General features: G+C 63.1%; 53 protein-coding genes and 1 tRNA gene. 26 read left to right on the top strand and 28 right to left on the bottom strand.

From position 1 onward, the window contains the following. Positions 1-37 precede the first annotated feature (37 nt). The 11 genes from H1D44_RS17065 to ispB all read right to left on the bottom strand — a co-directional run bounded on the left by H1D44_RS17065 (position 38) and on the right by ispB (position 9,445). Positions 38-205, bottom strand: a complete 168-nt coding sequence (locus H1D44_RS17065; RefSeq protein WP_181516209.1) for a hypothetical protein — start codon at positions 203-205, stop codon at positions 38-40. 115 nt (positions 206-320) lie between these two features. Then, entirely contained in the window at positions 321-1,532 is a 1,212-nt protein-coding gene (locus H1D44_RS17060; RefSeq protein ID WP_181516208.1) for a hypothetical protein, read from the bottom strand. Between the two features lie 65 nt (positions 1,533-1,597). Next, complete coding sequence (locus tag H1D44_RS17055; RefSeq protein WP_181516207.1) at positions 1,598-2,215, bottom strand: phosphate phosphatase; 618 nt, start codon at positions 2,213-2,215, stop codon at positions 1,598-1,600. 4 nt (positions 2,216-2,219) lie between these two features. After that, positions 2,220-3,146, bottom strand: coding sequence for a hypothetical protein (locus H1D44_RS17050; RefSeq protein WP_181516206.1), 927 nt, complete (start codon positions 3,144-3,146; stop codon positions 2,220-2,222). Then, complete coding sequence (locus H1D44_RS17045) at positions 3,143-3,733, bottom strand: DUF6932 family protein (protein WP_181516205.1); 591 nt, start codon at positions 3,731-3,733, stop codon at positions 3,143-3,145. Before H1D44_RS17045 ends, H1D44_RS17050 begins: the two co-directional genes overlap by 4 nt. Before the next feature lie 37 nt (positions 3,734-3,770). Beyond that, a complete protein-coding gene (locus H1D44_RS17040; protein WP_181516217.1) occupies positions 3,771-3,911 on the bottom strand; it encodes a hypothetical protein in 141 nt (46 codons plus the stop codon). Positions 3,912-3,957: 46 nt separating this feature from the next. Beyond that, positions 3,958-5,259 carry a restriction endonuclease subunit S gene (locus H1D44_RS17035; protein ID WP_181516204.1) on the bottom strand — a complete coding sequence of 434 codons (1,302 nt, stop codon included), beginning with the start codon at positions 5,257-5,259 and terminating at the stop codon, positions 3,958-3,960. Continuing rightward, on the bottom strand, positions 5,252-7,675 hold the full coding sequence (locus tag H1D44_RS17030; RefSeq protein WP_181516202.1) for a type I restriction-modification system subunit M: 2,424 nt from the start codon (positions 7,673-7,675) through the stop codon (positions 5,252-5,254). Before H1D44_RS17030 ends, H1D44_RS17035 begins: the two co-directional genes overlap by 8 nt. A gap of 110 nt (positions 7,676-7,785) precedes the next feature. After that, entirely contained in the window at positions 7,786-8,019 is a 234-nt protein-coding gene (locus tag H1D44_RS17025) for a hypothetical protein (protein ID WP_181516200.1), read from the bottom strand. Between the two features lie 222 nt (positions 8,020-8,241). Beyond that, positions 8,242-8,318 (bottom strand) — tRNA-Pro (locus H1D44_RS17020). A gap of 119 nt (positions 8,319-8,437) precedes the next feature. Further along, on the bottom strand, positions 8,438-9,445 hold the full coding sequence (gene ispB, locus H1D44_RS17015) for an octaprenyl diphosphate synthase (RefSeq protein ID WP_181516198.1): 1,008 nt from the start codon (positions 9,443-9,445) through the stop codon (positions 8,438-8,440). A gap of 288 nt (positions 9,446-9,733) precedes the next feature. Between ispB and rplU the strand changes: the two genes are divergently transcribed. The 16 genes from rplU (at position 9,734) to H1D44_RS16935 (ending at position 24,919) form a co-directional block, all read left to right on the top strand. Then, entirely contained in the window at positions 9,734-10,045 is a 312-nt protein-coding gene (rplU, locus tag H1D44_RS17010) for a 50S ribosomal protein L21 (protein ID WP_181516196.1), read from the top strand. 32 nt (positions 10,046-10,077) lie between these two features. Further along, positions 10,078-10,335 carry a 50S ribosomal protein L27 gene (gene rpmA, locus H1D44_RS17005; protein WP_181516194.1) on the top strand — a complete coding sequence of 86 codons (258 nt, stop codon included), beginning with the start codon at positions 10,078-10,080 and terminating at the stop codon, positions 10,333-10,335. Between the two features lie 84 nt (positions 10,336-10,419). Beyond that, entirely contained in the window at positions 10,420-11,607 is a 1,188-nt protein-coding gene (gene cgtA / locus H1D44_RS17000) for an Obg family GTPase CgtA (protein WP_181516192.1), read from the top strand. A gap of 37 nt (positions 11,608-11,644) precedes the next feature. After that, positions 11,645-12,793: a glutamate 5-kinase gene (gene proB / locus H1D44_RS16995; protein ID WP_181516190.1), complete on the top strand. Its 1,149-nt coding sequence runs from the start codon at positions 11,645-11,647 to the stop codon at positions 12,791-12,793. A 197-nt stretch (positions 12,794-12,990) separates the two neighbouring features. Further along, positions 12,991-13,257 carry a 30S ribosomal protein S20 gene (rpsT, locus tag H1D44_RS16990; protein ID WP_181516188.1) on the top strand — a complete coding sequence of 89 codons (267 nt, stop codon included), beginning with the start codon at positions 12,991-12,993 and terminating at the stop codon, positions 13,255-13,257. Between the two features lie 232 nt (positions 13,258-13,489). Beyond that, complete coding sequence (murJ, locus tag H1D44_RS16985) at positions 13,490-15,013, top strand: murein biosynthesis integral membrane protein MurJ (RefSeq protein WP_181516215.1); 1,524 nt, start codon at positions 13,490-13,492, stop codon at positions 15,011-15,013. 132 nt (positions 15,014-15,145) lie between these two features. Beyond that, the gene (gene ribF, locus H1D44_RS16980) at positions 15,146-16,207 is read left to right on the top strand and encodes a bifunctional riboflavin kinase/FAD synthetase (RefSeq protein ID WP_181516186.1); all 1,062 of its coding nucleotides are present in this window, start codon (positions 15,146-15,148) and stop codon (positions 16,205-16,207) included. A 10-nt stretch (positions 16,208-16,217) separates the two neighbouring features. Next, the gene (gene ileS, locus H1D44_RS16975; RefSeq protein WP_181516184.1) at positions 16,218-19,052 is read left to right on the top strand and encodes an isoleucine--tRNA ligase; all 2,835 of its coding nucleotides are present in this window, start codon (positions 16,218-16,220) and stop codon (positions 19,050-19,052) included. Further along, positions 19,045-19,575 carry a signal peptidase II gene (gene lspA / locus H1D44_RS16970; protein WP_181516213.1) on the top strand — a complete coding sequence of 177 codons (531 nt, stop codon included), beginning with the start codon at positions 19,045-19,047 and terminating at the stop codon, positions 19,573-19,575. The genes ileS and lspA overlap by 8 nt, the downstream gene beginning before the upstream one ends. Before the next feature lie 79 nt (positions 19,576-19,654). After that, positions 19,655-20,101, top strand: coding sequence for an FKBP-type peptidyl-prolyl cis-trans isomerase (fkpB, locus tag H1D44_RS16965; RefSeq protein ID WP_181516182.1), 447 nt, complete (start codon positions 19,655-19,657; stop codon positions 20,099-20,101). 79 nt (positions 20,102-20,180) lie between these two features. Next, complete coding sequence (ispH, locus tag H1D44_RS16960; RefSeq protein ID WP_181516180.1) at positions 20,181-21,158, top strand: 4-hydroxy-3-methylbut-2-enyl diphosphate reductase; 978 nt, start codon at positions 20,181-20,183, stop codon at positions 21,156-21,158. Between the two features lie 163 nt (positions 21,159-21,321). Then, positions 21,322-21,744 (top strand): type IV pilin protein, encoded by a 423-nt coding sequence (locus H1D44_RS21210; protein WP_338073526.1) that lies wholly within the window; start codon positions 21,322-21,324, stop codon positions 21,742-21,744. Beyond that, positions 21,731-22,174 (top strand): GspH/FimT family pseudopilin, encoded by a 444-nt coding sequence (locus tag H1D44_RS16950; RefSeq protein ID WP_181516178.1) that lies wholly within the window; start codon positions 21,731-21,733, stop codon positions 22,172-22,174. The genes H1D44_RS21210 and H1D44_RS16950 overlap by 14 nt, the downstream gene beginning before the upstream one ends. Before the next feature lie 5 nt (positions 22,175-22,179). After that, a complete protein-coding gene (gene pilV, locus H1D44_RS21055; RefSeq protein ID WP_238984553.1) occupies positions 22,180-22,578 on the top strand; it encodes a type IV pilus modification protein PilV in 399 nt (132 codons plus the stop codon). Next, positions 22,575-23,183: a PilW family protein gene (locus H1D44_RS16940; RefSeq protein ID WP_181516176.1), complete on the top strand. Its 609-nt coding sequence runs from the start codon at positions 22,575-22,577 to the stop codon at positions 23,181-23,183. Before pilV ends, H1D44_RS16940 begins: the two co-directional genes overlap by 4 nt. Before the next feature lie 17 nt (positions 23,184-23,200). After that, positions 23,201-24,919: a DUF7305 domain-containing protein gene (locus H1D44_RS16935; RefSeq protein ID WP_181516174.1), complete on the top strand. Its 1,719-nt coding sequence runs from the start codon at positions 23,201-23,203 to the stop codon at positions 24,917-24,919. A 141-nt stretch (positions 24,920-25,060) separates the two neighbouring features. Here the strand turns inward: H1D44_RS16935 and H1D44_RS16930 are convergent, their stop codons facing one another. Next, the gene (locus H1D44_RS16930; RefSeq protein ID WP_181516172.1) at positions 25,061-25,198 is read right to left on the bottom strand and encodes a hypothetical protein; all 138 of its coding nucleotides are present in this window, start codon (positions 25,196-25,198) and stop codon (positions 25,061-25,063) included. Positions 25,199-25,347: 149 nt separating this feature from the next. Here H1D44_RS16930 and H1D44_RS16925 point away from each other — a divergent pair, with 149 nt between their 5' ends. Beyond that, positions 25,348-26,592 carry a cation:proton antiporter domain-containing protein gene (locus H1D44_RS16925; protein WP_181516170.1) on the top strand — a complete coding sequence of 415 codons (1,245 nt, stop codon included), beginning with the start codon at positions 25,348-25,350 and terminating at the stop codon, positions 26,590-26,592. On the opposite strand, the gene H1D44_RS16920 is transcribed toward H1D44_RS16925, so the two are convergent. The 5 genes from H1D44_RS16920 to H1D44_RS16900 all read right to left on the bottom strand — a co-directional run bounded on the left by H1D44_RS16920 (position 26,589) and on the right by H1D44_RS16900 (position 34,556). Beyond that, a complete protein-coding gene (locus H1D44_RS16920; protein ID WP_181516167.1) occupies positions 26,589-28,232 on the bottom strand; it encodes an alpha/beta hydrolase in 1,644 nt (547 codons plus the stop codon). The two genes, H1D44_RS16925 and H1D44_RS16920, sit on opposite strands and share 4 nt — an antisense overlap. A gap of 60 nt (positions 28,233-28,292) precedes the next feature. Next, complete coding sequence (locus H1D44_RS16915) at positions 28,293-29,411, bottom strand: phospholipase D-like domain-containing protein (RefSeq protein ID WP_181516165.1); 1,119 nt, start codon at positions 29,409-29,411, stop codon at positions 28,293-28,295. A 129-nt stretch (positions 29,412-29,540) separates the two neighbouring features. Then, a complete protein-coding gene (locus tag H1D44_RS16910; protein WP_181516163.1) occupies positions 29,541-29,843 on the bottom strand; it encodes a hypothetical protein in 303 nt (100 codons plus the stop codon). 375 nt (positions 29,844-30,218) lie between these two features. Beyond that, positions 30,219-31,466 (bottom strand): ribonucleotide-diphosphate reductase subunit beta, encoded by a 1,248-nt coding sequence (locus H1D44_RS16905; RefSeq protein ID WP_181516161.1) that lies wholly within the window; start codon positions 31,464-31,466, stop codon positions 30,219-30,221. A gap of 189 nt (positions 31,467-31,655) precedes the next feature. Beyond that, positions 31,656-34,556 carry a ribonucleoside-diphosphate reductase subunit alpha gene (locus tag H1D44_RS16900; protein ID WP_181516159.1) on the bottom strand — a complete coding sequence of 967 codons (2,901 nt, stop codon included), beginning with the start codon at positions 34,554-34,556 and terminating at the stop codon, positions 31,656-31,658. 344 nt (positions 34,557-34,900) lie between these two features. Between H1D44_RS16900 and H1D44_RS16895 the strand changes: the two genes are divergently transcribed. Continuing rightward, positions 34,901-35,614 carry a winged helix-turn-helix domain-containing protein gene (locus tag H1D44_RS16895; RefSeq protein WP_181516158.1) on the top strand — a complete coding sequence of 238 codons (714 nt, stop codon included), beginning with the start codon at positions 34,901-34,903 and terminating at the stop codon, positions 35,612-35,614. Positions 35,615-35,617: 3 nt separating this feature from the next. Next, complete coding sequence (locus H1D44_RS16890) at positions 35,618-37,174, top strand: ATP-binding protein (RefSeq protein ID WP_181516156.1); 1,557 nt, start codon at positions 35,618-35,620, stop codon at positions 37,172-37,174. Here H1D44_RS16890 and H1D44_RS16885 read toward each other — a convergent pair. Next, positions 37,161-38,075: a LysR family transcriptional regulator gene (locus H1D44_RS16885; protein WP_181516154.1), complete on the bottom strand. Its 915-nt coding sequence runs from the start codon at positions 38,073-38,075 to the stop codon at positions 37,161-37,163. The genes H1D44_RS16890 and H1D44_RS16885 overlap by 14 nt on opposite strands. A 97-nt stretch (positions 38,076-38,172) precedes the next feature. Here H1D44_RS16885 and metE point away from each other — a divergent pair, with 97 nt between their 5' ends. Continuing rightward, entirely contained in the window at positions 38,173-40,470 is a 2,298-nt protein-coding gene (metE, locus tag H1D44_RS16880) for a 5-methyltetrahydropteroyltriglutamate--homocysteine S-methyltransferase (RefSeq protein WP_181516152.1), read from the top strand. A 98-nt stretch (positions 40,471-40,568) separates the two neighbouring features. Beyond that, positions 40,569-41,297 carry an MliC family protein gene (locus H1D44_RS16875; RefSeq protein ID WP_181516150.1) on the top strand — a complete coding sequence of 243 codons (729 nt, stop codon included), beginning with the start codon at positions 40,569-40,571 and terminating at the stop codon, positions 41,295-41,297. On the opposite strand, the gene H1D44_RS16870 is transcribed toward H1D44_RS16875, so the two are convergent. After that, on the bottom strand, positions 41,294-41,953 hold the full coding sequence (locus tag H1D44_RS16870) for a helix-turn-helix transcriptional regulator (RefSeq protein ID WP_181516148.1): 660 nt from the start codon (positions 41,951-41,953) through the stop codon (positions 41,294-41,296). The genes H1D44_RS16875 and H1D44_RS16870 overlap by 4 nt on opposite strands. A gap of 144 nt (positions 41,954-42,097) precedes the next feature. Here H1D44_RS16870 and H1D44_RS16865 point away from each other — a divergent pair, with 144 nt between their 5' ends. Continuing rightward, positions 42,098-42,679: a superoxide dismutase gene (locus H1D44_RS16865; RefSeq protein WP_181516146.1), complete on the top strand. Its 582-nt coding sequence runs from the start codon at positions 42,098-42,100 to the stop codon at positions 42,677-42,679. 213 nt (positions 42,680-42,892) lie between these two features. Continuing rightward, positions 42,893-43,501 carry an FMN-dependent NADH-azoreductase gene (locus H1D44_RS16860; protein ID WP_181516144.1) on the top strand — a complete coding sequence of 203 codons (609 nt, stop codon included), beginning with the start codon at positions 42,893-42,895 and terminating at the stop codon, positions 43,499-43,501. A 3-nt stretch (positions 43,502-43,504) separates the two neighbouring features. Here H1D44_RS16860 and H1D44_RS16855 read toward each other — a convergent pair whose 3' ends face one another. Both H1D44_RS16855 and H1D44_RS16850 read right to left on the bottom strand, forming a co-directional pair. Beyond that, a complete protein-coding gene (locus tag H1D44_RS16855; protein ID WP_181516142.1) occupies positions 43,505-44,572 on the bottom strand; it encodes a metal-dependent hydrolase in 1,068 nt (355 codons plus the stop codon). Positions 44,573-44,602: 30 nt separating this feature from the next. Next, positions 44,603-45,157 (bottom strand): DNA-3-methyladenine glycosylase I, encoded by a 555-nt coding sequence (locus H1D44_RS16850; RefSeq protein ID WP_181516141.1) that lies wholly within the window; start codon positions 45,155-45,157, stop codon positions 44,603-44,605. Positions 45,158-45,252: 95 nt separating this feature from the next. Between H1D44_RS16850 and H1D44_RS16845 the strand changes: the two genes are divergently transcribed. The 3 genes from H1D44_RS16845 to H1D44_RS16835 all read left to right on the top strand — a co-directional run bounded on the left by H1D44_RS16845 (position 45,253) and on the right by H1D44_RS16835 (position 46,955). Continuing rightward, positions 45,253-45,744, top strand: a complete 492-nt coding sequence (locus H1D44_RS16845; protein WP_181516138.1) for a DUF411 domain-containing protein — start codon at positions 45,253-45,255, stop codon at positions 45,742-45,744. A 64-nt stretch (positions 45,745-45,808) separates the two neighbouring features. Then, positions 45,809-46,249 carry a lactoylglutathione lyase gene (gene gloA, locus H1D44_RS16840; protein WP_181516135.1) on the top strand — a complete coding sequence of 147 codons (441 nt, stop codon included), beginning with the start codon at positions 45,809-45,811 and terminating at the stop codon, positions 46,247-46,249. Positions 46,250-46,496: 247 nt separating this feature from the next. Then, positions 46,497-46,955 (top strand): META domain-containing protein, encoded by a 459-nt coding sequence (locus H1D44_RS16835; protein ID WP_181516133.1) that lies wholly within the window; start codon positions 46,497-46,499, stop codon positions 46,953-46,955. 72 nt (positions 46,956-47,027) lie between these two features. Here H1D44_RS16835 and H1D44_RS16830 read toward each other — a convergent pair whose 3' ends face one another. The 7 genes from H1D44_RS16830 to H1D44_RS21345 form a co-directional block, all read right to left on the bottom strand. Beyond that, a complete protein-coding gene (locus H1D44_RS16830; RefSeq protein ID WP_181516131.1) occupies positions 47,028-47,762 on the bottom strand; it encodes a phosphatase PAP2 family protein in 735 nt (244 codons plus the stop codon). Between the two features lie 100 nt (positions 47,763-47,862). Further along, positions 47,863-48,645, bottom strand: a complete 783-nt coding sequence (locus tag H1D44_RS16825) for a 3-hydroxybutyrate dehydrogenase (RefSeq protein ID WP_181516129.1) — start codon at positions 48,643-48,645, stop codon at positions 47,863-47,865. 21 nt (positions 48,646-48,666) lie between these two features. Next, positions 48,667-50,037: a TRAP transporter large permease gene (locus H1D44_RS16820; protein ID WP_181516127.1), complete on the bottom strand. Its 1,371-nt coding sequence runs from the start codon at positions 50,035-50,037 to the stop codon at positions 48,667-48,669. Positions 50,038-50,087: 50 nt separating this feature from the next. Continuing rightward, entirely contained in the window at positions 50,088-50,678 is a 591-nt protein-coding gene (locus H1D44_RS16815) for a TRAP transporter small permease subunit (protein ID WP_181516125.1), read from the bottom strand. 124 nt (positions 50,679-50,802) lie between these two features. After that, positions 50,803-51,912, bottom strand: a complete 1,110-nt coding sequence (locus H1D44_RS16810) for a TRAP transporter substrate-binding protein (protein ID WP_181516123.1) — start codon at positions 51,910-51,912, stop codon at positions 50,803-50,805. Between the two features lie 263 nt (positions 51,913-52,175). Then, positions 52,176-53,609 (bottom strand): sigma-54 interaction domain-containing protein, encoded by a 1,434-nt coding sequence (locus tag H1D44_RS16805; protein WP_238984552.1) that lies wholly within the window; start codon positions 53,607-53,609, stop codon positions 52,176-52,178. Positions 53,610-53,661: 52 nt separating this feature from the next. After that, the coding region (locus tag H1D44_RS21345) for a hypothetical protein (RefSeq protein WP_181513519.1) at positions 53,662-53,766 on the bottom strand (105 nt) is incomplete at its 5' end.

The raw sequence follows: 53,766 nt of genomic DNA, 5'->3' as shown, positions 1-53,766 counted from the left end.
GTCTCTGGGCTATGTGGCACCCCGAGCACACCCGGCATTAGCTGCGTAGGGTGTGCAGAAACCAGGGGGTCATTACAACTTGGGAGAAGCTGTCGCGGTGGGTGGTGCCGGGGTTGTCCACCGACCCGGCCAGAAATTCCCAGCCCTGATCCACCAATTGGTCGATAAAGGGTTTCTCGACCTCTGCGTACTCAGGTCCCGCCATATCATGGCATCCTTACTTTTTATTCGGCTAGCAGGCCTGCGACAGGCCAAAGGCTTATATTCACATAGCGTGAACGATCCTGTCCGCATGATACGGAGTGGGTGTGCCCACTTCATTAGTAGATAGGTTTTTTGAAGGAGGTGTAGCTGGTGATTTTCTCGATATCCGAGAAAAGAGCTTCAACACCGTGGCTCAGCGGGTTGCCTGCTGCCAAGCGACCCTCAGCCCAAGTCAGCCACTCCGCCAAAGTCATATCGCCAACGCTTGTATCCCTTTCTATCTCGAGCTGTGTCAAGGCTGCCAGGAAATGGCGAGCCTGTTCGTGTTGCTGCCATGAGTCTGCCAGCTCAAGAAAACGCTGCCATCGATTGTTGTCACGCTTCCGTTCTTGCTCGGCCAGATAGCGTTCATGAGCAGCGATCTCCTCGAGGCGCCGTTTCTCCAACCTTTCCTTTGTCCTATTCGCCAGTATCGGTGCGACCCTTTGAATGGTGTCGAAAATCTCCGGCAGGAGGTTTTCCATTGAGATCTCATCAGTTTCCAGCCATTGGCTTTTAAAGCCTGAGGGGAGATAGCTTTTTATCTCGAAAATCAGCTTTCCAGTGGGCTTGAGCTCTTGCCGCCAATCCCGGTCTCCGGAGCTGCGCCAGCGCTTTTCGCTCTCGGTGAGTGGGCGGCGTACCTGTTTCTGTTTCTCACGAAGCTGGAAGGGGATTTTTTCCCCCTCAATCTCGATAGCGGTGGCCTTGCGCTCCTCCTCAATGGCCTTGCCCCCAACTTTCTCGATAGCCTTGAAGAGGGTGCTCAGGATGCGATAGCGACGACGATCCATAGCTGTAAGCGGGGCAGGCGCGAAGCCTACACCTCCCCATCGGTACTTCTTTGCCTCTTCAGTTTGTCGCTTGTGTTCCTCCTGCCAGCCTGAGATTATCGGGTGTGCTCGTCCCAGCTTGGCTGGAACCTCCAAGTCAGGGCCAGACCTAACCCCTCTCTTTTTCTGTTTCGGTCTTGCTGCTGGTGTTAGCTCTAGCCCCTGATCTGTACCATGCGCATTGCCGGATGGTACCGGCGCCCTCATGCGAGGGGTATAGGGAGCAATTGCTAGTAAACTGTTCTCTGGGGGCGCATCAGGTAGAGGTGGCTGGGATACTTTTTTACCAGCAGCGATACGCTGCCAATGACCTGGTGCCGGAGTGGGTATTCCTGCCTTGTCGCACACCTCCTTCAGTTTCTGGCTCGGAAGGCCATACTCCTTCGCCAAGTGGCTCATCGGGCGCGACCATACCAGTTCATAAAGGCGTACACGTTCGATACGTGTGGGCGACATTTGCTATCTCCAGTCATGAGCAAAGCCGGGTCTTGAGCAGCGACAGCGGTAAGGAGGGCCTCTGCTTATAGAGCGGTGGATATTGCCTGCGCTGTCGGTGACCCTTCTCTCAGCCGCTCTAATGCCAGCGCAATGAGGCGATCCGAGAACAGCCGCAGCTTGCGCTGGCCGGCAATGTCATCGGGCCAATGTCGCAAGCCCTCCTTGATGGCTTCGACGGTCGGCTCGACATGCTCCTGGCTGATGAGCCAGTCCAGCGTCGCCAACGCCTCCATGCCCAGCGGTGACTGAAAGCCGTCGATCAGCAGGTCGACGGCTTCGATTGGTGCTCGATAAGGTGAAGCATCCGACACTGCCAATCTAGCGGCGAGATCCTCTAAGCGGTCTTGGTCCAACCAAACGATCACGGTGTCAGAACCTCTCTCGCCTTCACCGCAAAGCAGGTTGCCAACCACATCAAACACGCTCTCTCTCAATGCGTCGGCGTAAGGCCCGTAGCGCTGGGCCTGGAAGATGGCATCAAAAGGGACTGGTAGCTGATGGCGCCAACACTGGCGGGCCATCAACCAGGCAAGGCCCTGCACCTCAAGCATCGAACACTCGATACCCAGCACCCAATAGCGGCGAACCAGCTCCGCCATCAGGGTGTGTGATAAAGGCACCATGGTTGAGTGGGGGCTCATAGGCTCATTCCGACGTTTGACTGGCTGGCCATGTAGGTAGCGCCAGCAGCTTATAGCGGGGTCTGCCGCGCCCTGCCTGGGTCACCAGCATCTTCGCCTTGACCACCTGGCCGCGATGGTCATTGATGGAATCGGGAGCTTTAACGCCTGGCCCTATCTTGGCCGTGAGCCATTCCCTGTCACCTTCGACCTGGAACTCGCAGCTTCCCCTGTGCGGCAGGGCGCCACCGAAAACTACCGAGAGCACCTGCTCGCTCTCGGATAGATACTCTGTGCTTAGCCGTTCGAGGCTGCGCTTGACCTGACTCGAATCTCTGAAGCGGAATGATTTATCGGCGTGTTTGAGTGAACAAACAGCCTCATAGTCATTCAGAACACTGACAAAGCCCCGGATTTTGTCCAGAGCCCGCTGATCCATATCGGCGGCGGCTTCTGCCAGCTGCTCATCATCTACGCCGATACTTCCATCAAGCAAGGAGCGCGTTGCCTCCAGAGCCTTGGCGACGGTGCTTTCCTCATCAAATTCTAGCTGTGCTGTAGCGTCCTGAAGCTGAAAGCCAAATGAGCCACGCGCAGTACCGGTGATCATCATCTGATACTGGTCGCGATTAGGCACCGGTCCCGTGGCTGCCAGCGTGGCGTGCAGCGAGGCGCCGACAGCGGTAATTGCCTCCGAAAACGAAGAAAGCGCCTTGGAAGCGAAAGCAGCCAAAATTCCCTCTGACCCTGTTACAGGGCGGCCGCTGAATGTTAGTACCGCCTTGGCAGGCTCGTACTCTATGGCAGGGGCATCTGCCAGCTTTTCTTCAAGTTCATCAAGGCGAATTTCCAAGCTGGCCCTTGAGAGCACACGGTCTTCAGGTATCTTTGCCAGCATCCCCCTGAGCGTGTTGCATTCGGCTTGAAGATCAATGTATTCCTGACGGTTCATGAGCCATCCTCCTGACCAGCGAGGGCATCAAGGCATTGCCTCGCTTCATGAGCTGGCGAAAGTGAGACCTGAAGAAACCCCTTCCACGCTCTATCTCTACGGTGAGACCAGACGCTATACCAGTAGGTGCTAAGCTCCACCAGCTCTCCCGCAGATATGGAACTGAGAGGCACCATGAAGGCATCAACCATGAATGCCCTTTTGATGAGCATTCTGCTGCTTCTTGATAAACCAATCGCATCAGAAAAGCGATCTCGAATTGTTCGCTCATCCATTCCTTCGGGAAACTCGATAAAGCTAACCACGTCAATGTCATTCGGAGGCCGTCTCTCAATTGCCTCTACGTGCTCCACATAGCTTCCATCCAGCCACTGAAACCCCTGGGTTAGCCCAACATCATGCAGGCCTTGGCGGTAGCGCAGAAAGCCATCGAGTATCCTGATGCGCTCCTGTGAAGTGCCGTAGCGCTGGACGAGATCGACCAGCGAAACCTCGTAGGGAGAGCGAGCCGGCGATGTCGGGCTATTCGCATCCACCGGCGGCAGCACGCCTTCAGTGGTCCAGTCAGGAATCGGCACGTTGATCATGGGGCTTCCCTGCATTCATTCATTGGTCGTCTTACTATCATTTTAGTTGCCCGCCTTGTAGCTCGCCATGCGCCTCTGGTATCCAGCCGCGCTGAAAGTCGGGGAGCTGGATCTTGCCGGTGGTGATGTCCTTGAGCAGCTCGGGCAGCGAGCGTTTGGTGCTGTCGAAGGTGGTCATAGCAGTTCCCTGTGCGATGTGGTCCTGATTTTTTTGAAGCCCCGGTCTATGCCGGGGTGCTGGCCTGGGCTTGCTCGAGCAGCGGAGTGACGCGGACGCGGCCGGTAAGGAGGTCGTCCATTAGGCCGGATTTTTCAGAAAGCAATTTACTGAGGCTCGTACGAGCTGCATTAACCCTCCGGCTGGCTTCAGAAACCCTGAGAAGAATAGCGCGTTGATCCTTCAATGGCGGCACAGCTACTTTTAGGGATCTGACGTCGCTTAGAGTCACCTTTGGCCTGGTGACTCCTGACGTTATAGCCCTCACCTGGGAAGCAACATGCTCAGAATTAGCATAATTGGAAATCCAGTCCGGCAGAACCATGCTTTTGTCGGGCCTTAATCGAACAATATCGGCAGTGACAATACCTTCTGAAAACTCACTCGGATAGGTGCAGGCAATGCAGGGCGGTAAACCCATCTTCGTGAGCAGTACATCACCAGCAATGACATCGTGCGCTGACAGCGAAGCTGCTTTCAGATGGTCAACATATACTTCGCTCTTCCATGTAAACGTCTTGGATACCACATCCCTGACGAAGACGACTGGGACTCCCTCTGGCCGGTAATCAGAGGCCACCAAGTCACTGCCAAAGGGCCCGATAACAGAGCTGGTTGATAGTTCGCCAAGTGAGCCGCACTCCCACTCCCTCGGAACCAACCCCAGTGGCGACTCCTTGTAGAGCTCCGGCGCCTGCTCGGGGCTAGGGCGCAACAGGCCTCTCTCGTCGATGCCGTGGGTCAGCAGGTCGTGGAGCAGGCCCTCCTTGACCTTCTCCAGCTTGGCTATCAGCGCCTCGGTCTTCTGGATCTGGATGTCGAGGGTGTCGAGGACATTAGCCACACCCACTTGCTCATTAAGGGGAGGAAGGTGAAGCGGAATTTCGGCAATTTTTTTCTTATTAAGGGTTGCTCCTTTCACCGCGCTGTCAGTGACGACCCTGTTTGCTGCCGTGGGTATGGAGTGGTAGAGCCATCGGGAGCTCAGCTCACCCTCATGCGGCTTGAAAAAAGCAATGGCCTCATTGCAGTACATGGGTTTTTTTGTAATGCCTGTTCGTCCGATGCTGAGCTTGAAGCTCATTACCGTCGAGTCAGAAGGTATCAGCTTTACATTGCTAGAAAGGGCGCCCAGCTCAGTAATATGTTCTTTTGATCCCAAAAGAAATTTTGATTTTAAATCGGAAATAGCTAGCCACGGCGAGCCGTTGGGTGGTGTCGCCCAGAACTCCGGCTGGTTTCTAGACGGTGTGCCTCCGATGAAAAATTCACAAACGTCAGACAGCTGACAGTGGGTCCACTCAGACATACCCCAGCCCCTCCAGATACTGCTGCAGCTCCCTGGCGGCGGCATCCCTTTCTGCCTCGATATCGGCCAGCGTCACTCGGTACTTGTCCCACCAGGTCTCGAAGGCGGCGATCACCTGCTGGCGCTGCTGGCGGATGTAGCGCTCGAGGATGCCCTTGAGGTCGTTGTGCAGAATGGTCCCCACCAGCTCGGCGGCGGCGGGCTCATCCAGGGCGTCTACGGCGGCGTTGAGGTGCTCCTCGAAGCTGGCGACCTTGGCCTTGTGCTGCTTGCGCACCTGGGCGCGCTGGCTCTTCCAGGCCTTGATCTGCTCCGGCGTCGGGGCGTCGTCGTCCTCGCCGTCGCTGGCTTCCGCTTCATCGCCGTCATCGCCCTCGGGCTTTGCCTCGGCGGCCTTGATCTGGGCGTCCAGCTCCGCCTTGCGGGCGGCGAGTGCCTCGAGCTCGGCGACGTACTCCTCCAGCAGGAAGTGGACCAGACGGTGGTCCAGCGGGTTGGCCTTGCTCTGCTCGTCCTCCAGCAGGCTCACGATGCTGGTGCGCCAGGCGTCCACCACGCCCAGGCAGCCGCGGGCCTGCAGGGTGCGGAACTCGTTCTTGTTGTCGAACCAGAAGCCCGCGATGATGCCGCGCACCGCGAAGCGGTCCAGCATGGCAGTGGGCTCCAGGGCCGCGGTGAAGCTGCCCAGCAGCTCGTCGCGCAGTTGGGTGAGGCGACCGCCGTTGCCGGTCAGGCCGGTGATGCTGGCGCCGTGCTCGGCCCACCAGGCCTCGAAGGCGGCCATCACGCTGGCCTCCTTGTGCTGCAGGCCGGCGTCGGCCTCGATAGCGGGCTTGAGGTCGCGCTTCTCACTCAGGGGCTCGGCGAAGTCCACATAATCGGGATCGTTCGCCCTGGGGATAAAGAGCGCCATGGGGTCGAGGCCCTGGGCCTCGAACAGCGGGCGCCTGGCGTCGATCTCGGCCACCGGCACGCCGCCCTTGAGGTGGGCGCGCACGTCCTGGGGCTCCGGCGGCGGGGTGTTGTCGGCGTAGCGGCGGATGTTGAGGTTGTAGTCGTTGTCGCGCAGCTCCGCGAGGGGCACCACCCGGGCGAAGCCGGGCACGTCCTCGAAGGCGTCATAGGTGCTGGCGATCTTCTCGATGTGCTCGGGCAACAGGTGGTTTTGGGCGCGGCCTTCAAAGAACTCGCGGTCGGCGTTGATGAACAGCACCTTGCCCTGGCGCTCCTCGGGCTTGGCGCCCTTGGCGCGCAGCACCAGGATGCTCGCGGGGATGCCGGTGCCGTAGAAGAGGTTGGGGGCCAGGCCGATCACCGCCTCCACCAGGTCGTCCTCCAACATGCCGGCGCGAATGCGCTTCTCGTCGCCGCCGCGGAACAGCACGCCGTGGGGCATGACGGTGGCCAGGCGGCCGTCGGACTTGAGGCAGGCGACCATGTGCTGCAGGAACATCAGGTCGGCCTTCTTGGCCCCCTCCGGCACGCTGCCGTAGTGGAAGCGCTCGGGGAAGTGCTGGCTCGGTGTGTAGCCGATGGAGAAGGGCGGGTTGGTGAGGATACGGTCGAAGCGCCTCAGCTCGCCGCCCTCGACATGCTGCGGGTCGGTTAGAGTGTCATCGTTTTGCAGGTCGGCACTACTTACTCCATGAAGCAGCATGTTCATCTTGGCGATGGCCCACACCGAACCGGAGGCCTCCTGGCCGAAGAGGTTGAGCCGGCGCGGGTCGCCGCCCTGCTCCTCGAGGTACTCCTTGGAGAGGATCAGCATACCGCCCGAACCCATGCAGGGATCGTAGACGCTGTGGCCCTCCTGGGGGGCCATCAGCCGTACCATCATGCGGACCACCGGGCGCGGGGTGTAGAACTCGCCGCCCTTCTTGCCGGCGGAATCGGCGAAGTCGCGGATCAGGTACTCGTAGGCGGCGCCCAGCAGGTCGGGGAACTCGAAATCCTCGTTGCGCAGCCGGTACTCGCTGAAGTGGACGATCAGATCCCGGAGCTTCTTGTCCGGCAGGGTGGTGGAGCCCACCTTGCGGGTGAAGTCGATGTGCTCAAGCACCCCGTTAAGGCTTTGGTTATGCTCCTCAAGCCCGGCCAGCGCCTTGTTGAGCGCGCTGCCGACGCCTTGGTGGGCCTCCTTCAGCAGGTGCGACCAGCGCGACTGCGGCGGCACGTAGAAGGTGGCGCGATACCAGTCGGGGAACTCGACTTGATGGGCGATATCGATCTCCCCGGCGCCTGCCTCCTTGAGCTGGGTGCGAACCTCCTCCTGGCGCTGTTCGAAGACGTCCGAGCAACGCTTCAGGAAGAGCATGCCGAAGATATATTCCTTGAACTCCGAGGCGTCCATGCGCCCGCGCAGGATGTCCGCGGCCTTGAACAGGTGCCGCTCCAGCTGGTTGAGGGTGAGGATCATGTACAGCGGTTCCCTTTGCGATGAGCCGGCCGCATCGAGCGGCCGTGGTGACTGGCACCCATCTCACCAAACTTGGCGCAGGAAGACCATGAAATCTTTGGCCAAATCCTCTATCGGCGCAGCCGGAAGCCGTGACGCTCCATGCAATAGTTCAGGAGTTGCTGACCCTCGGCTTGGGTCTTGTCGGACATGCCGATCTCATAGCGGCACTCGGCATAGGCTGAGCGAGTGTCCTCAGCCGAGACGCCCTCTTTATACCAGTAGGGTTGCTTGGGTGCGGCGCATGCAGAAACGAGAATGGCGACTGAGCACAGCAGGGCTGAACGTAACGGTAAGGCGAGCATGAATCTTCCTTAGGTCTGAAGGATGAGAGGTTACGTTCAGTTACCTTAGGCAGGCGGGTACTCTCGCGCAATCGAAGGCGAGGTATCTTTAGTCGTGCCGCATGGTTGGTCTGCTCAGAAGGCAGGCTTCGCTGCTTGCTACCTATTTGCTACCTAGAGCGGGACGCAACGCAAAACCGCCACCCGGTATGATCCGTAAGTGGCGGTTTATGCTAAATTCTTTGGTCGGAGTAGCAGGATTCGAACCTACGACCTCTGCCTCCCGAAGGCAGCGCTCTACCAAGCTGAGCTATACTCCGTTTCTTGCGCTTCGAGCCGCTCAGTCGGCTGCTCGAGGCCGACTCTCCAAGAGCCGACGGATGGGCATTATACGCAAAACCCCTGGCCTTGCAAGCCCCTGGGCGGGGTGGGGCGACGCTCAGTTCTGGCGTTCGACGGCGAGCCGGGCGAGGTCGGCCATGCTGTCACGGAAGCGACTGGGCGGCAGCGAGTCGAGCTGCTCCAGGGCCTTGGCCGACATCTCCTCGGCCCGCGCCCGGGTGTAGTCCAACGCCCCGGTATCGCGCACGATGGCAAGCACCTCTTCCAGGTGGTCCAGTCCACCCTTGCGGATGGCCTGGCGCACTAGCCTGGCTTGGTCAGGAGTGCCGGCCGCCATGGCCTGGATCAGCGGCAGGGTTGGCTTGCCCTCGGCGAGGTCGTCGCCCACGTTCTTGCCCATGGTCTTGGCGTCGCCCTGGTAGTCGAGCAGGTCATCGACGAGCTGGAAGGAGAGGCCCAGGTAGCGGCCGTAGTATTGCAGCGCGGCCTCCTGCTGCGGGTCGGCCCCGGCCAGGATGGCGCCGCTGTGGGTGGCGGCCTCGAACAGCATGGCGGTCTTGCCTTGGATGGTCTCGAAGTAGACCGCCTCGTCAATGTCGGGATTGCCCACGTTGGTCAACTGCTGCACCTCACCCTCGGCGATCACGCAGGTGGCGCTGGAGAGCACGTCCATGATCTTGAGCGAGCCGATCTCCACCATCATCTGGAAGGAGCGGGAGTAAAGGTAGTCGCCCACCAGCACGGAGGGAGCATTGCCCCAGGCGTCGTTGGCGGTGGCGCGCCCGCGGCGCATGTGAGACTCGTCGACAACGTCGTCGTGCAGCAGGGTCGAGGTGTGCATGAACTCGATCAGCGTGGCCAGCGAGATGTGCTTGTCACCCTGGTAGCCCAGCGCGCGGGCGGCGAGCAGCACCAGCAGCGGGCGCAGGCGCTTGCCGCCGCTGGCGATGATGTACTGCCCGATGGTCTCCACCAGCGGCACCCGCGAAGCCAGCTGCTGCATGATAGTGCGATTGACCGCGGCAAAATCGTCGGCGACCGCCGCATGCAGGGGCGAGGCGGAGGCGTTGCTGTCGGTCGAGGAATTAGAGGCGTTGGCTGGCATGGGGCAGTGTCTTGGGCTGTTGGGCCGGCATGCCGGGCATGGCAGTGGCCTTGGGCTGCGGCTCATGCTATGGCCCCCCCATGTGGGCGTCAAGCTGTGCCGCGGTGCGCCTGGTGGAAGGATGTCTCGCGGGAGTGGCCGAGGGCAGGAGGTGCTTGAACGGCCTGCAAGTCATCGTTATAATGCGCGACCCACTCATCATGCTCCCTGTCAGATGGCTGCCGAAAGGGGCGCCACTCGAAGCAGGCCGATGAAGAGCCAACCCCGATGAGTTCTGGAGAGAGATCCATGTACGCAGTTATCAAGAGCGGTGGCAAGCAGTACCGCGTTCAGGAAGGCCAGACTCTCAAACTTGAGAAACTGGAAATTCCCACTGGCGAAACCGTCGAATTCGACGAGGTTCTGCTGGTTGCCGATGGCGACGACGTGACCGTTGGCGCCCCGCTGGTCGACGGTGCCAAGGTGGCTGCCGAGATCGTCTCCCACGGCCGTGGCGAGAAGATCCGCATCATCAAGTTCCGTCGTCGCAAGCATCACATGAAGCGTCAGGGCCACCGTCAGTGGTTCACTGAAGTCAAGATCACCGGGATTTCCGCCTAAGCGGCTTCCCCTTAACGAGCGAGGACTTTGCAATGGCTCATAAGAAGGCAGCCGGTTCTACCCGTAACGGCCGCGATTCCGAATCCAAACGCCTTGGTGTCAAGCTGTACGGTGGCCAGGTCGTCACCGCCGGCAACATCATCGTGCGTCAGCGCGGTACCCGCTTCCACGCCGGCACCGGCGTCGGCGTCGGCCGCGATCACACCCTGTTCGCCCTGAGCGACGGTGTGATCAAGTTCGAGACCAAGGGTCCGAAGAACCGCAAGTTCGTCAGCGTCGTCTCTGCCTGAGACCGCACGGACCGGTAATGGAAGGCCCCGCCCAGGCGGGGCCTTCTTGTATCATGACGGTAGCGTCCGTCGGGAGAGTCACACATGCAGTTCGTCGACGAAGCCTCGATCATCGTGGAGGCCGGCAGGGGCGGTAACGGTTGCCTGAGCTTCCGCCGCGAGAAGTACGTGCCCAAGGGTGGTCCCGACGGCGGCGACGGCGGGCATGGCGGCAGCGTCTACCTGGTGGGCGATGATTCGCTCAACACACTGATCGACTTCAAGTATCAGCGCTTCTACCAGGCCGAGAGCGGCCGCCCCGGCCAGGGGCGTCAGATGAGCGGCCGCGCCGGCAGCGACCTGGTGGTCAAGGTGCCGGTAGGCACCACGGTGATCGACGAGGACACCCTCGAGGTGATCGCCGATATCACCGAGATCGGTCAGCAGGTGCTGGTGGCCCAGGGCGGGCGTCGCGGACTTGGCAACATTCACTTCAAGTCGTCGACCAACCGCGCGCCGCGCAAGACCACGCCGGGTACCGACGGCGAGCGTCGCAACCTGCGCCTGGAAATGAAGGTGATGGCAGATGTCGGCCTGCTGGGTATGCCCAATGCCGGCAAGTCGACCCTGATTCGTTCGGTTTCCGCGGCCAAGCCCAAGGTCGCCGACTACCCCTTCACCACCCTGGTGCCCAACCTCGGCGTGGTAAAGCTGGGCATGCACGAGCACTTCGTGATGGCCGATGTGCCGGGGCTGATCGAGGGGGCCTCCGATGGGGCCGGGTTGGGCCTGCGCTTTCTCAAGCACCTGACACGTACGCGTCTGCTGTTCCATGTGGTCGACGTGGCGCCCTTCGACGAGTCCGACCCGATCGAGGCGGCCCAGGCCATCGCTCATGAACTCGAGCAGTTCTCGCCGACCCTGGCCGAACGGCCGCGCTGGCTGGTAATCAACAAGCTCGACCTGGTGCCGGAAGAGGAGCGCGAGGCGCGGGTGGCGGCCATCGTCGAAGGCCTGGCCTGGGAGGGGCCGGTCTATCGCATCTCGGCCATCAGCGGCGAGGGCACCGATGCCCTGGTGCAGGCGGCCCACCGCTGGCTCACCGAGCAGCGCCGGCTGGAGCACGAGGACGAAGAGGCCGCCGAGCGTGAGCGCGAAATGCGCGAGCGCATGGAGGCCGAGGCGGTGGCGCGCACCGAGGCGCGGCTGGGTCGCAAGCGCAAGCGCTGCGATCATGACGACGATGACTTCGACGATGATGATTATGACGTCGAAGTCGAATATGTAGAGTGAGGCGCTCAGTTGCGCTGAGATGGGGGCTTATTGCTGGATGGGAGAGCAGAGTGTGAGCGAGCGGGTTCCGGGTCGCGATGCGCTGCGTGGCGCTCGCCGGGTGGTGGTGAAGATCGGCAGTGCGCTGCTGACCAACGACGGGCGCGGGCTCGACGAGGCGGCGATCGGCGGCTGGGTCGACCAGATCGCCGTGCTGCATCGTCAGGGCATCGAGGTGGTGCTGGTGTCATCGGGTGCCGTGGCTGCTGGGATGGTGCGCCTGGGCTGGCAGGTGCGCCCTTCGGCGGTGCACGAGCTGCAGGCCGCCGCCGCCGTGGGCCAGAACGGCCTGACCCAGTGCTATGAGCACCACTTCGCGCGTCACGGCCTGCTTACCGCCCAGGTGCTTCTGACCCACGACGATCTCTCCAACCGCAAGCGTTACCTCAACGCCCGCTCGGCGCTGCGCACCCTGGTCGATCTGCGCGTGGTGCCCGTCATCAACGAGAACGACACCGTGGTGACCGACGAGATCCGCTTCGGTGACAATGATACCTTGGGGGCGCTGGTAGCCAACCTGATCGAGGCCGAGGTGCTGGTGATCCTCACCGACCAGGAGGGGCTGTTCGACGCCGACCCAAGGCATGACCCCGAGGCCAGGCTGATCAGCGAGGGGCGCGCCGACGACCCGGCACTGGCGGCCATGGCCGGCGGCGGCGGAGCGCTGGGGCGCGGCGGCATGGTCACCAAGGTACAGGCGGCGCGGCTGGCGGCGCGCTCCGGCGCGGTCACGGCGATCGCCAGCGGTCGCCAGCCCGAGGTGTTGACCCGGCTGGCCGAAGGCGAGTCGCTGGGCACCCTGCTGAGTCCGGAGGAGGCGCCCATGGCGGCACGCAAGCGCTGGCTGGCCGGCCAGCTGCAGGTGCGCGGTAGCCTGACGCTGGACGCCGGGGCGGTGAAGGTGCTGCGCGGTAGCGGCTCGAGCCTGCTGGCGGTGGGGGTCAAGGCGCTCACCGGCGACTTCGTGCGCGGCGACATGGTGCTGTGTGTCGATGAGCAGGGCCATCGAATCGCCAAGGGGCTGGTGAACTATGGCGCCGACGAAGCGCGCCGGCTGCTTGGCCAGCCGAGTCACCAGATCGAGGCGATCCTGGGCTACATGGAAGCGCCGGAGCTGATTCATCGCGACAACCTGGTCGTGCTGTGAGCCAGGCCGTTCGCGGCCTGTAGCATGGTGGCACGCATCTGTGGTAGGATGCGCCATCCTCTCAGACACGGCCCGTCGACAACCCTGGCGTTGTCGAAAAGGCTAGACCGGCAGGGATGCGAAATTTCCAGGCCGGACAAATCGTTATCGATGCCGCCCCAGATCGGGCGGCGTTAAAGTTTTCCAGGAGATAGTCAGTGGCAAACAGCAAGCAAGCCCGCAAGCGTGCCCGTCAGGCGGAAGGTCGCCGTGTTCTGAAGGCGAGCCAGCGCGCCATGGTGCGTACTTACGTGAAGCGCGTCATCAAGGCCATCAACGGCGGCGATCACGCCACCGCAGTGAGCGAGTTCCAGAAGGCGCAGCCGGTCATCGACCGTATCGCCGACAAGGACGTGCTCTCCAAGAAGAAGGCTGCGCGCCTGAAGAGCCGCCTGAACAAGCGAATTAAGGCGCTGGCTGCGTAAGCCGGACGCCAGGAGACGTCGCGAACGCAACGGCCATGGGCCACGCTCGGCGACGCTCGCGAAAAACCGGCTACGGCCGGTTTTTTTGTGCCTGAAGAAGAGTCAGCTGAGAGAGGATGGCTGAGGAAGTGAAACGGTGACGAAACCCGAGAAGCTGCCCGAGGGCACCGAGTCGACCACCCCCAGGGTGGCCGATGACGACCGTGCCGTGGCACCCAAGGCCGGCGGGTTGATGCGCTCCGGCCTGGTGGTCAGTGCCATGACCATGCTGTCGCGGGTCATGGGGCTGGTGCGCGACGTGGTGGTGGCGACCCTGTTCGGTGCCGGCAGCGGGGCCGATGCCTTCTTCGTGGCGTTCAAGATCCCCAACTTCATGCGTCGTCTGTTCGCCGAGGGCGCCTTCAACCAGGCCTTCGTGCCGGTGCTCTCCGAATACGCGACCCGTGGCAGCAAGCGCGAGGTGCGCGAGCTGCTCGATGCCGTGGCCGGCAGCCTCACGGCAGTGCTAGCGCTGATCACCGCCCTGGCCATGCTCGCCGCGCCCTGGCTGGTGTGGCTCTTCGCCCCGGGGTTCGGGCGCGACCCGGCCAAGCTGGCGCTCACCGCCGACATGCTGCGGCTGACCTTTCCCTACCTGCTGCTGGTGTCGCTCACCGCCTTTGCCGGCAGCGTGCTCAACACCTGGAACCGCTTTGCCGTGCCGGCCTTCACCCCGGTGCTGCTCAATCTCTCGCTGATCGGGGCGGCACTGCTGCTTACCCCCCTGATGAGCGAGCCGGCCATGGCGCTGGCCTGGGGCGTGCTGATTGCCGGTGTGGCGCAGCTTGCCTTTCAAGTGCCGTTCCTGGTGCGGCTGGGGTTGATGCCACGGCCCTGGCCCAACTTCGCCCATTCGGGCGTGAAGCGCATTCTGGTGCTGATGGCGCCGGCGCTGTTCGGTGTCTCGGTGTCGCAGATCAACCTGCTGCTCGACACCGTGCTGGCCTCGCTGCTCGCACCCGGCAGCGTTTCCTGGCTCTACTATTCTGATCGCCTCGTCGAGCTGCCGCTCGGCGTCTTCGGCATTGCCATCGGCACCGTGATCCTGCCGGCGCTTTCCAAGCGCCACGCCGAGCAGTCGGGCGAGCATTTTGCCGCCATGCTCGACTGGGCGGTACGTGCCGTGCTGCTGCTGGGGCTGCCGGCGGCCCTGGCGCTGGCGATACTGGCCGAGCCGCTGCTGATCTCGCTGTTCCACTACGGCGCCATGACCGAGCATGACATCGCCATGGCGGCGATGAGCCTGCGCGCCTATGCCTTAGGCCTGGTCGCCTTCATGCTGATCAAGGTGCTGGCGCCGGGCTTCTTCGCCCGCCAGAACACCAAGACCCCGGTCAAGATCGGCATCATCGCCATGGTCGCTAACATGGTGTTCAACCTGATTCTGGTCTGGCCGCTGGCCCACGCCGGCCTGGCCCTGGCCACTGCACTGTCCGCCTTCCTCAACGCCGGGCTGCTGGGCTGGCTGCTCTACAAGCAGGGCGTGCTGGTGTTCCAGTCCGGCTGGGGGCGCTATGCGGTCCAGCTTGTCGGCGGCTGTGCGGTGATGGGCGTGGGGCTCGCCTGGCTGGCGCCGGACTGGCAGCAGTGGCTCGGCTGGGGCGTCTGGACGCGGGTGCAGTGGCTGGCGCTGCTGGTGGTGGCCGGGGCGGCGGCCTACTTCGCCTGGCTGGCGGCGCTGGGTGTCAGGCTGCGGCATTTTCGTATGAAGGGCTGAGGTGAACACGCCGCGTGTCTGCCCCGTTCGCTTGGTGTCGCGATCCCGGGCAACCGGCTGTCAAGGGGGCAGGGGTTCGCTATAATCACCCCCTTTACACGTTTTTCAACCAGAAGGACAAGTGACCATTTAATGGAAGTCATTCGAGGACTGCACAATCTGCGCGACGAGCATCGCGGCTGCGTGGCCACCATCGGCAATTTCGATGGTGTTCACCGCGGCCACCAGGCGATTCTCGACCAGTGCCGCGAGCAGGCCTCGAAGCTGCGCCTGCCGGTCACGGTGGTAGTGTTCGAGCCCCAGCCGCGGGAGTTCTTTGCCGGCGACCAGGCACCGCCGCGGCTGACCCGCCTGCGCGAGAAGGTGCGCCTGCTGGGCGAGAGCGGTGTCGACTACGTGCTCTGCCTGCCGTTCAACGAGCGGTTGAGAAGCCTCACCGCGGTGGAATTCATCGATCGCGTGCTGGTCGAAGGGCTGGGCGTGCGCCATCTGGTGGTGGGTGACGATTTCCGCTTCGGCTGCGATCGCAGCGGTGATTTCTCCCTGCTGGCGGAGGAGGGCGAGCGGCGCGGCCGCGAGGGCTTCAGCGTCGAGCACACGCGCACCTTCGCGCTGGACGACGAGCGGGTTTCCAGCACCCGGGTACGTACCCTGCTGGCCAGTGGTAACTTCGCCCAGGCGGCAAGAATGCTGGGCCGGCCCTATCGGCTGGGTGGACGCGTGGTGGCCGATCAGAAGCTGGGTCGAACGATAGGCGTGCCCACCGCCAACCTGCCGCTGCAGCGCCTGCCGCTTTCGCTGCGCGGGGTCTATGCGGTAGTGGTCGAGCTGCCCGATGGGCGCCGTCACCCCGGTGTGGCCAATGTCGGCTGGCGGCCCACGGTGGGCAGCGACCGGCCGGTGCTCGAGGCACACCTGTTCGACTACGAGGGTGACCTCTACGGCAAGCGGCTGACGGTGTTTCCCTGTGCCAGGCTGCGCGGTGAGGTGAAGTTCGATGATTTCAATGCGCTGAAGCAGCAGATCCAGGCCGACCAGGCGCGCGCCCGTCGCTACTTTGCCGACGAGCGTCACGCCGCCTCGGAGCCTGGCGCAACAGACGACTCTCTTCCATTGGCATCGGCGCCGCTGGCGCGCGAGGCCATGACTTCCGAATTCTCGGCGGGACGCTCCGCCGACCACGACGACGGCTGACTCCCAGGATATGAGCGACTACAAGCACACACTGAACCTGCCTGAAACCGACTTCCCCATGCGCGGCAACCTGCCCAAGCGCGAGCCTGGCCGGGTGTCGCAGTGGCAGGACTTGAAGCTCTACCAGCGGCTGCGTGAAGAGCGGCGCGGCCGCGAGACCTTCGTGCTTCACGACGGCCCTCCCTACGCCAACGGCAGCATCCATATCGGGCACGCCCTCAACAAGATCCTCAAGGACATCATCGTCAAGTCGAAGAATCTGGCCGGCTTCGATGCCCCCTATGTGCCAGGCTGGGATTGCCACGGCCTGCCCATCGAGCACAAGGTGGAGACCACCCACGGCAAGCACCTCGAGCCCGAGCAGGCTCGCGGGCTTTGCCGCGAGTACGCCACCGCCCAGATCGAGACCCAGCTCGCTGACTTCGTGCGCCTGGGTGTGATCGGCGACTGGGACAACCCCTACCGCTCGATGGACTACGCCAACGAGGCCGGCGAGATCCGCGCCCTGGCCGAGATGGTCGAAGCCGGCTATGTGTTCAAGGGCCTCAAGCCGGTCAACTGGTGCTTCGACTGCGGCTCGGCCCTGGCCGAGGCCGAGGTGGAGTACCAGGATAAGAAGTCCGACGCCATCGACGTCGCCTTTCCGGCTGCCGACGAGGCCAGGCTGGCGGCCGCCTTCGGCCTGGCCGAGCTGCCCAAGCCTGCCGCCATCGTGATCTGGACCACCACGCCCTGGACCGTGCCGGCCAACCAGGCGCTCAACGTGCATCCCGAGTTCACCTACGCTCTGGTCGATACCGGTGAACGCCTGCTGGTGCTGGCCGAAGAGCTGGTCGAGAGCTGCATGCAGCGCTACGAGCTCGAAGGCGAGGTGATCGCCACCGCCAAGGGCCAGGCGCTCGACCTGATCGAGTTCCGCCACCCGTTCTACGATCGCCTCTCGCCGGTCTATCTGGCCGACTACGTCGAGTCCGAGGTGGGCAGTACCGGCATCGTCCACTCGGCACCGGCCTACGGCGTCGACGACTTCGTCACCTGCCGCGCCCACGGCATGGCGTTCGAGGAGATCAAGAGCCCGGTGCAGGGCAACGGCGTCTACGCCGACGACCTGCCGTTCTTCGGCGGCCAGATGATCTGGAAGGCCAACCCGCAGATCGTCGACAAGTTGCGCGAGGTCGGTGCACTGCTGGCGCACAAGGTCATCACCCACAGCTACATGCACTGCTGGCGTCACAAGACGCCGGTGATCTACCGCGCCACGGCGCAGTGGTTCGTGGGCATGGACCTCAAGGGCAAGGATGGGCGCACCCTACGCGAGCGGGCACTTGAAGGCATCGAAGCGACCCAGTTCACCCCGGCCTGGGGCAAGGCGCGCCTGCACAGCATGATTGCCAACCGGCCCGACTGGTGTATCTCGCGCCAGCGCAACTGGGGCGTGCCGATTCCGTTCTTCCTGCACAAGAGCACCGGCGAGCTGCACCCGCGTACCGTCGAGCTGATGGAAGAGGCCGCCAAGCGCGTCGAGCGCGAGGGCATCGACGCCTGGTTTCGCCTCGACCCGGCCGAGCTGCTGGGCGACGAAGCGGCCCAGTACGACAAGGTCACCGACACCCTCGACGTGTGGTTCGACTCCGGCACCACCCACCGCCACGTGCTGCGCGGCTCGCACCCCCATGGCCATGAGAGCGGCCCGCGTGCCGACCTCTACCTGGAGGGTTCCGACCAGCACCGCGGCTGGTTCCACTCGTCGCTGCTGACGGGTTCCGCCATTGATGGCCATCCGCCCTATCGTCAGCTGCTGACCCACGGCTTTACGGTGGACTCTCAGGGGCGCAAGCAGTCCAAGTCGCTGGGCAACGTGGTGGCGCCGCAGGAGGTGATGGACAAGCTGGGTGCCGATATCCTGCGCCTGTGGGTCGCCTCCACCGACTACTCCGGCGAGATGGCGGTTTCCGACGAGATCCTCAAGCGCACCGCCGATGTCTACCGGCGTATCCGCAATACCTCTCGCTTCCTGCTCGCCAACCTCAACGGCTTCGAGCCGGCCCGCGACAGCGTGGCTTTCGACGACATGCTGGCGCTGGACCAGTGGGTGGTGGACCGCGCCGCCCAGCTCCAGGCGCGTATCGAGAAGGCCTACGAGGAGTACCGCTTCCTCGACGTCTACCAGCAGGTACACACCTTCTGCTCGCGTGAGCTCGGCGGCTTCTACCTCGATGTGATCAAGGATCGCCAGTACACCACCCAGGCCGACTCCCTGGCCCGGCGTAGCTGCCAGACCGCGCTCTACCACGTGGTCGAGGCGCTGTCGCGCTGGGTGGCGCCGATCCTCTCTTTCACCGCCGAGGAAATCTACGAGCATATCCCCGGTACGCATGGCGACAGCGTGCTGCTCGAGACCTACTACGACGGACTCTCCACCCTGGCACCGGATGCCGAGATGGGGCGTGAGTTCTGGGAGCAGGTGCTCGAGGTCAAGCAAGCGGTCAACAAGTGTCTCGAGGATGCGCGTAACGCCAAGGTGATCAAGGGCAGCCTGGCAGCCGAAGTCACCCTGTTTGTCGATGACCGGCTCCAGGAGACCTTGGCCAAGCTGGGCGAGGAGCTGCGCTTCGTGATGCTCACCAGCGAGGTGCGCCTGGCGCCGCTGGCGGAGGGCCAGCAGGCCGAGGCCACCGAGCTGGAGGGCCTGAAGGTGGCCGTGGCAGCGAGCCCGCACAAGAAGTGCGAGCGCTGCTGGCACCACCGCGAGGATGTGGGCAGCCACGCCGGGCACGAGGAGCTGTGTGGGCGCTGCATCACCAACCTGCCGGAGGGCGCCGGTGAGACCCGCCATTATGCGTGATCAGGAGTCCAACCACGGCGCCGCGGTGGCGCCGATGCGCAAGCCGCTACGCTGGCTGTGGCTTGCCATCGCCGTGGTGCTGCTCGACCTGGGCACCAAGGCGCTGATGTCCAGCCTGCTGAGCTACGGCCAGCCCGTGGAGGTACTGCCGTTCTTCAACCTCACGCTGCTGCACAACACCGGTGCGGCGTTCAGCTTTCTCGCCGATGGCGCCGGCTGGCAGCGCTGGTTCTTTGCTGTGGTCGCCGTGGGCGCCAGCATCGGCCTGACGTTCTGGATGAGCCGGCTCAAGGCCGACGAGAAGCTGCTCGGCGCTTCGCTGGCGCTGATCATCGGTGGGGCGCTGGGTAACCTCTACGATCGCCTGGTGCATGGCTACGTGATCGACTTCCTCTCGTTCCACGCCGCTGGCTGGTATTGGCCGGCCTTCAACGTGGCCGACATCGGCATCACCCTGGGGGCCATCGGCCTGATCTGGGAATCCGTCTTCGAAGGCCGCAAGCAGGCCCGGCGGCGCGGCTGAGCCCGCCTGCTATGCTGCGGGAAAGCCTTGAATCCGTGCACGACCGCAAAAGCGCACGATGTAACAAGCGAGAGCAACGATGAGCGAATTTCGCATCGACGAGGGCATGGAAGTGACCCTGCACTTCACCCTCAAGCTGGAGGACGGCACCGTGGTCGACTCCACCCGCGAGAAGCAGCCGGCCACCTTCCAGGTAGGCGACGGCAACCTGCCGCCGGGCTTCGAATACCCGCTCAAGGGCATGGCCGGCGGCGACAGCGGCAGCTTCGAGATCACCCCGGAGCATGGCTTCGGCCAGCACAACCCGCAGAACGTGCAGATGCTCGACCGCGGCGACTTCGAGGAGATCGAGCCGGAAGTGGGTACGGTGATGTCGTTCGCCGACCCCGCCGGTGGCGAGCTTCCCGGCGTGATCACCGCCGTCGACGAGCGCAACGTGGAAGTGGACTTCAATCATCCGCTGGCCGGGCGTACCCTGACCTTCGAGGTGGAAGTCATAGACGTGAGGCCCGCGCAGACACACTGAGTCTGTTAACGATGAGACTCAGTGCTTTCTCTGCACTTTATTTTGAACGATGCCCCTGACGCATCAAGGCGACGTAACCATGCAAGCTAACCCCGTGCGAATCCGGCTGGCCAACCCCCGCGGCTTCTGCGCCGGCGTCGACCGCGCCATCGAGATCGTCAACCGTGCGCTGGACGTCTTCGGCCCGCCCATCTACGTGCGTCATGAGGTGGTGCACAACCGCTTCGTGGTCGACACCCTGCGTGAGCGCGGAGCGGTTTTCGTCGAGGAGCTCCACGAGGTGCCCGACGACGTCATCGTGATCTTCTCCGCCCACGGTGTGTCGCGGGCGGTACAGGAAGACGCCGAGCGCCGTGGGCTCAAGGTCTTCGACGCCACCTGCCCGCTGGTGACCAAGGTACACATGGAGGTGCTGCGCTATGCCAAGCGCGGTCAGGAGTGCATCCTGATCGGACATGCCGGCCACCCCGAGGTCGAGGGCACCATGGGTCGCTACGATACCGCCCATGGCGGCGCCATCTACCTGGTGGAGGACGAGGCCGACGTCGAGCGCCTCGAGGTCAACGACGCCTCGCAGCTCGCCTTCGTCACCCAGACCACCCTCTCCATGGACGACACCGCCCGGGTGATCGACGCCCTGCGTGCGAAATTTCCCGACATCCAGGGGCCGCGCAAGGACGACATCTGCTATGCCACCCAGAATCGCCAGGATGCAGTGCGCGAACTGGCTGCCGGCTGCGACCTGCTGCTGGTGGTGGGTAGCCCCAACAGCTCCAACTCCAACCGCCTGCGCGAGCTGGCCGAGCGGGTCGGCACGCCGGCCTACCTGATCGACAATGCCGACGAGGTCGACCCGGCATGGCTGGAAGGGGTTCAGAGCGTTGGTATTACCGCCGGGGCGAGCGCCCCGGAAGTGCTGGTCAAGGGTGTGATCGAGCGCCTTCAGGGCCTCGGCGCCCAGGCGCCGGAAGAGCTCTCCGGCCGTGAGGAGACCATCACCTTCTCGATGCCCCGCGAGCTGCGCGAGCGGGTGATCGCCAGCGATTCGCCAAGCTGAGAAGAGGCGGGGGAACACTCCCATCCTAGGGTATGAGTTTTCTCATACTGTGCGAGAATGCCAAGCCGGGGCCTGCCCCGGCTTTTTTCATGGCTCCTCTAGCAGAGCGAGGTGTCATGATTCATACTGAAACGAAGTGTAACTGGAAGCGGAGGAGCGGCGAGTGATCATCCGAGCCCGCCCGGCCAGCAAGCCCCCGTGGCACCCCACGCGCGCACGTCAGCGTGGGTTCACCCTGCTCGAACTACTAATCGTCGTGGCGGTAATCGGCATTCTGGCCTCAATTGCTGTTCCGAGCTACCAAAGGTATGTACAGAACGCACGGGTTAGTGATGGGCAAGCTAAGTTACTGGAACTGGCTGGTAGGTTAGAGCGCTGTTATACAGTTAATAATACATATGCTGGGTGTTTCAGTAGTGGCGAGATGCCAGCAACATCGGAGGAAGGGTTTTACAGTATCAGTTTTTCAGAGCCCCCTGGTGCCACATTCACTTTGGTGGCAACAGGTTCAAGTGATGAGGTTAAATGCGCAAGGTTGGAGTTAGATCATACTGGGCAAAGAGATAGCGATAATGGCTGCTGGTAAATTGAAAATAAGCAACGGGTTTACGCTTATTGAGCTGCTGGTCACCATCGCCGTAATGACGATCATCACGACGATTGCCGTGCCGGCCTTTCAGGGCATGATGGCCAGCAACCGCCTCGCAAGCGACTATAATGAAATTTTATCAGGACTCAATTTTGCTAGAAGCGAGGCCATAAAGCGGCGTGATAATGTGGAGTTCGAGATCACCTCGTCGACACCTTGGGCATACGAGATATCGTTTGGCACTGATGTGTTGAGGGTGCGAAGTGGCTCAGCCGGAACGTTATCGGTGTCTGGTGGCTCAAGTATTGTTTTTAATAACCTTGGCAGGGCGCCAGATTGCAGTGGGGGTTGCACTATAACACTTACACATGCTGCGGGAAGTCGTGACATCCTAGTCAACTCATTCGGAAGAATTGGGCGAGGTTGAGAGCAATGTGTATCGGAAAGCGACAACATGGCTTTACTCTTATCGAGGCACTAATCGCTCTTGTCGTGCTATCCGTTGGACTGTTAGGTGTGGCAGCGATGCAGCTAAAGGCGCTGCAAAGTGCCCATGCTGGGTATCAGAGAGCCTTGGTTAGCTTGATGGCAATAGATGCACAAGAAAGAACTTGGGCATTGATGAGTCAGGATCCAAACAAAAGTTGCTCCGTTAACGTTGAGTCAGAATGGAAAGTTGACTGGGGTAGTGTTCTTGATCTTTCTTATGGCCTTAGTGAGGTGCAGGCGGGCTCTTGTGAGTACGAAGTAGAAATAACTTGGGCAGATCAGAGATTCATAGGAGAGGGTGACGTTGCTTTTCAGTATGTGTTTAGGTTGCCATCATTATGAAGAGAAAGAAAAATGACTATCTTTGTAGGCGGCATACTGTAGCCTATCGCCAGGCAGGCTTCACCCTGATCGAGCTGATGGTGGCCTTGGTGATCGGCTTGGTCATCATCCTGGGTGCCGGGCAGTTATTCCTGATGGGGTTCCAGACTTTTCGCCAAATCGAGCTGCTGAGCAACAAGCAGGCGGCGCTGACATTCGCCACGGAAACGTTGATAAGAGATATCCGAAAATCTGATAGTGAGGAAGTGGTATGGAATGCTTCTAATAGAACTCTTAAAGTGGCTTTTGACTCGTCTGGTGGGTTAGATGGTTGCAATGAAGGTGAAAGAGTGGAGCGGGTTTATGGCCTTTCATCAGGCAGTACATCTCAGGAAGGTTATTCATTGATGCACACCCAAGCTTGTGATGGTGAGGGTGAATATACAGAGCCAGTTGTGTCATCTTTTGCAAGAAATGGCTTTTCTGTTAATGACGCTGGAAGGGATGAAGGAGTCTATATTTTGACTTTTTGTCTTTTGGCTGAACCTGGCGATATGGAATGTCACAGCAGCTCGGAATTTGGTTTTCGCGCTGTAAATCGCAGCCGGGCTGTAACAGCGCCTTGATTGGCGAGGGGGTTAACATGAAACAGCAACGCGGTGCGGCACTGGTGGTGGTGTTGTCGATGCTGGCAATGTCGCTGATGCTGGGCCTTTCCGGCATGCAGTCGTCATTAATTGATGAGCGGCTGGCGGGGAATTATCGTGCGGCTTCGTTGGCCCAGATGGGGGCTGAGCGCGCTGTTGCGGAGGCCTGGGGAGTGGGCGGTAGTTTATTGCATAAAGATGATTTCGACGATGCTCTTGATTTAAGCGTAAGCGAACTTTTTGAGTATAATTGGCAGCAGTTTTCCAATCTTGTTGGTGTTTCTCTAGATGTCTGTGAGGATGAGGATGAGGATGATGTGAATTGTCGTTTTTATCTTTTGCAAGAGACGAATAATTTTTACATTGTGGGGATGGGGGCTGTTGACGATGGGCGTGCTGCAGTAAGCGAGCTGGTTTTTGTTGAGGTTTATCTTGGAGGAGAGGCAGGTCCGTTTTCAGATGGAGTGGTTGGTTGTGAGGGTGTAGAATTACGAGGCTCTGGCCGAGTCGACAGCTACAGTTCTTACCCCGATTTTCCGGATGGAATCGCGGATGGGCCGCAGGCGTATGACCCCAACAACCATAATTCCAACGCCTCTGTTCGTACTCTGGATGGCGGTGATGTCAAACTCCAGGGGCACTCTCCCATCTTTGGTAATGTATCATCGGATAGAGATGTTATTGCGGTCGGGTCGGCACCGATTGAGGGAGATATCCGCGCAAACCGAGATGTGAGGTTGGACGGGAATAATACCTTCGACGGTAATGCTCAGGCCGTAGGGGATGTTATCGTTAATTCCGGTAAAATTACCGGTGATGCGTTCGCCAATGCGAACATCACGTTCAATAACTGGGGCGGGGAAATACAAGGGAATGCGCAATACGGTGGCGACATTTTCTTCACCAGCCGGGGAGAAGATCACGTCGGTGGTCAGCATGCAAATGAAGATCCCCAGATCCAGGAGCAGCCCCAGGAACCTTGCGACCCCTTGGGCATTCGGGATTTAGTGGATGGTTTCTCCCTGGTGAACAACGGCCCATTGGATGTAGGCGCGAACCAGAACCCGGTGTTGTCGGAAGCAGGCTTCGTTGGTAATGGCGGCGGTGAGCAAGGCGGTAATGATGACTCGCTTGAGATCGGCTCGGTGGATTTCCTCGAAGGTCGGCCCGGACAGACCGCGATGCGATTCAGCAAGCTTGATATTGGCTCGAATGGCTCCTTGACTATCGGCGAGCCCGACCACCCCCAACACATCGTGATGGTTGTGGATGGTGACGTGAACGTTAGTGGCGGCGGGGATGGGCTGGTTATAGCAGAGGGCAGTACCCTTACCTTGGTTGTGGGGGGCAGTGTTCACCTTCAGGGCGGTGTTGATATTCGGGGCGCAGGGGTGGTTACACCGTGGACCGACAGCAATGGTGAGCAGCAGTTGGTTCCCTCTCTGGGGATCTACTCAACAGCTGATCAGAACGACCTCGGAAATCAGGCAGGGGTGAGGCTCCGCGGCAACACCGACATGTACGCGACGGTCTATGCGCCGTTCGCTGACGTGTCCGTGGGCGGTAGCGGGAATCTGTTCGGTTCGGTGCGCGGGAGGACAGCAGAGTTCTTTGGCTCGGGTGGCATGCATTATGACGAGGCACTTGGTCGCGTGGCGAGTGATAGTGGCGGCGAAACCGGAGACGGTCAGTTCCGGGTGTTAAGTTGGCGGTAGAGCGTGGCCGATAGATCAAATTGGAGGTGTGGCACTCCACTGGAATTGTGGGGAAAGGTCAAAACCGAGTGACCAACCGCGACGCCTTCATCGAGGCGGAGCCGCGGATCGTCTCCTGGCGATGAGCAAGGAATGGCAGGCTTAGGTAGCGGTGCGAGAACTATCGGCTGGCTTGCGGTAGTGGCCGGGAATGGTAACGCGGCCGCCTCCCGGCAACTGACGTACCTGGGTGGGAACGTAGATGCGCTTGATGACGCTCCTGCGTGGCGTGTCGTTCATCGTGCCAACTCCTGATTAGTTGTCGATGAAACTACTTTAGGCCAGGAATGGCGCGCCGCGCAAGCCTTCACCAGTGAGCTTTCTGGTTTACGCCCCGGCTGCGGTTGCCTAGGTTAGGAGGAGCCTGGCAAGGAGCGCAAGGAGTCGGCATGGATCAGCTGAACATCGCCCTGACGGTCGTGGGTGGGCTGGTGCTGGTGGTGGGACTGCTGTCGAGCCCGCTCGACCGCTCCTGGTTGACGGCTCCCCTGTTTGCCTTTCTCTTCGGCGTGGCACTGGGGCCTCACGGGCTGGGTGCCCTCGATCCGTCCCAGTGGGGGGATGGCAAGCGAATCCTCGAGGAGACGGCACGGCTGACGCTGGGTATCAGCCTGATGGGTATCGCGCTGCGCCTGCCGCCCAACTATCCCTTCGCCCAATGGCGCTCCTTGCTGGTATTGCTGGGCATCGGCATGCCGGCCATGTTCCTGGTGAGCTCACTGCTCTCCCACTGGGTGCTGGGGCTCCCACTGTTGATGGCGCTGCTGGTGGGCGGCGTCGTCTGTGCCACCGATCCGGTGGTGGCCTCTTCGATCGTGACCGGCGGGGTGGCCAAGGAGAACCTGCCCGAGGACTACCGCCACCTGCTCTCCAGCGAGTCCGGGGCCAACGACGGCCTGGCCTATCCCTTCGTGCTGCTGCCGATCCTGCTGTTGACGCTGCCGGCCGGCGACGCCTGGCTCTACTGGTTCGCCAAGGTCTGGCTATGGGAGATCGGAGGAGGGGTGCTGATCGGTGTTGCGCTGGGCTGGGCGACAGGACGCGCGCTGCAGTGGTCGGAAACGCGGGGCTACCTTGACCAGCCTTCGTTCCTCTCCATCACCCTGGCCCTGACCTTGCTGGTGCTCGGACTGGGATCACTGCTCGGCACCAACGGTATTCTCGGCGTCTTCGCCGCCGGCCTGGCATTCGACCAGGAGGTGGGCGGCAAGGAGCGTAGCGAAGAGGACAACGTGCAGGAGGCGGTCAACATCCTGCTGACGATGCCGGTCTTCATCCTGTTCGGATTGATCGCCCCTTGGGCAGAGTGGCGGGCGCTGGGGGGCTCGGGGCTGCTACTGGCGCTGCTGGTGCTGCTGTTGCGCCGCTTGCCGATGATCCTGTTGCTCAGGCCAGGGCTGCCGACCCTGCGTGACTGGCCGATCACGCTGATCATGGGCTGGTTCGGCCCCATCGGCGTATCGGCCCTCTACTACGCTTCGCTGGTATCGAGCCGCACCGGCTACGACCTGGCGTGGACCGCGGGCTCCCTGATCGTGGTGGCCTCCATGCTGGCTCACGGCATGAGTGCGGCGCCGCTGGCGTCCCGTTATGGGCGCTGGCGGCGTATTCATGAGCCAGCTCGTGAACCCTAGCGTGCCTGGCGAAAGCGCTCGCGTAGCCGGGCCAGCTCCTCCTCGCTCCAACCCTCGGGTTCCGTCAGCGCTACCCAGGCATCGAGGTAGTGCTCGGCGGCCATGCTGTGGCCATAGCCGGGTGGGGCACGGCCAACGGCCAGGTCGGCAAGCAGCTGCAGCATGGTCACCACCGGGAACCAGCGTAGCTCGGGCAGTACGTCGGGGGCTCTTGGCTCGCGCATCCATTCCGGCTCGCGGAAGAGGATCTGCGGCTCGAAGAAGGTGATCGGGTCGCTGCCGTATTGGAGGAAGGCAATGCGGAAATCGCCCCAGGGGCGGTCCACGGTATCCAGCCCCTGATACTGATTCATGAAGCGAACCACCGAACCATTGCGAAAGGTGGGTAGCCAGGAGGGCGAACCGGGATCGCGCTCCTGAGTCACGGCACGCCAGGTCTCGTTGCGAAACGGAGGGCCGCTCCACAAGGCGCCATGGAAGGGGTCGTCGATGATGTCGTAGAAGTCGAACGACAGGTCGGAGTTGAGCGAACCGAGGCTGAGTCCATGCAGGTAGAGGCGTGGACGCTCTTCCTCCGGCAACTGGGTCCAGTAGTCATAGACGGTGGTGAACAGGGCGCGGGCATTCTCGGCGCCATAATCGCCCTCCACGAGGATCGCTAGGTGGCTGGGCAGGTAGGAGTATTGCACGGTAGCCGTGGCGACATCGCCGCGATGCAGGTACTCCATCGTGTTCATCGCCCCGGGGTCGACCCAGCCGCGTCCCGTGGGGGTGGCCAATAACATGACCGAACGCTCGAAGGCGCCGACCCGCTGGAGCTCCTGCAGAGCCAGCTCAGCTCTCTCGGCGGGGGTTCCTGCCGCACTCAAGCCGACGTAGACCCGTATGGGATCAACAGTCTCGGCGTCGGTGTAGTGCCCTATATCCTCGGCGGAGGGTGCCTGGTTGACGAAGCGACGGCCGCGCCCTCCCAGCGCCTCCCAACTGATCAGGGACTCGGCGCTGCCGGTCTTCATCGGGTCGGTCGGGGTTGGCTGCTCGTCGAGAACCAACTCGTCGAGCTGCTGGAAGGAGTTGTCTGCGGCTCGAAGCGCCAGGGTGAAGATGATGCCGTCGATGACCGACCAGAACAGCGCCACCGCTGCGATCACCCCCAGCAGGTTGGAAACTCGGTGCGGCACGAAGCGGCGCATCTTTCGGGCGAGAAAGCGGAACGTCAGGCGGAACAGCTTGACCAGCAGCCACAGCAGGGCGAACAGCGCCAAAGCGATCAGGCCGATGCTGATCGCTCGTATGCCGCTGACTTCCTCGAGGCCCATCAGCTCGCGTATGCGGTTCTGCCACGTAGAGGCTTGCCACAGGAAGAAGATGGCGATGACGGTGCATATGCCGGCCGCGCTCAGCTTGATGATGCGCTCGATCTGCGCCCTGGGGCGCGGCAGCTGCAGGTAGTCCCATAGCCAGTGGGCAATGAAGCCCAGCGCATAGCCGGCGGAGAAAGAGAGCCCCGAAACGATACCCTGGGCGTAGGTGGGCCTGGGCAGCAGGCTGGGGGAGAGCGAAAAGGCGAACAGCAGCGTGCCCAGTAACAGGCCTGCCGTGGAAAAATACTTGAGGGCGCTGCGAACTCTTCGGTGCATTGACTTCATCTATATCATCGGGGCAAGGGTATTGCGCAATCTGTGCCGAGCGGGGCGATGTTAACGTAAACCGGCAAGCCATGCGCTGATCATCGCGGCAAGTCGCTCACGGTAGCGCTGCGCATTGGGACGCCTCGCCCAGTCTTCCCACTTGATTGTCCGGCTCTCGGCCGAGTGCTGCTCGAACAGTGCGACGACCTCGTCGGCGAAATCGGCATGCTCCACCTCCACGTTGGCTTCGAGATTCCAGTGCAGGCTCCAGTGGTCGAAATTGCACGAGCCTACCGTCACCCAGTCGTCGACGATACAGAACTTGGCGTGGGTGAAGCGCGGCTGATATTCGTAGATGCGTATGCCGGCGTCCAACAGTTCGCCGAAGTGGCGCTGGCCGGCATAGCGTACGCTGGGATGGTCGTGCCCCTTGCCGGCCACCAGCAGGCGCACATCCACGCCCCGCTGTGCAGCGTGGCAGACCAGGCGGCGCAGCTGCCGCGAGGGCAGAAAATAGGGGGTATACATCCACAGCCGCTGTTCGGCCGTCTCCATGCGCTGGTGTAGTGAGTGCCGGATGATCTTGTCGCTCGGCCCCTCGTTGTGCACCAGGCGAGCCGGCATGCCTCCCTCGCTGCCGAATGCCTCGGCCTCGGCGGGAAGGGTGCGGTTGATAGGCGCCTTGTCGCCGCGGGTGCGCGAAGACTCCCAGAGGTCGGCGAGCAGGCTGATCCAGTCCTCCACCACTGGCCCCTCGGCGCGCACCACCACGTCGAACCAGTCGCCCAGATAGTCGTCGGTGAGGCAGTAGCCGCCGGTATAGGCCACGCGACGATCGACCAGCAGCATCTTGCGATGATTGCGGCTCAGGTTGTGACGCAGCCGCCGCATCATGAACGGATTGTAGTGGCGCAGTGCCACGCCAGCCGCGGACAGACGCTCTCGCTCCCGCTGGCCAAGCCCCACGGCACCGAAGCTGTCGAGGACCACCCTGACCTCGACGCCGCGATTGGCGGCACGGATCAGGGCGTCGATAAAGCGTCGCGTGACCCGCCCGGATTCGATCAGGTATTGCTCGAACCAGACTGACGCCTCGGCGTTGCCGATGGCTTCGAGCAGCTCCGGGATGAAGCGCTCGCTGTCGGGTATCAGGGTGATGCGGTTGCCATGTTTCCAATGGGGTTCCATAGCGGCACTCCTTGCCGTTGCCAAGCTCCTTGCCCAGAGGGTAGGGGGATATGGCAATCACCACAACGACAGGAGAGTTCTTGCAACAGTGGCCAGGCTGGGCCGCCAGTCTGGCCGGACCGCAGCGCCTCAATGGTAACGACTGGGCAGGCGCGTGAAGCAAACCGGGGGGCGGTACTTCTCGCCCGCTGGAACCCGCTCGGGTGCCGGCCGAACCCGCCAGCCCCGTGAACTCGCCCACTCTTTGAGCTCGCGATAGTCGAGCAGCGGGTACTCGCGGGTATAGGGGTTGGGAGAGGAAGCGGGGAAGGCGAAGGCCACATGAGGGTAGTGGGCCAGGGCGTTGGGGCCGCCGTGGGCGGTCAGTGCCAGGTCGAGGGCCTGCTGCCAGGCCTGGGAGTCGCGGGGTGTGGTGATATGATCAACTTGCATAGTATTACCCCTCCAGATTTGAGGGGTAGGTCCTTCTACCCCAGGGTCGTAGGATGGTTAACACTTCTTCCCGATAGACTTGGGCTTCGAGCGTGTGTGTTTCTTCACGCTCACTGTCTTGGGCCCAGGCTTCGGAGAAGTACGAGTCGGACGGCACTTGGATTTAGTAGCCATCTTCATTCCCTCCATATTTCTGGAGTGATGTGACCAACTTGACCCTGGCTATGCTAAGAAGGACAATGCCCTCGCTTTGGGTAGCTAGCCTACCTGAGCCAGACAAGGGGTGGTCACACGCCCCGCTGGCCGAGACGCCTGAAGTTGTCGCTTCAGGCGTTTTTTATGAGCCGTACCTAGTGATACGGCTCGGATCTTGTCTCAGTCCCAGCTCAGCGCGCCGCCCACCTGGTACTCGGTGACGCGGGTCTCGAAGAAGTTCTTCTCCTTGCGCAGGTCGATGATCTCGCTCATCCACGGGAAGGGGTTCTGCGCGCCGGGGAACTGCTCCTTCAGGCCGATCTGGGCCAGGCGGCGGTTGCAGATGAAATGCAGGTACTCCTCCATGATCGCCGCATTCATGCCCAGCACGCCGCGGGGCATGGTGTCCCGGGCGTAGGCGATCTCGAGCTCGGTGCCCTCGAGGATCATCTGGGTCACTTCGTCCTGGAACTCGGGCGTCCACAGGTGCGGGTTCTCGATCTTGATCTGGTTGATCATGTCGACACCGAAGTTCAGGTGCATCGACTCGTCGCGCAGGATGTACTGGAACTGCTCGGCCACGCCGGTCATCTTGTTGCGCCGACCCATGGAGAGGATCTGGCTGAAGCCGCAGTAGAAGAAGATGCCTTCGGTGACGCAGTAGAAGGCCACAAGGTTGCGCAGCAGTTCCTGATCGTCCTCCGGGGTGCCGGTGTTGAAGTCGGAGCGTGCCAGCGACTGGGTGTGCTTGAGGCTCCAGGCCGACTTGGCCGCCACCGAGGGCACTTCGCGGTACATGTTGAAGACCTCGCCTTCGTCCATGCCCAGCGACTCCACGCAGTACTGGTAGGCGTGGGTGTGGATCGCCTCCTCGAAGGCCTGGCGCAGCAGGTACTGGCGGCACTCGGGGTTGGTGATCAGGCGATAGACGGCCAGCACCAGATTATTGGCCACCAGCGAGTCGGCGGTGGAGAAGTAGCCCAGACTGCGCTCGACGATGCGCCGCTCGTCCTCGGTCAGGCCATCCTGGCTTTTCCACAGGGCGATGTCGGCGTTCATGTTCACTTCCTGGGGCATCCAGTGGTTGGCGCTGCCGTCCAGGTACTTCTGCCACGCCCACTCATACTTGAAGGGAACGAGCTGGTTGAGGTCGGCGCGAGCGTTGATCATCTGCTTGTCGCTGACTTCGATGCGCGCCGCACCCATCTCCAGCTCCTCGAGGCCGGCGGCCACGTCGAGCTCTTCCAGCGACTTGCGCGCCCGCGCCAGGCGGTCGCTGTCGGCCACCTGGTAGCTGCCGTTGCTTTCCTTCACCTCATCGCTCGGGGCGGCCGCAGGCTGCGGCTTGGCAGCGGGGGCCGGCGCGGCCTTGGCCGGCTGCTCGGCGACGGTGGCTTCGTCCTCGTGGAACTCGTCCCAGTTCAGCATTACTTCACCTTTACTTGGCAGGATCCGGGATATTTGCCGGATCAGGAATATTCTCGCTGCGTGCGAAGCTGCGCGAGCGATGGCCAGACAAGGCGGAAATTGGTAAGGAAGCGGAGTTTACGTGTTTGTAAATGAGCATTCCGAACCAATTTCCAACGCCGTATGGCCGAGCGCAGCCAGCTTGTAAACCTACTGGCAGGCCTCGCAGCCCAGGTCATCGATTTCCGCGGCGCTGGGCGCGCGCGAACCGCTGCCCGCCTTGCCGGTGAGGAAGTCCTCCACGCCGCGGGGCTCTCTAGCCGGTGTTGCCGAAGGCGCCGGTGCCGGAGCTGTGGAGGGAGTCTGGTTGCTCACCGCGTTGAGGTTGCCGCGGTCCACGGTGGACTTCTCCACCGAGGTGGCACCCAGGGCGCGCAGGTAGTAGGTGGTCTTGAGTCCGCGGAACCACGCCATGCGGTAGGTCACGTCGAGCTTCTTGCCGGAAACGCCCTTGATGTAGAGGTTCAGCGACTGGGCCTGGTCGATCCACTTCTGGCGCCGTGAGGCGGCCTCCACCAGCCACTTCGGCTCTACCTCGAAGGCGGTGGCGTACTTGGCCTTGAGGTCGTCCGGAATGCGCTCGATGGGCTGGGCCGAGCCGTCGTAGTACTTGAGGTCGTTGATCATTACCTCGTCCCACAAGCCGCGGGCCTTGAGGTCGTGGACCAGATAGGCGTTGACCACGGTGAACTCGCCGGAGAGGTTCGACTTCACGTAGAGGTTCTGGTACGTGGGCTCGATCGACTGCGACACGCCGCAGATGTTGGAGATCGTCGCGGTGGGGGCGATGGCCATCACGTTGGAGTTGCGCATGCCCTGGTCGGCGATCTTCTTGCGGATGCGGTCCCAGTCCTGGGTCGTGCCGGTATCCACCTCGATGTACTTCTCGCCGCGCTCGGCCTTGAGCTTGTCGATGGAGTCGATGGGCAGCACGCCCTGGCTCCACAGCGAACCCTCGAAGCTCTGGTAGCTGCCACGCTCGGCGGCGAGGTCGCTGGAGGCCTCGATGGCGTGATAGCTGACCAGCTCCATGGAGCGGTCGGCGAACTCGACGGCGGCCTCGGAGGCGTAGGCGATGTCCTGGGCGTAGAGGGCGTCCTGAAAGCCCATGATGCCGAGTCCCACCGGGCGGTGCTTGAAGTTGGAGCTCTTCGCCTGGGGCACCGCGTAGTAGTTGATGTCGATGACGTTGTCGAGCATGCGCACGGCGGTACGCACGCTCTTCTTCAGCTTGGCGTCGTCGAGCTTGCCGTCGACCACATGCTGCGCCAGGTTGATCGAGCCCAGGTTGCACACGGCGATCTCGTCGACGCTGGTGTTCAGGGTGATCTCGGTGCACAGGTTGGAGGAGTGCACCACGCCGGCGTGCTGCTGCGGGCTGCGCAGGTTGCACGGGTCCTTGAAGGTGATCCACGGGTGGCCGGTCTCGAACAGCATCGAGAGCATCTTGCGCCACAGGTCCTTGGCGCGCACGCGCTTGAACAGCTTGAGCTGGCCCGAGTGGGTCATCGCCTCGTATTCCTCGTAGCGCTGCTCGAAGGCGGCGCCGTAGAGGTCGTGCAGGTCGGGGCAGGTGGCGGGCGAGAACAGCGTCCACTCCTTGTCGTCGAACACTCGCTTCATGAACAGGTCGGGCACCCAGTTGGCGGTGTTCATGTCATGGGTGCGGCGGCGGTCGTCGCCGGTGTTCTTGCGCAGCTCGAGGAACTCCTCGACGTCCAGGTGCCAGGTCTCGAGGTAGGCGCATACCGCGCCCTTGCGCTTGCCGCCCTGGTTCACCGCCACGGCGGTGTCGTTGACCACCTTGAGGAACGGCACCACGCCCTGGCTCTTGCCGTTGGTGCCCTTGATGTAGGAGCCCAGCGCGCGTACCGGGGTCCAGTCGTTGCCCAGGCCGCCGGCCCACTTGGAGAGCAGGGCATTGTCGCGGATGGCGCTGTAGATGCCGTCGAGATCGTCGGGTACGGTGGTCAGGTAGCAGCTGGAGAGCTGGCTGCGCACGGTGCCCGAGTTGAACAGGGTCGGCGTCGAGGCCATGTAGTCGAAGCTGGAGAGCAGCTCGTAGAATTCGATGGCGCGGGCTTCGCGGTCGTCCTCGTTTAGCGCCAGGCCCATGGCCACGCGCATGAACATCACCTGGGGCAGCTCGTAGCGCACGTCGTCGCGGTGGATGAAGTAGCGGTCGTAGAGGGTCTGCAGGCCCAGGTAGGTGAAGGCGTTGTCGCGGGTGTGATCGAGCGCGTCGCCGAGGCGCTCGAGGTCGAACTCGGCGAGCTTGGGATCGAGCTGTTCGAACTCGATGCCGCGGGCCACGTACTCCTTGAACGCCGGCTTGTAGAGCTCGGCCATCTCGCCGAAAGTCGCCTCTTGGGCCACGCCGAGGAAGGAGAGCGCTTCGCGGCGCAGGCTGTCCTGCAGCAGCCGTGCGGTGACGTAGGTGTAGTTGGGCTCCTTCTCCACCAGCGTGCGTGCCGTCATCATCAGCGCCTGGGACACGCCGTCCACCGAGACGCCATCGTAGAGGTTCTTCAGCGACGCCTCGACGATGCGGTTGGGGTCGACGTTTTCCAGCTCCGCACAGGCGTCGAACACCAGGGTCTCGATGCGGCCCAGGTCGAGCGGGCGGCGACTGCCGTCGTCCAGGGTGACGTTGAGCGTGGGGTGCGGCTTCTCGATGTCGTCGCCGGCAGCGGCGCGGGCGCGGGCGTGCTCCTCGCGGTAGAGCACGTAGGCCCGGGCCACCTTCTGTTCGCCGGCGCGCATCAAGGCCAGTTCCACCTGATCCTGAATATCCTCGATGTGCACGGTGCCGCCGTCGGGCATGCGGCGCAGGAAGGCGCCGGCAATGGCCTGACTGGCCTGGTCGACGAAGTCGCGTACCCGCGAGGAAGCGCTGACGTTGTCGCCCTCCACGGCGATGAAGGCCTTGCGCATCGCCACGGCGATCTTGCTGGCATCGAAGGCCACAACATCGCCATTGCGCTTGATGACGCGCAGGGTCTGCGGCGCCGTGAGCGACAGGTCGGTCGGGTCGGGGGTCTGGAGTTCCATGGGCCGGTGATCCCTTCTTGTGGGGATGGGTCAAGGGCGACGAAGGCATTGACAGCCGGGGAGGGGCTTGCTAAATGCACATCATCTAGTGTTGTTTCGCTTTGAGGACACAAGATAGTGTGCTTTTGCGTTGCCTTCAAGTGGATAACCTGTGGGTGAGCTGTGACTCTTCGGGGGGCATCCTTTGGGTTGTTCCTAAGGACGCGCTATGCTTCGCAAGCAAGCCGCAAGGACGCGAAATGTCACGATAGGCAGGCGAATGGACCTATTTCGGGTATCCTTGATGAGCAATAGGCGGGACAGGGTGTCCCGATGACAATGACGCCAGCACGGGGATGACTAGGATGGATGAAAACCTGGAAAGCAGTGACATGGAACACGTGCTGATTATCGAGGATGACGTGCGCCTGGCCGAGCTAACCCGGGACTACCTCGAATCCAATGGGTTCCAGGTCACGGTAGAAGCCGAGGGCTCGCGAGGTGTCGAACAGATCGTGGCGCTACAGCCGGATCTGGTGATTCTCGATTTGATGCTGCCCGGTGAGGACGGATTGTCGATCTGCCGCCGGGCCAGGCCCGACTATTCCGGGCCGATTCTGATGTTGACCGCCCGCACCGACGATATGGATCAGGTGCTGGGACTGGAGATGGGGGCCGACGACTACGTGCCCAAGCCGGTCCAGCCGCGGGTTCTGCTGGCGCGGATGCGCGCGCTGCTGCGCCGAGCCGAGGCTTCCGAACAGACCGGTGAAGCACGCCTCAGCTTTGGCAACCTGGAGATCGATAGTGCGACCCGCGAAGCCTGGCTGCATGGCGAGCGCATCGATCTCACCAGCGCTGAATTCGACCTGCTGTGGCTGCTGGCCAGCAATGCCGGCCGCGTACTGACCCGCGAGGAGATCTTCAGCGATCTGCGCGGCATCAAGTACGACGGTCAGGACCGCTCCATCGACGTCCGGGTGTCGCGGATACGTCCCAAGATTGGTGACGACCCCAACCATCCGCACCGGATCAAGACGGTACGCAGCAAGGGCTACCTGTTCGTCAAGGATGCCTGATCGATGCAGCGGTTCCTGGCCGATGGCTCCTTTCTGCGTGTCTATCTGGCCTTGGCCCTGGCGCTGCTGATGACCTTCGGGTTGGCCCTGATGGGCCTGGCCCTGGTGGATCGTGTGCGCATCGAACAGTACCGCGAACAGCTGGCCGAAGTGCCGCTGCAGCTGCTCAGCTGGCGCGTCGCCGCACTGCCGGCTCACGAGCGTGGCGACTGGCTGACCCAGCAGTCGGACCTGCTCAACATACGGCTTTCCCTGCGTGCGCCTGAGGATACCGGTCTCAGCTGGTTCGAACGCCGCCGCCTGGAGCGGGGTAGCGTACTGGTCCAGGTGCACGACGAGGACAGCTGGCGACTCTTCAAGCGCCTGCCGGGGGAGCAGCGTATCCTGGAGGCCCGCCAGCGGCGTCTCGAAGGCGTGACCAGCGCTGCCCTGCCAGTCCAGCTGCGCGACCTGGCGCCCGAAGGACTCGACAGCAACCAACTCTCCCGCCTGCGTGAGGGTGAGCTGGTGATCCGCCTGCTCCCGGGGCAGTGGGCCCTGACGGTTTACCTCGCCGTGCCCAGCAGCGATGGCACGCGCCAATGGCTGTCAATCGGCCCGGTCTCGACCCTGGAACCGACGCCCATCTCGCTGCTGCTGCTGGTGTTGGTCATCATGCTTGGCGTGCTGGCGGCAATCATCTATCTGATCGTACGCGGCGTGGAGGCGCGCCTGGCACGGCTCGAACTGGCCGCCGGGCGCATCGCCAGTGGTCGCCTCGATACCCGCGTCAAGGTGGATGGTGGTGGCTTCATTGGCCGCGTAGGCATGGCCTTCAATGCCATGGCCGCCCAGGTGCAGTCACTGTTGCGTTCGCAGCAGGAGATGATCCGTGCAGTGTCGCATGAGCTGCGTACGCCGGTGGCGCGCATTCGCTTTGCCATGCAGATGGTCGAGGACATGACCGACGATCCGGCCATTCACCGCCAGCTGCAGGGGATCGACAGAGATATCGAGGAGCTCGATCAGCTCATCGACGAGATCCTCACCTATGCGCGGCTCGATAGCAGCATGGCCAACGGGGCCGAGTTGGAGCGTACCCAGGTCGACTGCCGCGCCGTCACCAAGCGGGTGATCGACACCTTGGCACCGCTGCATGCTCACCTGCGTCTTGAGCTGGCCCCTGGGCCTGAGATCGAGGTGCAGGCCGATCCACGCTACCTGCAGCGGGCGTTGCAGAATCTGGTGGCCAACGCCTGCCGTCACGCCCACTCCCGGGTTCTGGTGCGGCTTTCGCTGGAGTCTCGGCTGGTCAGGCTGGACATCGAGGACGATGGACCCGGGGTGCCGGCCAGCGAGCGACAGGCTATCTTCAAGCCCTTCGCTCGTCTCGATGACAGCCGTACCCGACGTAGCGGCGGCTACGGGCTGGGGCTCTCCATCGTGCAGAAGATCATGGCCTGGCATGGTGGGAGCGTGGTGGTGGACGACAGCCAGGAGCTGGGCGGTGCGCGCTTTTCGCTGCTGCTGCCGCTGGTGTCGAACAACCGGAATCGGCTGCCGCCGGTCACGCCGGCTTGATTCCCTCCAGCACGGCGAACGAAGTCTCGCGGGCCGTGCGCAGGAAATCCTCCATCCAGGGCTGCTCCCGGCTCTCGTCGCGAATGGCCGCATACAGCGTGCTCCACATGCCTGACTCGCCCAGCCCCACTGCCTTCACATAGCCACGCTCGAGATACTCCGTCAGCGCCCAGTTGGGCAGCGCGCAGACACCGCGTCCGCTGGCAACCAGCTGCATCATCATTACCGTCAGCTCGGCAGTGCGGATCTCGCGTGGGCGCACTCCTGCCGGGTCGAGGAACTGGGTGAACACGTCCAGCCGGGCGTGCTCCACGGGATAGGTGATCAGCGTCTCCTCGGCCAGGTCCTGGGGGGTAACGTAGGGGCGGTCGGCCAGGCGATGCTGCCTGGCGACGGCCAGCAGTCCCTCGTAGCGGAACAGTGGCTCGTAGTAGACGCCTGCCAGCGGCTGCGGATCGGCGGTGATCACCAGATCGAGCTGTTCGCGAGCCAATGCAGGCAGGGGAGCGAAGTGATGTCCCCCGGGGATGTCGATTTCCACCTCCGGCCAGTGGTCGCGAAAACGATCGATGGCTGGCATCAGCCACTGGAAGCAGCTATGGCATTCGATGGCCATGTGCAGGCGCCCCGGCTCGTGGCCGATCAGTCGGGCCACGTCGCGTTCGGCCATGCGTACCAGCGGCAGCACCTGTTCGGCGAGAGAGAGCAGGCGCTGGCCCGCGCGGGTGAACTCCACCGGCCGGGTCTTGCGCACGAACAGCGCCGTGCCCAGCCGCTCCTCCAGATCCTTGATCTGGTGTGACAGGGCCGACTGGGTCAGGTGTACCCGTTCGGCGGCCTCTACCAGCGAACCGGCATCGCGCAGGGCGACTAGGGTACGGAGATGGCGAAGTTCAATCATGACCTTGATTCATGTTTATAGTTAATTTATTTAGTTTGATTCATTTAGGTGTGGCAGTAAGACTCTACGGCAACATTCATGCGTAGAGGGGATTATCATGACATTAGCTCATGTGCTTGGCTATCCGCGAATCGGCACGAACCGCGAGCTCAAGCGCGCCGTCGAGGCGTACTGGCGTGGCGAAATCAAGCGCGAGTCGCTGGAAGCTGCCGGCCGCGAACTCAGGGCTCGCCACTGGCAGGCGCAGTGCGATGCCGGCCTCGACCTGGTCACGGTGGGCGACTTTGCCTTCTACGATCAGGTGCTCAATGTCAGCGCCATGGTGGGCGCCGTGCCGGCGCGCTTCGCCGCCGAGGAGGAGGTCGCTCGCGGCGAGGTCGATCTCGACACCCAGTTCCGTATGGCCCGTGGCAGGGCGCCCAGCGGGACGCCGGCCGCCGCCTGCGAAATGACCAAGTACTTCGACACCAACTACCACTATCTGGTCCCGGAGCTGCATGAAGGCCAGCAGTTCCGGCTGGCAAGCTCTCGATTGTTCGATGAGGTGGCCGAAGCGCGTGCTGCGGGGCATTCGGTCAAGGTGGCGCTGACCGGGCCGCTGACCTGGCTGTGGCTAGGCAAGGGGCGTGAGCCCGGCTTCGATCGCCTCAGCCTGCTCGAGTCGCTGCTGCCTGTCTACGGCGAGATACTCGCGCGCCTGGCCGGACAGGGCGTGGAGTGGGTCCAGCTCGACGAACCGGCGCTGGTGCAGGACCTGCCTGTCGAATGGCGCAACGCCTATGAGTTCGCCTACAACAGCCTGCGCGCCGCCCCGGTCAAGCTGTTGATGGCGACCTATTTCGGCGGCCTTGGCGACAATCTGCGCCTGGCCGTGAGCCTGCCGGTGGACGGCCTGCACATCGACACGGTACGCGCACCCGAGCAGCTTCCTGCCGTGCTCGACAACCTGCCTGGCTACAAGGTGCTGTCGGTGGGGGCCATCGACGGGCGCAACGTCTGGCGGGCCGACCTCGCCTTGCTGCACGAGCGCTTGGCCAACGCCCGCATGCGCCTCGGCGAGCGGCTATGGCTGGCCCCCTCCTGTTCGCTGCTGCACGTGCCGGTCGACCTCGAGGCCGAGTCGGAGCTCGACGCGGAACTCAAGAGTTGGCTCGCCTTCGCCCGCCAGAAGCTCGACGAAACCGTGACCCTGGCGCGCCTGCTCGGCAATTGTGCCGGTGCGGATGAGCGTGCCCGTGTCGCAGCTGCCACGGCGGCGCTCGACGCCAGGCGTGCTTCGCCCAGGCTGCATCGACCCGAGGTTGCCCAGCGCCTGGCCAGCGTCAGCGATGCCGAGCGCTCCCGCGACAACCCCTATCCGGTCAGGGCCCGGGCGCAGCGTCGCGCACTCGACCTGCCGCTGTTCCCCACTACCACCATCGGCTCCTTCCCCCAGACGCAGGAGATTCGTGCAGCCCGGCGCGCCTTCAAGAACGGTGAGCTAGGTCATGACGCCTATGAGGCGCAGATGCGTGACGAGATCGCCGATGCCGTACGGCGTCAGGAAGCCCATGGGATCGACATGCTGGTCCACGGTGAGGCCGAGCGCAATGACATGGTCGAATACTTCGGCGAGCAGCTCGACGGCTATGCCTTCACCCGTAACGGCTGGGTGCAAAGCTACGGCTCGCGCTGCGTCAAGCCACCGGTCATTGTCGGCGACGTGACCCGGCCGGCGGCGATGACCGTGGCCTGGAGCCGCTATGCCCAGTCGCTCACCGAGCGGCCGATGAAGGGCATGCTGACCGGCCCGGTGACCATGCTGCAGTGGTCCTTCGTGCGCGATGACCAACCGCGGGAGGTGACCTGTCGGCAAATTGCCCTGGCCCTGCGCGACGAGGTGGCCGATCTCGAGGCCGCCGGCATTCCGGCAATCCAGATCGACGAGCCGGCGCTGCGCGAAGGCCTGCCGCTGCGTCAGGGCGAGTGGCAGGCGTACCTCGACTGGGCGGTGGAGTGCTTCCGCCTGACCGCCTCGGTGGCGCGGGACGCCACCCAGATCCACACCCACATGTGCTATTCGGAGTTCAACGATATCATCGCCGCCATCGCCGCGCTGGATGCCGATGTCATCACCATCGAGACCTCGCGCTCGAACATGGAGTTGCTCGACGCCTTTCAGGACTTCGCTTACCCCAATGAGATCGGCCCGGGCGTCTACGACATCCACTCGCCCAACGTGCCCGAGGTGGCCTGGATGGTGAAGCTGATGGAGAAGGCCGCGGAGCGAATTCCCGCCGAGCGGCTTTGGGTCAATCCCGACTGTGGCCTCAAGACCCGCGGCTGGAACGAAGTGGAGCCGGCGCTGGCCAACATGGTTGAGGCGGCTCGCGAGCTGCGTCGACGTCATGGCTGATGGACATCGTTGCGTTCGCGCTGCGTGAAACAAGCACCGGGTCGTCAGGACCCGGTGCCTGTTATGCTGTGCCGGTTCGACACGCCCAAGGAACCGTCATGACGTCTCGTTTATCCCCCTTTTTCCGTCCTGCCCTGTTGGCGACCGCGTCGCTGCTGCTGACCGGTTGCGCTGCCGCCCCCATCGACGGGCCGAGCCCCGCCACCGCCCAAGTGGAGAGCACAGCGCCGCTGCTGCCTTCGCTGCTGTTCCCCGGCGGTGCCGAGAGCTTCGAGGCCTGGCGCTGCACGCCACAGCAGGATCTGGTGACCGCCTTCGGCGAGCGCGAGCTGCGGCTGTGGTCGGCCCACGGCGGCTATCGCCTGGCGCCAGCCGTGGTGGCTAGCGGTGCGCGCTACCAGCAGGGTGACCTCAGCTTCTGGAACAAGGGGGGAGAGGCCGTGGTCGAGAGCGCCAACGGCCGGCTTGACTGCAGTGCCGCCATGGCACGCCCGACGCTGACCCGCGAGCAACGCCCCGGAGTGATGTTCCACGGTCGCGGCAACGAGCCGGGCTGGCACGTCAATCTGGCCCACGATACCCCGACGCTGACCCTGGTGATGGACTACGGTACGCGCGAGGAGACGCTGCCCTATCGCGTTACTGCCATGGACAACGCCGGGGGGCGAGTGGCGCTGGCCAGCGGCTTGAGCGATCGCCCCTTCGAGATGCGCCTGGAGGCTCGAGCCTGCTTCGACGACATGAGCGGTGAGCCGTTCCCGGCCCGGGTCACGCTGACCATCGATGGGGAGACGTATAGAGGCTGTGGCCAGGGCATTGCACCCTAAATCTCCTGAATGCGGTAGACGCAGCGTCGCGCACCGGCCAGCACATGGTCGGTGCGCTCGACGCTGACGCTCTCCCCCAGCACGGCGCGAAACACCTCCAGCTCCGAGCGGCAGAAGTCCGGGCAGGTGCTGGCGGCCTGGCAGATCGGGCAGTGATTCTCGATCAGCAGCAGGCTGCCGTCCTCGTCGCGCTGCCACTCCGCCATATAGCCCTCGTGACTGCGAATCTCGGTCAGCCGCTCGACGCGCTCTTCGACGCTTGCGGCATCGGCCAGGGCCTCGCGGTACTGCGCCAGGGTCTCGCTCTGGCGCGCCTCGACCAGCCGCTCCATGGCCTCATCGCCCAGGGTATCGCGCACGCTGGCAATCAGCCGCGTGGTCAGTTCGGCATGACGGTCGGGAAAGCGGGCGTGGCCGGTCGCGCTGAGCCGCCACTCGACGACAGGGCGGCCGACTCCGCCGGGAAGCTTGCGCTGGTCCACCAGGCCCTGGCGTGACAGCTTGGTGAGTTGCTGACGCGCGTTTTCACCGCTGGTGCCGAGCCGCTCGCCCAGCTCGGCGGCGGAATGGGGGCCGCGGGTCTTCAGCAGCCACAACAGCCGCTCGGCGGTGTCGGAGGGCGCTCCGGGGGCTTTTCCATCCTGATTGCTTGACATAGTGACAGCTGGAATTAATCTAGTAATTCCTTGGAAAATAGCGGCGGGGCCCCCGCAAGGCAAGTCGGGAGCCGTTTTACTTGCCTTGAGCCGCCTCGCCATTCCACCGTGAAAGTCGACTGTGACAAGCAAGGAGCAACGATAATGGCATTTGAACTGCCGGCACTGCCCTACGAGAAGAACGCCCTCGAGCCGCACATCTCCGCCGAGACCCTCGAGTACCACTATGGCAAGCACCACCAGGCCTATGTCACCAAGCTCAACGAGCTGACCGATGGCACCGAAGACGCCAACAAGTCGCTCGAGGAGATCGTCAAGTCCTCCTCCGGCGGCCTGTTCAATCAGGCGGCCCAGGTGTGGAACCACACCTTCTACTGGCACTGCCTCTCGCCCAACGGCGGCGGCGAGCCGGCCGGCGCCCTGGCCGACGCGATCAACGCCAAGTTCGGCTCCTTCGACAAGTTCAAGGAAACCTTCAATGCCAACGCCGTGGCCAACTTCGGCTCCGGCTGGACCTGGCTGATCAAGACCGCGGACGGCGGTGTCGATATCGTCAACACCAGCAACGCCGATACCCCCATCGCTCACGGCCAGACGCCGCTGATGACTATCGACGTGTGGGAGCACGCCTACTACATCGACTACCGTAACGCGCGTCCGAAGTACCTGGAGAACGTCTGGAACGTGCTGAACTGGGACTTCGTGGCCCAGAACTTCAGCTCCTGAGTGTTTGAGCGGGATAGCGCACGCGTCTGGTCGCTGCATCCCGGTCGAGGATTCATTTGGGCTGTGAGTGAGTATGGCCCTGCCGATAGGCAGGGCCTTTTAGTGTGATAAATGTTCGTTTATGTCGAATGGTAGCCGCAAAACAATGCGCTTTTAATGCAAAAAAATACACGTAGTATGGCGTCCATAGTGAACCCATCCAAGGAGATCGTCATGGCTACCCGCATCCTACTCGTTACCTCCTCCATCCTCGGTGAGCATGGCCAGTCCAATGCCCTGGCCAGCCATCTGCGCGAACGCGTCGCCGGGCGTGACGGTCTTGCCGTCACTCATCGTGATCTGGCCGCCGAGTCCCTGCCGCACCTGGGGCTCGAGGAGCTTTCCAGCTGGCAGGTGGACCCTGAAGCTCGCTCCGCCGAGCAGCAGGTCCTGGCCCAGCGCTCCGACAGCCTGATTGAGGAACTGAATGCACATGACGTGCTGGTGCTGGCGGTGCCGATGTACAACTTCGGCATTCCCTCCCAGCTCAAGGCCTGGTTTGACCGGGTGATGCGCGCTGGCACCACCTTCCGCTACACCGAGCAGGGGCCGGAAGGCTTGGTCAAGGGCAAGCGTGCCGTGATCCTGGCGGCCCGTGGTGGCCAGTACGCCGGTACCGAACTGGATTCCCAGACGCCGCACCTCAAGGCGATGCTGGGCATGATCGGCATCGTCGACGTCTCGGTCATCTATGCCGAAGGCCTGGCCATGGGCGACAGTCTTCGTGAGGCGGCACTCAAGGAAGCCCGCCAGGCGATCGATGGCCTGGTTGCCGACCTGTAAGGCTCAGCACTCATCGGGCACTTCCTCGACCCAGCGGTCGGTGACGAAGTCGCTGGAGCATAGCGTGGCCTCGGGCGAAAAGATCCTCGCCCCAAGCTGGCCGAGGGCCTCCCGATCGACGCGGGAGTCCGGGGTGACCATCTCGCTGGGCTCCAGCGGCTGCCACTCCTCGCCCTCACGGGTAGCCAGGGCGTAGCTGAAGGCATAGAAACCGGGGAACCCCAGGCGCACGTCCGTGGCCAACAGGGTTTCCCGGCCGTCTCTTTCGGCAATTTCATAGCGCAGGTAGGGGCCGGCGAACCAGTAAAGACGCTCGCCCTTCTCCAGCGAGAGCGCGAGAGGCTCGAGTTCGGCGCCGCGGTGAAAGGTTTCGACGATTGGTTCCGCGTCACCATCCAGCAGGCCGATCAACGTCTCATGATGCTCGTCCCCATCGATGATCGTGACCCGCCAAAGCAGCGTGTTGAACGGGGTGGGTTGCACTAGCCGGGGGGCATCCTCAAGTCCTCTCTCCGCCAGCACCGGGGCCAGTCGATGCTCCACCACGCCCTTGGCTGACATGGCAAAGGCCAGGTAGGCGCTGGAGAGGGCCAGTCCCCAGGCCGGAGCGCGGAAGCCGTTTCCGGTGACGAGCACTATCACGAAAGCGGTCAGCAGCGGCAGGGTGTAGAGCGGATCGATGATGAACACCACCGGCCAGGCGCTGGGGCGAAAGTCCAGCGGCCACCAGAGCTGGGTGCCGTAGGTGGTCAGCACGTCGAGCAGGGGGTGAGAGAGCATGCTCAGGACGAAGAACGCCCACCAGCGGCCGAGGCTGATGTCCCTGGCTGGGAAAAAGCGCCAAGCTAGCAGTGCCAACAGCGTGCCCAGGCCGGTCAGCACGAACACGGAGTGGCTGAAGCCTCGATGCTCGGTGACGTTGAGTACCGCATCGCCGTAGTCGAGGAAAACGTCCAAGTCCGGCATGGCGGCCACGACGGCGCCGATCAGTACTGCCTTGCGACCCAGCCTGCGTCCCAGCAAGGTGCCGCCCACCGCCGCGCCGAGCACAGCGTGCGTCAAGGTATCCATCCGCTTGGACTCCTGAATCTGTTCTTGAATCTAGCGTAGCCCTGGCTGTCGGTGCGTGTACCACGCCGGGCCGCAGGCCAGGATACGCTGATGAACCGGGCACTCTTCATGATGGGCACCCGGCAGGTAGCCGGTACTCATCAGGAACTCGCCGACGATCTCGGGGCCGGTGAAACGGAAGGTGCGCCGAAACAGCTTCACCCATTCGTCCTTGTCCAGCGGGTGGTGGTGGTCGAGCCAGCTGGCGAAGCTGCCGTGAGTCTCGCTCAGGCGCTGGATCACCCCGGCATTGTGAATGGCGGCGTCGACCTTGAGCCGGTTTCGGATGATCGCGGCATCGCCGAGCAGACGTTCGCGCTCCACGTCACCATAGGCTGCAACCCGCTCGATATCGAAGTTGTCAAAGGCATGGCGAAACGCCTCGCGCTTTTTCAGCACCGTCAGCCAGGAGAGGCCGGCCTGGTTGATTTCCAGGACCAGGCGCTCGAATAGCGCCGTGTCACCCTCGACCGGGAAGCCGTACTCCCGGTCGTGATAGGGGCCATGCCAGGGATGACCCGGGGCCAGATCACAATAGTGCGACATTTCCGCCCTCTTTCCCTTTGGAGGTATTGGCAATTCGACTACGGCTTGCCACGATTCCAGTACATGGCCTCGCAACGCTTCAGGAGCCGCACACCATGAAAATCCTACCCGTTAACCGCAAGGCCAGGAAGGCAACACTGTTCTCCGCTCTGGCCGGGGGCGCAGTGGTCCTCGCCTTCGCTCTGACACCCGGTTCCCCGACCGAGGCCGGAAACGTAGTGGAAATGTACCAGGATCCCAACTGCGGCTGCTGTACCGACTGGGCCGATCACCTCAGGGAATCCGGCTTCGAGGTCAATCAGCACAAGACCCGCGACATGCGTTCGATCAAGATCGAGCATGGCGTCACGCCGGAGCTCTCCTCATGCCATACCGCGCTGATCGACGGCTATGTCATCGAAGGGCACGTACCGGCGGCCGATATCAAGCGCCTGCTGGAAGAGCGGCCCGATGTGGTGGGGCTGACGGTGCCTGGCATGCCCCACGGCTCGCCCGGTATGGAAACCGGTCGCTACGACGACTATGCCGTGCTCACCTGGCAGCACGAGGACCGGACGCCGGCCATCTTCAGCGAGTATACTCACTGAGCAGGAAATACCGACTCGTTCAGTATTTCCTGATTTCTTTGCTGAACGTTGGCTAGGAGGGCTCATGCAGTACCTGCACACCATGGTGCGTGTCAGCGACCTGGACGCATCGCTGCGTTTCTATTGCGACCTGTTGGGCCTCGAAGAGGTGCGGCGCAAGGAGAACGAAAAGGGGCGGTTCACTCTCGTGTTCCTTGCCGCACCCGAGGACACCTCGCGCTCGAAGCGGGTCAAGTCGCCAGAGCTCGAGCTGACCTACAACTGGGACCCGGAAACCTATACGGGCGGGCGCAACTTTGGGCATCTTGCCTATCGCGTCGACGACATCTATGCCCTGTGCGAGCGGCTGCAGCAAGCCGGCGTGACCATCAACCGTCCTCCGCGGGATGGCCACATGGCATTCGTACGCAGTCCTGACGGCATATCGGTCGAGCTGCTGCAGCGAGGCGATCCGCTGCCCGCCAAGGAGCCCTGGGCTTCCATGGAAAACACCGGCTCCTGGTAAGGGGAAACACCCCCAAATGCCTGCGCGAGCGAATCGCTGCGTTGCGCGGTGCCGAAGCGTCGGACCGTCGGAATCCTCACATATACCCCATATGCTCCGGTTCCTGTGCTCCGTGCGCCTTGCGACCCACATGGATGTGGGAAGTGCGTTGGTTCGTCGGGAACGAACCTAGCCGCTTCATCTCGCTCGTCAATTTGTGCGGCGCTTCCCAAGATCGATATAAAGGCAATAAGGAACGAACCTCTAGATGAACAAGACTCCTATTGGCCGAGCGCTGCTGCTGGCGTTCGTGGCCATGTCCCTGGCCGCCTGTGGCGGCAAGCCGAGCGAACCCTCTCGCCAGGATGCACCGCGTATCGCCTCCAGCGATCATCCGGTCGTGGGGCAGCGCTGGAACCTGCTCCTCGTCGGGACCGATGAGCGGCTTTCGATGCCCGAGACGCCACATTTCGTGGTTGCACCCGATGGGCGTGTGACCGGCAGCGACGGCTGCAACCAGATCAACGGTCGGGTGCGCCTCGACGAAGGCAACCGCATCCAGTTCAGTGACCTGGCCACTACCCGCCGCGGCTGCCCACAGCTGGAGGACGCCCAGCGGGTCACCGACATGATGGAAACTGCCTACCGCTTTTTGATCGACCACGATCGCCTGGTCTTCTTTGGACCGGACCAGCGGGTACTGGGGGGCTGGCGCAAGGCCAACTGAACCGAAAGAAAAAAGCGCGGCCGAGGCCGCGCTTTTGTCAATGGTCGAACACAGACTAAGCAAGTGATTTGATTAGCGGCCTGGCAGGGCATTGCGTACCTTGACCATGCCCGCGGTAATCGCCCGTGACAGCCCCGGGCCCAGCGGCGTGAGCAGAATCCATGGCGCGGCCACCAGGTTGATGACGATGGCGGCGAAGAAAACGTCGCTGAACCAGTGGGCGCCGCTGAGGATCCGGGGGGCGCTGAGCAGGACGGCGAAAACGGCACTGACCAGCATCACCTTGAGGCCGGCGAAGCGCCACATGAAGGCGGTGAATAGGAACAGGTTGACCCCATGGTCGCCGGGGAAGCTGCTGCCGGAGCTGTCCTTGGTAGAGAAGTCGACCATCTCGGTGATCAGGTTGACATCGTCATAGACCAGGGTGGGGCTGGGGTGCGTATAGGGCACCACCATGCGGAACCCCTGAGCAAACAGGACGGCGGTCAACAGCATGGTGATGCCGATGCCACCCCAGCGCATCATGCGATGCTTGCGCTGAGTGTCATGACTCATGGCCCACAGATAGATCGCCAGCAGGATGAAAAAACTCACCACGTCGAACAGGCGATTGTTGACGGCGGCGACGAATACCACCCACGCCTCGTTCTCTGGCGTCAGCCAGGCATTGGTCAGGAAGAAGACGGCGTCGTCGATCTCGGTCCAGAACATTAGGCCGGGCGAAAGCCACGACCACACCAGCAGGGCGCCTACCAGATTGAAGACGAGAATGCGGCCGGGAGCAAAGGTTGGTTCGGTATTGGGCATGAGGGCATCGGCGCGTTGGTTGTCGATGCCCTCATTCTAGGGGAAAGCGTGATTTCAGAACAGCGTTCCCTAATGCTCTAGGCATTTGTGCTGGGTTTCCTTATTGCATGTACCAGCCGTGACTGGCCACTATCGACTGCCCAGTCAGGGCGGCAGTGGGGAAGGCAGCCAGATGCAGCGCAACCTCGGCGATGTCGTCCAGGGTAGTGAACTCTCCGTCGACGGTATCCTTGAGCATGACGTCGCGGATCACCGCCTCCTCCGAGATCCCCAGCGCCTCGGCCTGCTCGGGAATCTGGCGGTCCACTAGCGGCGTGCGCACAAATCCCGGGCAGATCAGGTTGGCGCGCACCCGGTGCTTCGCGCCCTCCTTGGCCACGGTGCGACACAGGCCCAGCAGGCCGTGCTTGGCCGCCACGTAGGGCGCCTTCAGCGGCGAGGCCAGCTTGCTGTGGACCGAACCCATGTAGATCATGCAGCCGCCGCGCTCCTGGCGATACATCTGGCGCAGCGCTGCGCTGGTAACCAGGAAGGCGCCATCCAGGTGCACCGCCATCACTTTGCGCCAGTCGGCGAAGGTGAGGGTGTCGAGCGAGGCGATGTGCTGGATGCCGGCATTGGCGATGGCGATATCCAGCCCGCCCCACTCGGCCACCAGGCGCTCCACCCCGGCGTTGACCGCAGCCTCGTCGGTGACATCCATGGCCAGCGCCATGGCCTGGCCACCGTTGGCGCAAATGGCCTCCACCGTCGCTTCGGCGGCGCCCAGGTCGAGGTCGGCCACGGCGACCCGGGCGCCTTCCTCGGCATAGCGCTCGGCAATGGCGCGGCCCAGGCCGCCCGCCGCACCGGTGATCAGAGCCGTCTTGTCAATCAGTTGCATCGCAAGTCTCCTATCGAAAAGTCAGCGGCCGCCGTAGATCTCGCTGGGTAGCCAGGTCGCCAGGGGGGCGAAGAAGAACACCAGCAGCAGACCGGTCAACTGAATGGCCACGAAGGGGGCTACCCCAAGGTAGATATCGCGGGTCGTGATCCCTGGCGGACACACGCCCTTGATGTAGAACAGGGCGAAGCCCACCGGTGGGGTCAGGAACGACGTCTGCAGGCAGATGGCGAAGAGCATCGCAAACCACAGCGGGTCGACGCCCAGGCTGAAGACTACCGGTGCCACCAGCGGCAGGATGATCAGCGTGATCTCCACCCAGTCGAGGAAGAAGCCCAGCAGGAACACCACCAGCAGGATGGTCAGCACGATACCGGTCTCGCTGAAGGGCAGTCCGGTGAGTGCCATGCGCACCACGTCGTCGCCGCCCAGCCCCCGCAGCACCGCGGCGAACACCGTGGCACCGATGAAGATGGCGAAGATGAACGCCGTGGTGCGGCTGGTCTGGTAGAGCGCTTGGCGTAGGGTGGTCAGGGTGAGGCGGCGGTTGAACAGCGCCAGCAGCAGCGCTCCCAGCGCGCCCACCGCCGAAGCCTCGGTGGTGGTGGCGAAGCCGGTGAAGATCGAGCCCAGTACGGCCAGTATCAGGCCCAGCGGCGGCAGCACGGCCCAGAATACCTGGATGAATGCCCGGGCGTTGAGCGGCTCGCGATCCTTGGGCGCCGGCGCCAGGTCCTTCTTCAGGTAGGCGGCGATCAGGATGTAGGCAATGTACATCAGCCCCAGCATCACGCCGGGCACCAGTGCGGCCATGAACAGGCGACCCACCGAGGCGTCGGAGGTCCCCATGCGGTCGGCCATCAGCACCAGCATGATGCTGGGGGGGACCAGGATGCCCAGGGTGCCCACCGAGCAGGCGGTGCCCACCGCCAGCGACTTGTTGTACTGGGCGCGCATCATCGGCCCCAGCGAGAGCATGCCCAGCAGCACCACCGAGGCACCGACGATGCCGGTGGAGGCGGCCAGCAGCACGCCGACGATCACCACGGTGACGGCGTAGCCGCCGCGCAGGCCGCCGAGTACGCGTACCAGCGAGCTCATCAGCCGTTCGGCGATTCCCGAACGGTCGAGCATGATGCCCATGAAGATGAACAGCGGCAGTGCCACCATCAGCTCGTTAGCGACGATGCCGTAGATGCGGCGGTCCAGCACGCCGATGGTGCCGCCCCAGGAGAACCACAGGTCGGCGGCCATGTACTCGACCAGCACATGGCCGATGACGGCGAAGACGAAGCCGACGCCGGCCAGCGACCAGGCCACGGGGAAGCCCAGCAGCAGCAGACTCATGAAGCTGGCGAACATCGCCAGCACGAGTAATTGTTCCAGTCCCATAGTCGATCTCTGTAGATGAACGTGGCGTTTCCGATGGCGTCTGGTTTCGGCTATTGCCGAGGAGTCGTCTTGTAAACCCGCCTGGGGAAACCGAACAGCAGGGTGCAGCAGCGCAGCACGCGAGACAGCAGGGCCACGGCCACCAGCGTCAGGCCGATGGGAATCAAGGTCTTGATGATGAAGCGGTAGGGCAGGCCGCTGGGGGCCTGGGACCGCTCATTGCGCAGGTAGGAGCGGTAACCGTACTGGTAGAGCTGCTCCACCATCAGGTAGAGGATGGGTAGGGCCAGCAGCGCGATACCCAGCAGCTCTATCCAGGCCTGGGTGCGCAGCGAGAACTTCTCGCGAATCACGTCGACGCGCACGTGGTCGTCGCTGACCACCGCGTAGGCCAGGGTGAGGATCATGGTGGCCCCGAACAGGTGCCAGGAGAGCTCCTCCACGGCGATCGAGCCGCGCCCGAGAATGAAACGGTTGACCACGTTGGTCAAAACCACCGCCAGGGTGGCGAGCCACAGCCAGGAGATCGCCCGGCCGAACAGCAGGACGGCCATGTCGAGGCGGTAGCTCAGGCGGTTGGTGGGCAACTCTGGCGCAGAGTGTCCCTCCGGCGCCGAGGTCGCCGAGTCATTGTTGCTCATGGTGACTCCGAGGGATGGAAGGCGGAAGCCGGCCACCGCCTGGAGCGGCGGCCGGCCTGATGCAATTCATCGAGACGTCAGGAGCGATGCCCGCCGTGCTGATTCAGCCGGCGGGCGGGGTGGCTCAGTCCTCGATGTTTTCCGGTGCGTAGTAGGAGCGCGGCAGGTGGCCCTTCACATGCCAGTTGCCGTGCAGCTTCATGAACTCCTGCTGGCTTTCGAGCACGCGAGCGAACATCTCGTCCTCGGCGGCGATCTCGGCCTGAACCTCGTTGGTCACCCGGCGCAGCTCGCCAAGGATCTCGTCGGACAGCACCTGGGCGTTGACGCCTTCTTCCTCGAAGTCACGCAGCGCCTTGGGGTTCTCGATCTCGCTCTCGGAGTAACCGTACAGCGTGGCTGCACGGCAGCCCATGTCGATCAGCGCCTGGGTCTGCGGCTCCAGCGCATCCCAACTGTCCTTGTTGATCAGCAGGTGGGCGGTGGTGAAGGTCTGGTGCCAGCCCGGCAGCACGTAGTTCTGCACGATCTCCTGCATGCCCAAGATGCGGTCCACCGCCGGGGCGGAGAACTCCATGGCGTCGATCGTGCCGCGCTCCATGGCCTGGTAGAGCTCGCCACCCGGGATCATGGTCACCGAAGCGCCAAGGCGCTCCATCACGCGGCCGCCGATACCGGCGAAGCGGATGCGCAGGCCATCGATCTGGTCGAGATCTTCCAGCGGCTCGGCGAACCAGCCGGCCGCTTCAGGGCCGATCATGCTGCACAGCAGCGGCTGGACGTTGTACTCCTCGTAGATCTCTTCCAGCAGTTCGGCGCCGCCGCCGAAGTAGTGCCACGCCAGGTAGGCGGGTGGCTCCATGCCGAACGGCGCGCCGGCAAACAGCGGCAGGGAGGGAATGCTCCCCTGGTCATAGCCGACCCAGGTGAAGCCGGCGTCATAGCGGCCCTCGGAGACGGCATCGAGGATCTCGAACGGCGGAATCAGCTCGCCCGGCTCATAGTAGCGCAGGTTGATGTTGCCGCCGGAAGCTTGATCCAGCTGCTCGCTGAGGAAGCGTACCGGAGTACTCAGGCCCACCAGGTGCGAGGGGAAGGCGATGGGTACCTGCCAGCGTACCCGCTCCTGGGCCTCGGCGGAGCTCGCGGCTGTTGCGCCAACCATCAAGGTGGTGGCAGCAACGCCGAGGGTGAGCGGGCGAAGGCGAGTGGCGAGAGACGGAATGAACGACATGAAGGCTCCTTGTGCTTTGTTGTCGCAGCGCCTTTGGTTGGCGCTGTCGTGTGCGGCGTATCTTGTTCGTTGTCTCGCACTCAGGCCCTGGTTTTGTCAGGGCCATGGCGCGTGACCAATACTGGTGCACAAGCCGTGCCATTCTGGGAAAGTTCTATAATTACAGGTAGTTATATTTTTTGAGGGAGGGCGAAGCGGAAGGGGTGTCCGGATTATTGGACATAATTAGACTTTGGTTGCAGCTGATTTTGTCGGAAATCCGGTCACGTGTCCGGATTAACAGACAGCTTGGCGAGCTTGTCGTAGAGCACCGAGCGGGGAATGCCCAGCAGTCGAGCCGCACGGGACTTGTTGCCGCTGCTGGCGTCGAGGGCGTCGCGCAAGGCGGAGCGCTCGGCGTCGGCCACGATGTCGGCCAGTGGGCGCAGGGAGGAAGCCGGCGTCGTTGCCTGGGGCGCCTGCGCGGAGAGAGGCAGAGCGGCGCGCAGTTCGGGAATATCGATCACGCTGCAGGCTTCGCTCAGCGCCAGGGTCTGCTCGAGCACGTTGCGCAGCTCGCGGATATTGCCCGGCCAGTCGTGCTGCTGGAGCATGGCCACGGCCTCGGCGGTGATCTCGGCGCGGGGCTCGCCGCTCTCCGCCGCGATACGCCCGAGAATCGTCTCGCACAGGATGCCCAGGTCGGCCAGGCGCGCGCGCAGCGGTGGGACCTGGATGCGCAGCACATTGAGCCGGTAGTAGAGGTCGGAGCGGAAGCTGCCTTCCGCCACCATGGCCTCCAGGTCGCGGCTGGTGGCGGCGATCACGCGCACGTCGACGCGCTTGATCTCGTTGGAGCCCAGCGGCTCCACCTCGCCCTCCTGCAACGCGCGCAGCAGCTTGGCCTGCAGCGCCGGCGGCATGTCGCCGACTTCGTCGAGGAACAGCGTGCCGCCGTCGGCAAGCTGGAACTTGCCTTGGCGGGTGCGCTTGTCGGCGCCGGTATAGGCCCCCGGCGCGACGCCGAAGAACTCCGCCTCGAGCAGGTTCTCGGGTACCGCGGCAACGTTGACCGCCACGAAGGGATGGACCCCGCGGGGAGAGTCGCCGTGAATGGCCTGGGCCAGCACCTCCTTGCCGGTACCGGTCTCGCCCAGCAGCAGCACCGGTGTGGTCCTGCCGGCCGCCAGCCGAGCGCGACGCTTGACCTCGAGCACCGTGGGGCTGGCACCGACGAAGTCGGCCAGCTCGTAGCGCGAGCCGCGCCTGGCCAGGGCGCGCCGTGCCACAGCCAGGTCGTGCTGCAGGCGGCGGTATTTGCCGATCAGCGGCGCCAGGGGCTCGAGATCGTCGAAGACGATGAAGGCCACTGCACCGTTGACCCGGCCGCTGGTCGGGTCGTGCAGCGGCAGGCGTGTGACCACCAGCTGACGGCCCTGATTCTCCATGATATCGAGCAGGATAGGCCGCCCGCTGCGCACCACTTCGGGCATGCGGGTATGCGGGATCACCTCGATCACCGGCCGGCCGATGACGCTGGTGGGGTCGTCGATCCCCAGCAGCCGGCAGTAGCAGGCGTTGATCCAGATGAGCCGGCTCGCCTCGTCGACCAGGATCGCCCCGGCGCTGTTGCGCTCGAGCAGCGGAAACAGCGGACGTATCGCCTCGAGGGTCAAGCCGTGGCCGTTGGCGTCCATCAAGCTGTCGTCTCGAGGCATTGGCGTCATCTCCGGGCCGCTTGGATCACAGCGCGGCGGTTTCGGGCCGCTGTCAAAGCGCGGCGATCTTGTCGCGCTGTTCGAGCAGCACGGCGCGGGCCGCCTGGTACTCCTTGAGCTTGCCGCGCTCCTTCTCGACCACCGCTTCCGGCGCCTT

This window comes from Billgrantia kenyensis (genome assembly GCF_013697085.1).
Lineage (GTDB): Bacteria > Pseudomonadota > Gammaproteobacteria > Pseudomonadales > Halomonadaceae > Halomonas > Halomonas kenyensis.
Note: the sequence above shows the minus strand (reverse complement) of the source record. Positions and strands in the feature narration are given on the sequence as shown.

What these genes read in the sequence shown, in the direction of transcription:
- H1D44_RS17035 (WP_181516204.1), bottom strand. Translation starts at nt 5,259, where the DNA reads ATGTCTGAGTGGACCCACTGTCAGCTGTCTGACGTTTGTGAATTTTTC.
- H1D44_RS17030 (WP_181516202.1), bottom strand. Translation starts at nt 7,675, where the DNA reads ATGATCCTCACCCTCAACCAGCTGGAGCGGCACCTGTTCAAGGCCGCG.
- cgtA (WP_181516192.1), top strand. Translation starts at nt 10,420, where the DNA reads ATGCAGTTCGTCGACGAAGCCTCGATCATCGTGGAGGCCGGCAGGGGC.
- ileS (WP_181516184.1), top strand. Translation starts at nt 16,218, where the DNA reads ATGAGCGACTACAAGCACACACTGAACCTGCCTGAAACCGACTTCCCC.
- H1D44_RS16890 (WP_181516156.1), top strand. Translation starts at nt 35,618, where the DNA reads ATGCAGCGGTTCCTGGCCGATGGCTCCTTTCTGCGTGTCTATCTGGCC.
- H1D44_RS17045 (WP_181516205.1), bottom strand. Translation starts at nt 3,733, where the DNA reads ATGATCAACGTGCCGATTCCTGACTGGACCACTGAAGGCGTGCTGCCG.
- H1D44_RS16835 (WP_181516133.1), top strand. Translation starts at nt 46,497, where the DNA reads ATGAACAAGACTCCTATTGGCCGAGCGCTGCTGCTGGCGTTCGTGGCC.
- ribF (WP_181516186.1), top strand. Translation starts at nt 15,146, where the DNA reads ATGGAAGTCATTCGAGGACTGCACAATCTGCGCGACGAGCATCGCGGC.
- fkpB (WP_181516182.1), top strand. Translation starts at nt 19,655, where the DNA reads ATGAGCGAATTTCGCATCGACGAGGGCATGGAAGTGACCCTGCACTTC.
- H1D44_RS16875 (WP_181516150.1), top strand. Translation starts at nt 40,569, where the DNA reads ATGACGTCTCGTTTATCCCCCTTTTTCCGTCCTGCCCTGTTGGCGACC.
- H1D44_RS16940 (WP_181516176.1), top strand. Translation starts at nt 22,575, where the DNA reads ATGAAGAGAAAGAAAAATGACTATCTTTGTAGGCGGCATACTGTAGCC.
- H1D44_RS16925 (WP_181516170.1), top strand. Translation starts at nt 25,348, where the DNA reads ATGGATCAGCTGAACATCGCCCTGACGGTCGTGGGTGGGCTGGTGCTG.
- H1D44_RS17025 (WP_181516200.1), bottom strand. Translation starts at nt 8,019, where the DNA reads ATGCTCGCCTTACCGTTACGTTCAGCCCTGCTGTGCTCAGTCGCCATT.
- H1D44_RS16910 (WP_181516163.1), bottom strand. Translation starts at nt 29,843, where the DNA reads ATGCAAGTTGATCATATCACCACACCCCGCGACTCCCAGGCCTGGCAG.
- H1D44_RS16865 (WP_181516146.1), top strand. Translation starts at nt 42,098, where the DNA reads ATGGCATTTGAACTGCCGGCACTGCCCTACGAGAAGAACGCCCTCGAG.
- H1D44_RS16900 (WP_181516159.1), bottom strand. Translation starts at nt 34,556, where the DNA reads ATGGAACTCCAGACCCCCGACCCGACCGACCTGTCGCTCACGGCGCCG.
- H1D44_RS16905 (WP_181516161.1), bottom strand. Translation starts at nt 31,466, where the DNA reads ATGCTGAACTGGGACGAGTTCCACGAGGACGAAGCCACCGTCGCCGAG.
- ispH (WP_181516180.1), top strand. Translation starts at nt 20,181, where the DNA reads ATGCAAGCTAACCCCGTGCGAATCCGGCTGGCCAACCCCCGCGGCTTC.
- H1D44_RS17040 (WP_181516217.1), bottom strand. Translation starts at nt 3,911, where the DNA reads ATGACCACCTTCGACAGCACCAAACGCTCGCTGCCCGAGCTGCTCAAG.
- lspA (WP_181516213.1), top strand. Translation starts at nt 19,045, where the DNA reads ATGCGTGATCAGGAGTCCAACCACGGCGCCGCGGTGGCGCCGATGCGC.
- H1D44_RS16845 (WP_181516138.1), top strand. Translation starts at nt 45,253, where the DNA reads ATGAAAATCCTACCCGTTAACCGCAAGGCCAGGAAGGCAACACTGTTC.
- H1D44_RS16915 (WP_181516165.1), bottom strand. Translation starts at nt 29,411, where the DNA reads ATGGAACCCCATTGGAAACATGGCAACCGCATCACCCTGATACCCGAC.
- H1D44_RS16815 (WP_181516125.1), bottom strand. Translation starts at nt 50,678, where the DNA reads ATGAGCAACAATGACTCGGCGACCTCGGCGCCGGAGGGACACTCTGCG.
- H1D44_RS16850 (WP_181516141.1), bottom strand. Translation starts at nt 45,157, where the DNA reads ATGTCGCACTATTGTGATCTGGCCCCGGGTCATCCCTGGCATGGCCCC.
- H1D44_RS17065 (WP_181516209.1), bottom strand. Translation starts at nt 205, where the DNA reads ATGGCGGGACCTGAGTACGCAGAGGTCGAGAAACCCTTTATCGACCAA.
- H1D44_RS16920 (WP_181516167.1), bottom strand. Translation starts at nt 28,232, where the DNA reads ATGCACCGAAGAGTTCGCAGCGCCCTCAAGTATTTTTCCACGGCAGGC.
- H1D44_RS16950 (WP_181516178.1), top strand. Translation starts at nt 21,731, where the DNA reads ATGGCTGCTGGTAAATTGAAAATAAGCAACGGGTTTACGCTTATTGAG.
- H1D44_RS17050 (WP_181516206.1), bottom strand. Translation starts at nt 3,146, where the DNA reads ATGAACCGTCAGGAATACATTGATCTTCAAGCCGAATGCAACACGCTC.
- ispB (WP_181516198.1), bottom strand. Translation starts at nt 9,445, where the DNA reads ATGCCAGCCAACGCCTCTAATTCCTCGACCGACAGCAACGCCTCCGCC.
- gloA (WP_181516135.1), top strand. Translation starts at nt 45,809, where the DNA reads ATGCAGTACCTGCACACCATGGTGCGTGTCAGCGACCTGGACGCATCG.
- H1D44_RS16895 (WP_181516158.1), top strand. Translation starts at nt 34,901, where the DNA reads ATGGATGAAAACCTGGAAAGCAGTGACATGGAACACGTGCTGATTATC.
- metE (WP_181516152.1), top strand. Translation starts at nt 38,173, where the DNA reads ATGACATTAGCTCATGTGCTTGGCTATCCGCGAATCGGCACGAACCGC.
- H1D44_RS16810 (WP_181516123.1), bottom strand. Translation starts at nt 51,912, where the DNA reads ATGTCGTTCATTCCGTCTCTCGCCACTCGCCTTCGCCCGCTCACCCTC.
- H1D44_RS16885 (WP_181516154.1), bottom strand. Translation starts at nt 38,075, where the DNA reads ATGATTGAACTTCGCCATCTCCGTACCCTAGTCGCCCTGCGCGATGCC.
- H1D44_RS16805 (WP_238984552.1), bottom strand. Translation starts at nt 53,609, where the DNA reads ATGCCTCGAGACGACAGCTTGATGGACGCCAACGGCCACGGCTTGACC.
- H1D44_RS16830 (WP_181516131.1), bottom strand. Translation starts at nt 47,762, where the DNA reads ATGCCCAATACCGAACCAACCTTTGCTCCCGGCCGCATTCTCGTCTTC.
- H1D44_RS16935 (WP_181516174.1), top strand. Translation starts at nt 23,201, where the DNA reads ATGAAACAGCAACGCGGTGCGGCACTGGTGGTGGTGTTGTCGATGCTG.
- pilV (WP_238984553.1), top strand. Translation starts at nt 22,180, where the DNA reads ATGTGTATCGGAAAGCGACAACATGGCTTTACTCTTATCGAGGCACTA.
- H1D44_RS16860 (WP_181516144.1), top strand. Translation starts at nt 42,893, where the DNA reads ATGGCTACCCGCATCCTACTCGTTACCTCCTCCATCCTCGGTGAGCAT.
- murJ (WP_181516215.1), top strand. Translation starts at nt 13,490, where the DNA reads ATGCGCTCCGGCCTGGTGGTCAGTGCCATGACCATGCTGTCGCGGGTC.
- H1D44_RS16825 (WP_181516129.1), bottom strand. Translation starts at nt 48,645, where the DNA reads ATGCAACTGATTGACAAGACGGCTCTGATCACCGGTGCGGCGGGCGGC.
- H1D44_RS16930 (WP_181516172.1), bottom strand. Translation starts at nt 25,198, where the DNA reads ATGAACGACACGCCACGCAGGAGCGTCATCAAGCGCATCTACGTTCCC.
- H1D44_RS17055 (WP_181516207.1), bottom strand. Translation starts at nt 2,215, where the DNA reads ATGAGCCCCCACTCAACCATGGTGCCTTTATCACACACCCTGATGGCG.
- H1D44_RS17060 (WP_181516208.1), bottom strand. Translation starts at nt 1,532, where the DNA reads ATGTCGCCCACACGTATCGAACGTGTACGCCTTTATGAACTGGTATGG.
- H1D44_RS16855 (WP_181516142.1), bottom strand. Translation starts at nt 44,572, where the DNA reads ATGGATACCTTGACGCACGCTGTGCTCGGCGCGGCGGTGGGCGGCACC.
- H1D44_RS16870 (WP_181516148.1), bottom strand. Translation starts at nt 41,953, where the DNA reads ATGTCAAGCAATCAGGATGGAAAAGCCCCCGGAGCGCCCTCCGACACC.
- rplU (WP_181516196.1), top strand. Translation starts at nt 9,734, where the DNA reads ATGTACGCAGTTATCAAGAGCGGTGGCAAGCAGTACCGCGTTCAGGAA.
- proB (WP_181516190.1), top strand. Translation starts at nt 11,645, where the DNA reads ATGGGAGAGCAGAGTGTGAGCGAGCGGGTTCCGGGTCGCGATGCGCTG.
- H1D44_RS16820 (WP_181516127.1), bottom strand. Translation starts at nt 50,037, where the DNA reads ATGGGACTGGAACAATTACTCGTGCTGGCGATGTTCGCCAGCTTCATG.
- rpmA (WP_181516194.1), top strand. Translation starts at nt 10,078, where the DNA reads ATGGCTCATAAGAAGGCAGCCGGTTCTACCCGTAACGGCCGCGATTCC.